At 58.3% G+C, this 57278-nt stretch carries 54 protein-coding genes and 1 pseudogene (2 of these 55 only partly in view); 18 read left to right on the top strand and 37 right to left on the bottom strand.

Features of this window, described 5'->3' with window-relative positions:
• The 3 genes from RGU44_RS04925 to RGU44_RS04915 form a co-directional block, all read right to left on the bottom strand.
• Positions 1-115 carry the start of a L,D-transpeptidase family protein gene (locus RGU44_RS04925; RefSeq protein WP_322179493.1) on the bottom strand. The gene continues 848 nt to the left of window position 1, outside the view, so only the first 115 of its 963 coding nucleotides appear in the window; the start codon lies at positions 113-115; the stop codon falls past the left edge of the window.
• 85 nt (positions 116-200) lie between these two features.
• Entirely contained in the window at positions 201-494 is a 294-nt protein-coding gene (locus RGU44_RS04920; protein WP_219060268.1) for a hypothetical protein, read from the bottom strand.
• Positions 495-549: 55 nt separating this feature from the next.
• Entirely contained in the window at positions 550-1155 is a 606-nt protein-coding gene (locus RGU44_RS04915) for an arylesterase (RefSeq protein WP_322179494.1), read from the bottom strand.
• A gap of 10 nt (positions 1156-1165) precedes the next feature.
• Between RGU44_RS04915 and RGU44_RS04910 the strand changes: the two genes are divergently transcribed.
• From RGU44_RS04910 to greB, 3 genes are read left to right on the top strand one after another with little or no spacing between them, the layout of a single operon-like run.
• On the top strand, positions 1166-1849 hold the full coding sequence (locus RGU44_RS04910; RefSeq protein WP_322179495.1) for an ABC transporter ATP-binding protein: 684 nt from the start codon (positions 1166-1168) through the stop codon (positions 1847-1849).
• Complete coding sequence (locus RGU44_RS04905) at positions 1849-4371, top strand: ABC transporter permease (protein ID WP_322215919.1); 2523 nt, start codon at positions 1849-1851, stop codon at positions 4369-4371. Before RGU44_RS04910 ends, RGU44_RS04905 begins: the two co-directional genes overlap by 1 nt.
• 36 nt (positions 4372-4407) lie before the next feature.
• Positions 4408-4905: a transcription elongation factor GreB gene (gene greB / locus RGU44_RS04900; protein ID WP_322215917.1), complete on the top strand. Its 498-nt coding sequence runs from the start codon at positions 4408-4410 to the stop codon at positions 4903-4905.
• A 46-nt stretch (positions 4906-4951) separates the two neighbouring features.
• Here the strand turns inward: greB and RGU44_RS04895 are convergent, their stop codons facing one another.
• From RGU44_RS04895 to RGU44_RS04885, 3 genes are all read right to left on the bottom strand, one after another.
• The gene (locus RGU44_RS04895; protein WP_322179498.1) at positions 4952-5260 is read right to left on the bottom strand and encodes a class I SAM-dependent methyltransferase; all 309 of its coding nucleotides are present in this window, start codon (positions 5258-5260) and stop codon (positions 4952-4954) included.
• Between the two features lie 257 nt (positions 5261-5517).
• The gene (locus tag RGU44_RS04890; protein ID WP_322215916.1) at positions 5518-5952 is read right to left on the bottom strand and encodes a DoxX family protein; all 435 of its coding nucleotides are present in this window, start codon (positions 5950-5952) and stop codon (positions 5518-5520) included.
• Positions 5953-6054: 102 nt separating this feature from the next.
• Complete coding sequence (locus tag RGU44_RS04885) at positions 6055-7491, bottom strand: transglycosylase SLT domain-containing protein (RefSeq protein ID WP_322215914.1); 1437 nt, start codon at positions 7489-7491, stop codon at positions 6055-6057.
• A 190-nt stretch (positions 7492-7681) separates the two neighbouring features.
• Between RGU44_RS04885 and RGU44_RS04880 the strand changes: the two genes are divergently transcribed.
• The 3 genes from RGU44_RS04880 (at position 7682) to RGU44_RS04870 (ending at position 10593) form a co-directional block, all read left to right on the top strand.
• Positions 7682-8515, top strand: a complete 834-nt coding sequence (locus tag RGU44_RS04880; RefSeq protein ID WP_322215912.1) for a TatD family hydrolase — start codon at positions 7682-7684, stop codon at positions 8513-8515.
• Positions 8516-8636: 121 nt separating this feature from the next.
• The gene (locus RGU44_RS04875; RefSeq protein WP_322215910.1) at positions 8637-10118 is read left to right on the top strand and encodes a methyl-accepting chemotaxis protein; all 1482 of its coding nucleotides are present in this window, start codon (positions 8637-8639) and stop codon (positions 10116-10118) included.
• A 106-nt stretch (positions 10119-10224) separates the two neighbouring features.
• The gene (locus tag RGU44_RS04870) at positions 10225-10593 is read left to right on the top strand and encodes an Mpo1-like protein (RefSeq protein WP_322179503.1); all 369 of its coding nucleotides are present in this window, start codon (positions 10225-10227) and stop codon (positions 10591-10593) included.
• Between the two features lie 20 nt (positions 10594-10613).
• Here the strand turns inward: RGU44_RS04870 and RGU44_RS04865 are convergent, their stop codons facing one another.
• From RGU44_RS04865 to RGU44_RS04840, 6 genes are all read right to left on the bottom strand, one after another.
• Complete coding sequence (locus RGU44_RS04865) at positions 10614-11411, bottom strand: thioesterase family protein (protein WP_322179504.1); 798 nt, start codon at positions 11409-11411, stop codon at positions 10614-10616.
• Between the two features lie 105 nt (positions 11412-11516).
• Positions 11517-12284, bottom strand: a complete 768-nt coding sequence (locus RGU44_RS04860; RefSeq protein ID WP_322215908.1) for a CHAD domain-containing protein — start codon at positions 12282-12284, stop codon at positions 11517-11519.
• Between the two features lies 1 nt (position 12285).
• A complete protein-coding gene (locus RGU44_RS04855) occupies positions 12286-14280 on the bottom strand; it encodes a DUF3488 and transglutaminase-like domain-containing protein (RefSeq protein ID WP_322215906.1) in 1995 nt (664 codons plus the stop codon).
• Positions 14277-15260, bottom strand: coding sequence for a DUF58 domain-containing protein (locus RGU44_RS04850; RefSeq protein WP_322215903.1), 984 nt, complete (start codon positions 15258-15260; stop codon positions 14277-14279). Before RGU44_RS04850 ends, RGU44_RS04855 begins: the two co-directional genes overlap by 4 nt.
• Complete coding sequence (locus RGU44_RS04845; protein WP_322179508.1) at positions 15230-16147, bottom strand: AAA family ATPase; 918 nt, start codon at positions 16145-16147, stop codon at positions 15230-15232. Before RGU44_RS04845 ends, RGU44_RS04850 begins: the two co-directional genes overlap by 31 nt.
• Before the next feature lie 163 nt (positions 16148-16310).
• Positions 16311-16592, bottom strand: coding sequence for a hypothetical protein (locus RGU44_RS04840; protein ID WP_322179509.1), 282 nt, complete (start codon positions 16590-16592; stop codon positions 16311-16313).
• Between the two features lie 151 nt (positions 16593-16743).
• Between RGU44_RS04840 and RGU44_RS04835 the strand changes: the two genes are divergently transcribed.
• Positions 16744-17811 (top strand): patatin-like phospholipase family protein, encoded by a 1068-nt coding sequence (locus tag RGU44_RS04835; RefSeq protein ID WP_322179510.1) that lies wholly within the window; start codon positions 16744-16746, stop codon positions 17809-17811.
• Positions 17812-17858: 47 nt separating this feature from the next.
• On the opposite strand, the gene RGU44_RS04830 is transcribed toward RGU44_RS04835, so the two are convergent.
• From RGU44_RS04830 to kdpF, 6 genes are read right to left on the bottom strand one after another with little or no spacing between them, the layout of a single operon-like run.
• Positions 17859-18548, bottom strand: a complete 690-nt coding sequence (locus RGU44_RS04830) for a response regulator (RefSeq protein WP_322179511.1) — start codon at positions 18546-18548, stop codon at positions 17859-17861.
• A 49-nt stretch (positions 18549-18597) separates the two neighbouring features.
• Entirely contained in the window at positions 18598-21255 is a 2658-nt protein-coding gene (locus RGU44_RS04825) for a sensor histidine kinase KdpD (protein WP_322215901.1), read from the bottom strand.
• A gap of 13 nt (positions 21256-21268) precedes the next feature.
• Positions 21269-21829, bottom strand: coding sequence for a potassium-transporting ATPase subunit KdpC (gene kdpC, locus RGU44_RS04820; protein ID WP_322179513.1), 561 nt, complete (start codon positions 21827-21829; stop codon positions 21269-21271).
• Positions 21830-21889: 60 nt separating this feature from the next.
• Entirely contained in the window at positions 21890-23971 is a 2082-nt protein-coding gene (kdpB, locus tag RGU44_RS04815; RefSeq protein ID WP_322179514.1) for a potassium-transporting ATPase subunit KdpB, read from the bottom strand.
• Between the two features lie 10 nt (positions 23972-23981).
• Positions 23982-25676, bottom strand: coding sequence for a potassium-transporting ATPase subunit KdpA (gene kdpA / locus RGU44_RS04810; protein WP_322215899.1), 1695 nt, complete (start codon positions 25674-25676; stop codon positions 23982-23984).
• A gap of 8 nt (positions 25677-25684) precedes the next feature.
• Positions 25685-25774 (bottom strand): K(+)-transporting ATPase subunit F, encoded by a 90-nt coding sequence (kdpF, locus tag RGU44_RS04805; RefSeq protein ID WP_322179516.1) that lies wholly within the window; start codon positions 25772-25774, stop codon positions 25685-25687.
• Positions 25775-26111: 337 nt separating this feature from the next.
• Here kdpF and RGU44_RS04800 point away from each other — a divergent pair, with 337 nt between their 5' ends.
• The 3 genes from RGU44_RS04800 to RGU44_RS04790 all read left to right on the top strand — a co-directional run bounded on the left by RGU44_RS04800 (position 26112) and on the right by RGU44_RS04790 (position 28486).
• The gene (locus RGU44_RS04800) at positions 26112-26864 is read left to right on the top strand and encodes a response regulator (protein WP_322217746.1); all 753 of its coding nucleotides are present in this window, start codon (positions 26112-26114) and stop codon (positions 26862-26864) included.
• Positions 26861-27916 (top strand): HAMP domain-containing sensor histidine kinase, encoded by a 1056-nt coding sequence (locus RGU44_RS04795; protein ID WP_322215897.1) that lies wholly within the window; start codon positions 26861-26863, stop codon positions 27914-27916. Before RGU44_RS04800 ends, RGU44_RS04795 begins: the two co-directional genes overlap by 4 nt.
• Before the next feature lie 126 nt (positions 27917-28042).
• Positions 28043-28486, top strand: a complete 444-nt coding sequence (locus RGU44_RS04790; RefSeq protein ID WP_322215895.1) for an EF-hand domain-containing protein — start codon at positions 28043-28045, stop codon at positions 28484-28486.
• A gap of 64 nt (positions 28487-28550) precedes the next feature.
• Here the strand turns inward: RGU44_RS04790 and RGU44_RS04785 are convergent, their stop codons facing one another.
• From RGU44_RS04785 to RGU44_RS04745, 9 genes are all read right to left on the bottom strand, one after another.
• On the bottom strand, positions 28551-29612 hold the full coding sequence (locus tag RGU44_RS04785; RefSeq protein WP_322215892.1) for an AI-2E family transporter: 1062 nt from the start codon (positions 29610-29612) through the stop codon (positions 28551-28553).
• 82 nt (positions 29613-29694) lie between these two features.
• The gene (locus RGU44_RS04780) at positions 29695-30513 is read right to left on the bottom strand and encodes a DUF4892 domain-containing protein (protein WP_322215890.1); all 819 of its coding nucleotides are present in this window, start codon (positions 30511-30513) and stop codon (positions 29695-29697) included.
• A 127-nt stretch (positions 30514-30640) separates the two neighbouring features.
• The gene (locus RGU44_RS04775) at positions 30641-31495 is read right to left on the bottom strand and encodes an alpha/beta hydrolase (protein ID WP_322215888.1); all 855 of its coding nucleotides are present in this window, start codon (positions 31493-31495) and stop codon (positions 30641-30643) included.
• A complete protein-coding gene (locus RGU44_RS04770) occupies positions 31492-32301 on the bottom strand; it encodes an alpha/beta hydrolase (RefSeq protein ID WP_322215886.1) in 810 nt (269 codons plus the stop codon). Before RGU44_RS04770 ends, RGU44_RS04775 begins: the two co-directional genes overlap by 4 nt.
• Positions 32302-32418: 117 nt before the next feature.
• Positions 32419-32862, bottom strand: a complete 444-nt coding sequence (locus RGU44_RS04765; protein ID WP_322215884.1) for a hotdog fold thioesterase — start codon at positions 32860-32862, stop codon at positions 32419-32421.
• A gap of 51 nt (positions 32863-32913) precedes the next feature.
• Positions 32914-34581: an AMP-binding protein gene (locus tag RGU44_RS04760; RefSeq protein WP_322215882.1), complete on the bottom strand. Its 1668-nt coding sequence runs from the start codon at positions 34579-34581 to the stop codon at positions 32914-32916.
• A 137-nt stretch (positions 34582-34718) separates the two neighbouring features.
• The gene (gene sixA / locus RGU44_RS04755) at positions 34719-35174 is read right to left on the bottom strand and encodes a phosphohistidine phosphatase SixA (protein ID WP_322179526.1); all 456 of its coding nucleotides are present in this window, start codon (positions 35172-35174) and stop codon (positions 34719-34721) included.
• The gene (locus RGU44_RS04750; protein ID WP_322215879.1) at positions 35171-35515 is read right to left on the bottom strand and encodes a DUF4389 domain-containing protein; all 345 of its coding nucleotides are present in this window, start codon (positions 35513-35515) and stop codon (positions 35171-35173) included. Before RGU44_RS04750 ends, sixA begins: the two co-directional genes overlap by 4 nt.
• A gap of 44 nt (positions 35516-35559) precedes the next feature.
• Complete coding sequence (locus RGU44_RS04745) at positions 35560-36582, bottom strand: NAD(P)H-dependent glycerol-3-phosphate dehydrogenase (protein ID WP_219060825.1); 1023 nt, start codon at positions 36580-36582, stop codon at positions 35560-35562.
• Positions 36583-36872: 290 nt separating this feature from the next.
• On the opposite strand from RGU44_RS04745, the pseudogene RGU44_RS04740 reads away from it, so the two are divergent.
• From RGU44_RS04740 to RGU44_RS04710, 7 genes and pseudogenes are all read left to right on the top strand, one after another.
• Positions 36873-38805 (top strand): annotated as a pseudogene (locus tag RGU44_RS04740) (response regulator).
• A 205-nt stretch (positions 38806-39010) separates the two neighbouring features.
• Positions 39011-39526, top strand: coding sequence for a 3-hydroxyacyl-[acyl-carrier-protein] dehydratase FabA (gene fabA / locus RGU44_RS04735; RefSeq protein WP_219060823.1), 516 nt, complete (start codon positions 39011-39013; stop codon positions 39524-39526).
• Positions 39527-39536: 10 nt separating this feature from the next.
• Positions 39537-40757 carry a beta-ketoacyl-ACP synthase I gene (gene fabB / locus RGU44_RS04730; protein ID WP_322179529.1) on the top strand — a complete coding sequence of 407 codons (1221 nt, stop codon included), beginning with the start codon at positions 39537-39539 and terminating at the stop codon, positions 40755-40757.
• Between the two features lie 96 nt (positions 40758-40853).
• Positions 40854-42065 (top strand): substrate-binding domain-containing protein, encoded by a 1212-nt coding sequence (locus RGU44_RS04725; RefSeq protein ID WP_322179530.1) that lies wholly within the window; start codon positions 40854-40856, stop codon positions 42063-42065.
• Positions 42053-45037: an EAL domain-containing protein gene (locus tag RGU44_RS04720; RefSeq protein WP_322215876.1), complete on the top strand. Its 2985-nt coding sequence runs from the start codon at positions 42053-42055 to the stop codon at positions 45035-45037. Before RGU44_RS04725 ends, RGU44_RS04720 begins: the two co-directional genes overlap by 13 nt.
• A gap of 50 nt (positions 45038-45087) precedes the next feature.
• Positions 45088-45507 (top strand): OsmC family protein, encoded by a 420-nt coding sequence (locus tag RGU44_RS04715; RefSeq protein ID WP_322179532.1) that lies wholly within the window; start codon positions 45088-45090, stop codon positions 45505-45507.
• Positions 45508-45564: 57 nt separating this feature from the next.
• Complete coding sequence (locus RGU44_RS04710) at positions 45565-46425, top strand: pirin family protein (RefSeq protein ID WP_322182721.1); 861 nt, start codon at positions 45565-45567, stop codon at positions 46423-46425.
• Positions 46426-46529: 104 nt separating this feature from the next.
• On the opposite strand, the gene RGU44_RS04705 is transcribed toward RGU44_RS04710, so the two are convergent.
• The 4 genes from RGU44_RS04705 to RGU44_RS04690 form a co-directional block, all read right to left on the bottom strand.
• Entirely contained in the window at positions 46530-47258 is a 729-nt protein-coding gene (locus RGU44_RS04705) for a dienelactone hydrolase family protein (protein ID WP_322179533.1), read from the bottom strand.
• A 64-nt stretch (positions 47259-47322) separates the two neighbouring features.
• Positions 47323-49227, bottom strand: coding sequence for a molecular chaperone HtpG (gene htpG, locus RGU44_RS04700; RefSeq protein ID WP_322179535.1), 1905 nt, complete (start codon positions 49225-49227; stop codon positions 47323-47325).
• Positions 49228-49330: 103 nt separating this feature from the next.
• Positions 49331-49774 (bottom strand): PaaI family thioesterase, encoded by a 444-nt coding sequence (locus RGU44_RS04695; RefSeq protein ID WP_322179536.1) that lies wholly within the window; start codon positions 49772-49774, stop codon positions 49331-49333.
• Positions 49771-50250, bottom strand: a complete 480-nt coding sequence (locus tag RGU44_RS04690; protein WP_322215874.1) for a PaaI family thioesterase — start codon at positions 50248-50250, stop codon at positions 49771-49773. The genes RGU44_RS04695 and RGU44_RS04690 overlap by 4 nt, the downstream gene beginning before the upstream one ends.
• A gap of 158 nt (positions 50251-50408) precedes the next feature.
• On the opposite strand from RGU44_RS04690, the gene RGU44_RS04685 reads away from it, so the two are divergent.
• Entirely contained in the window at positions 50409-50666 is a 258-nt protein-coding gene (locus RGU44_RS04685; RefSeq protein ID WP_322179538.1) for a hypothetical protein, read from the top strand.
• Between the two features lie 51 nt (positions 50667-50717).
• On the opposite strand, the gene RGU44_RS04680 is transcribed toward RGU44_RS04685, so the two are convergent.
• The 6 genes from RGU44_RS04680 to lpdA all read right to left on the bottom strand — a co-directional run.
• Entirely contained in the window at positions 50718-51107 is a 390-nt protein-coding gene (locus RGU44_RS04680) for an MAPEG family protein (RefSeq protein WP_322179539.1), read from the bottom strand.
• Positions 51104-51847 carry a DUF599 domain-containing protein gene (locus RGU44_RS04675; protein WP_322179540.1) on the bottom strand — a complete coding sequence of 248 codons (744 nt, stop codon included), beginning with the start codon at positions 51845-51847 and terminating at the stop codon, positions 51104-51106. The genes RGU44_RS04680 and RGU44_RS04675 overlap by 4 nt, the downstream gene beginning before the upstream one ends.
• A 193-nt stretch (positions 51848-52040) precedes the next feature.
• Complete coding sequence (gene brnQ / locus RGU44_RS04670) at positions 52041-53354, bottom strand: branched-chain amino acid transport system II carrier protein (RefSeq protein ID WP_322179541.1); 1314 nt, start codon at positions 53352-53354, stop codon at positions 52041-52043.
• Between the two features lie 316 nt (positions 53355-53670).
• Positions 53671-54552 carry a succinate--CoA ligase subunit alpha gene (sucD, locus tag RGU44_RS04665; RefSeq protein WP_322179542.1) on the bottom strand — a complete coding sequence of 294 codons (882 nt, stop codon included), beginning with the start codon at positions 54550-54552 and terminating at the stop codon, positions 53671-53673.
• A complete protein-coding gene (gene sucC, locus RGU44_RS04660) occupies positions 54552-55718 on the bottom strand; it encodes an ADP-forming succinate--CoA ligase subunit beta (protein WP_322179543.1) in 1167 nt (388 codons plus the stop codon). Before sucC ends, sucD begins: the two co-directional genes overlap by 1 nt.
• Before the next feature lie 217 nt (positions 55719-55935).
• On the bottom strand, positions 55936-57278 hold the 3' portion of the coding sequence (gene lpdA, locus RGU44_RS04655; RefSeq protein ID WP_322179544.1) for a dihydrolipoyl dehydrogenase. The gene runs 94 nt beyond the window's last position; 1343 of the gene's 1437 nt are visible here — the last part of the coding sequence; its start codon lies beyond the right edge, outside the window; it ends in the stop codon at positions 55936-55938.

Genomic DNA, 57278 nt, shown 5'->3' with positions numbered 1-57278 from the left:
CGACAATATCTTCGCCCGGAGGGGGCAGAGGGAACTCTAATGCAGTGACGGGGCCCGCCGCACAGAGCGCAGCAAGTGACAGACAGCGAGCGACGGCAGGAATGCGCGACAACATCCGGAAAATCCTTGGGATAAGCGACGGGAAGTAAAGTGAAGGAATTGTACACCGCCGACCATAAAATCGGGAGGCAGCTAACGACTTACTGACTGAATCGAAGCTCTGGCCAAATAGGGCGCGTACCCCGCTTTTGCGCCTCGAGAATCGCCCGACACAGCGAACACAGACGCTCATCACGAAGCTTCGCCGAATTGACACCCGACCAGCGAGGCTGTGCTGGCAACAACGTGCCACACAATGTGCGGTCGATCGAGCCACCCAACTCAAGCTGGCGCGCGACCAGATGCACCCGCACTTCCTGGCACGCGAACAAGTCGAGTTGCTCATCAGGCTCGATCAGTTGATAGGCAAATAAAGACCAGGCGGGACGCGGCATCGGGGGCTCCAAATCGGGGCGCCACCTTAGCCCAAAGTTCGCCGCTAGAAAAGCGTCAAAGCAGCGGTTTTAGCGTCGGCCAGACGTTTTCCAGCAACTTGCCCTGTGCCGCGGCGGCCGGGTGTAGACCATCGGCCTGCATCAACTCGGGAATACCGCCCACACCCTCAAGGAAAAACGGCACCAACGGGACTTTTTCCTGCTCTGCCAGATTGCTGTAAACCGCCTCGAAAGCCTGGGTATAGCGGGCGCCATAATTGGGCGGAATACGCATCCCCAAAAGCAGCACCTTGGCCCCTGCCTTCTGCGACTGCTGAATCATCGACGCAAGATTTTGTTGCAATTGCGCAGGTTGCTGTCCGCGCAGCCCGTCATTACCGCCCAACTCCAGGATTACCAACTGCGGTCTATGCTCTGCAAGCAGCGCTGGCAGCCGCGCCTGGCCTCCAGCACTGGTGTCGCCACTGACCGAGGCATTGACCACCTTATCGGTGAAACCCTCCTTCTGCAGGCGCTGCTCCAGCAATGATACCCAGCCCAGCCGGGTATCCAGGCCGAAAGCAGCGCTGATACTATCGCCAACGATCAGCACTGTGCCCGCCGCAGCTCCTTGAGACAGCAACAGCAAAACCAGGCCAGCACTTAAAAACCACGCACGCATCGGATTCTCCATGAGCGAAAGTATTCTCAGTGCTCGGAACCTTAGCAAAGTGGTCCCCAGCACCGAAGGTGACCTGACTATCCTGCACGAACTCTCCCTGGAACTGAACAAAGGAGACAGTCTGGCCATCGTCGGCGCCTCTGGATCGGGCAAATCCACCCTCCTCGGCCTGCTGGCGGGACTCGACTTACCCAGCGCCGGAGCAGTCACACTGGCCGGACGCAACCTCAGCGATCTCGATGAAGATCAGCGTGCGCGTATCCGTGCGGAGCATGTCGGATTCGTCTTCCAGTCATTTCAACTGCTCGACAGTCTCAATGCACTGGAAAACGTCATGCTGCCCATGGAGCTCGAAGGCCGCAAGGACGCCCGCGAGCGCGCCCGGATTTTGCTCGAACGCGTGGGGCTGGGCCAACGCCTGACGCATTCGCCACGCCAGCTTTCCGGTGGCGAGCAACAACGGGTGGCCATTGCCCGGGCCTTTGCCGCCAATCCCGACGTGCTGTTTGCCGATGAACCCACAGGTAACCTCGACAGCAACACCGGTGAACGGATCAGCGATTTGCTGTTCGAGCTGAACAGAGAACGTCACACGACACTCGTGCTAGTCACCCATGACGAACGTCTGGCGCATCGCTGCCAGCGCATGATCCGTCTTGAAGGTGGCCGATTGGTCACCCCTCTGGAGCCTTGATGGCACGCTTGCCGCTTCTTCGTCTGCTGAGCCTTGCGACTCGCCAACTCCTGCGCGACGCACGCGCCGGAGAGTTGCGGGTGTTGTTTTTTGCCTTGCTGGTTGCCGTGGCAGCAAGCACCGCCATCGGCTACTTCGGCGCTCGCCTCAATGGGGCGATGCTGCTGCGCGCCACCGAGTTTCTCGGCGCGGACCTGATTCTCGAAGGCACCAGCCCCGCCCAACCAACGCAGATCGAAGCAGGCAAGCAGTTAAAGCTGGACCACGCACAGGTGGTCGAATTCTCCAGCGTGATTGCTACTGACAGCGGCATTCAACTCGCGAGCGTCAAAGCGGTGGACACTGCTTACCCCTTGCGCGGCGAGCTAAAGAGCGCCGAGGCGCCCTATCAAGCAGAGGCATCCGGTGGCCGACCGAATCCGGGTGAAGCCTGGGCCGAATCACGATTGTTTGCGGCACTGAATCTAAAGGTTGGCGACAGTATCGACGTCGGCTCGAAAACCCTTCGACTGAGTCGGGTACTGACCTACGAACCCGACCGCGCCGGCAACTTCTACAGCCTGACGCCCAGAGTGATGATCAATCTGACGGACCTTGCCGCGACAGGCGTCGTCCAGCCCGGCAGCCGGGTCAGCTATCGTGAGCTCTGGCGCGGCAACCATGAGTCTCTGGAAACCTACCGTCAGGCAATCACCCCGGGATTGGCCGCTAATCAACGCATACAGGACGCTCGCGACGGCAATCGGCAGATTGGTGGTGCGCTGGGCAAGGCCGAGCGTTACCTGAACATGGCCAGCCTGGTAGCAGTCTTGCTGTCCGGTGTGGCTGTGGCCCTGTCGGCCGCCCGTTTTGCAACACGACGCTTCGATGCCAGCGCCTTGCTGCGCTGCCTGGGTCTGTCACGCAGAGAAGCACTGGTTTTATTCAGCCTGCAACTCGCAATGCTTGGGCTGCTGGCCAGCGTCACCGGCGCGCTGCTGGGCTGGCTCGCACAATTGGGTCTGTTCGCCCTGCTGCACGATTTGCTGCCTGCCGCCGTCCCGCCCGGAGGCCTGCTACCGGCCATCGCGGGCATCGGTACCGGCCTCGTCGCCCTCGCCGGCTTTGCGTTGCCACCCCTGGCCGCGCTGGGTCGCGTGCCACCCCTGCGTGTACTGCGCCGCGACATGCTACCCATTCCTCCCAGTTCGTGGCTGGTCTACGGTACCGCGCTGCTAGCGCTCGGCCTGATCATGTGGCGCTTGAGTCTCGACCTGGTGTTGACCTTTGCCCTGCTTGGCGGAGGGATCATTGCCGCTGTCGTTTTGGGTGGCTTGCTGCTGCTCGCGCTGCAAAGCCTGCGCCGTCTGCTGGCAGGTGCGTCGCTACCGTGGCGACTGGGTCTGGGCCAACTGCTGCGCCATCCTTTGGCCGCCGCCGGGCAATCGCTGGCATTCGGACTGATTCTGTTGTCCATGGGACTGATCGCCCTGCTGCGCGGAGAACTGCTCGACACCTGGCAGAATCAGCTACCCAAAGATGCACCGAATTATTTTGCGCTCAATATCCTCCCGGCTGACAAAGACACCTTCACCGAACGGATGGCTAGCCTCTCCACCCATGCTGCGCCGCTTTATCCCGTCGTGCCTGGACGTTTGATCAGCATTAATGGCGAGCCCGTCCGCAACATCGTGAGCAAGGACTCGCGTGGCGAAAACGCGACTGAACGAGACCTCAGTCTGACGTGGGCCGCCGAACTGCCGCAGGGCAATCGCCTGAGCGCAGGAAACTGGTGGCCGAATACGAACAGCAGCGCAACGACCACCGCCGAGCAAGTTCCCGGGGTGTCTGTAGAGTCGAAACTGGCAGCAAGCCTGAAGCTCAAACTCGGTGACCGCATGAGTTTCATCATCGGCGGGGCTACCCGAGAAGCTGAGGTCAGCAGTCTGCGCGAAGTGAATTGGGACAACTTCCAGCCCAACTTCTTCATGATCTTCCAACCCGGTACGCTCAAGGATTTGCCGACCACGTACCTGACCAGCTTCTACCTGGCACCCGGGAACGATCAACAGATCGTCGAGCTGTCTCGCGCCTTCCCGGCGGTGACCATCCTTCAAGTCGAAGCGCTGCTGGAGCAACTTCGGAGCATTCTCGCTCAGGTGACGATCGCAGTGGAGTACGTGCTGCTGTTCGTGCTGGCGGCGGGGCTTGCGGTTTTGTTCTCCGGCCTGCAAGCAACCCTCGACGAACGCATCCGCCAAGGCGCCCTGCTACGCGCACTCGGTGCCGAGCGAGCACTGCTGGTCAAGGCGCGACGCATCGAGTTTGGCCTGTTAGGCGCAGCCAGCGGTGGGCTGGCTGCATTGGGTTGCGAACTGGTGAGCTTTGCGCTGTACCGCTATGCTTTCGACCTTCAATGGCACCCCCACGTCTGGCTGCTGTTATTACCCATCATCGGCGCCCTACTGGTCGGCGGCGCCGGAGTGTTCGGCACCCGCAGAGCCTTGAATGTCAGCCCACTGACGGTGCTGCGTGATGGCTGATAAACTTGGCGCATCCTAATCGCCAGGCGACAGACCATGAGCCGTTACCGCCCTCCTCGCTCCGCTGGCACCGCGCTGATCACCCCCGAAGGTGAAGCGCGGATGCGCGCCGAACTGCACGAACTCTGGCACGTACGCCGCCCTCAGGTCACGCAGTCCGTGAGTGAAGCAGCGGCTCAAGGTGATCGTTCAGAAAATGCCGAATACACCTACGGCAAAAAGATGCTGCGCGAGATCGATAGCCGGGTACGTTTTTTGACCAAGCGTCTCGAAAGCTTGAAGGTGGTCAGCGAACACCCCAGCGATCAGAACAAAGTCTATTTTGGCGCATGGGTCACTGTCGAAGACGAAGAGGGCATAGAAGCCCGTTACCGAATTGTGGGGCCCGACGAATTGGACCTGAAGCAAAACCTGATCAGTATCGACTCACCGCTGGCTCGCGCCCTGATTGGTAAAGCGCTGGATACAGAAGTTCGAGTTCAAACGCCCGTCGGTGAGCAGATCAGTTACATCGTCGCGATCGAATACTTCTGATCACTTGAATGCCTCAAGTCAAAAGACAAACAGCAGCGTCTAACATTCAACCGCGAGTAATCAGCCCCTGCCGGGCAACACGGATCAGATGTTTAATGAAGTCTTCAGCCTCGTCGGCACTCGGCGACTGGACCACCGCAAGGTCAAACCGGTCGTTGGCAAAGCGCGACAGGGATTCACAATGGTCGATGAACTCGATGAGAAAGGCCGCTGGCTTACCGTTGCGTTTTGGCCAGCCTTCGAGATAACGCAGCAGCGTCGGCTGATGCGAACCTCCCAGCAGAATCCTTGGATTGCGGCGAGTCAGGGGGGACGTAAAGGGGGACAGTCGTATCAGGGGACGCGGACAGCTCATCGTGTTTTATCTCAGCCTCAAAAATCCCGCTGGGCAGCGGTGAGAGGCAACACCGAACCAGCGCTTTAGCGGTATTTCGAAGCCTGTGAAGACTTCAGTCGGTAAGGGTTCAACCTCACCTGGCGCCCCGCAAGTAGCTGTTTAAATCGGCGCATGAGCAGCATCCTAGAGAAGCTGCCTGTGAACTGTCAAGACGGCATAGGTCGCAAAAAAAACAAGGCTCGCACATTGCGAGCCTTGTTCGTCACGGTGATCGCTCAATCAGCGATGGCCTTGTCCACCGACAACTTGCCAGCACCTTCGATCAACACGGCGACCGCCCCTCCTAGCAGTGCCAGAGCGAACTCATAACCATTGTTGGCCATAAACAAACCATTACCGATGTGCACCGAGAAAATCGCGACCACGAGCAGCACCGTCAACAAAGCCGCAGCGGGTCGCGCCAGCAGGCCAATGACCAGCGCCAGACCACCGAAAAATTCGGAACCGCCGGACAGCATCGCCATCAGATAACCTGGCGCCAGACCAATGCTTTCCATGTATTGCGCGGTACCCGCCAAGCCATAACCGCCAAACAGACCGAAGAGTTTCTGTCCACCGTGGCCGATGAAAATGATGCCCACAAAAATACGCAGGACAGTCAAGCCGTAACCGGCACGGGTCGCGAAAACGGTTTTAATCAGTGTGCTCATCGCGTTCATTCCTTTGTAGGAGAAGTGTGTTGGCCACTATAATAATCAAAACAGCAAATGTTAAAACCCTAAAAATAGCGGCATAAACATCGACAATATAGATCATTTATGTGACGTAAACGTTCTCGTCTCGCCCTTCTGCGGCTGCGCCTCCAAAGCCTCCCGCTCTCGATCGAACGCCAGGTAATACTTGTTGACGCTGTTAACATAGCTGACGACGCCCACTCCCGCCTGCTCCAGGGCGACTCGCTCGACCTGAAAAAACCACTGATTCGGATTCAGCCCACGTCGCCGCGCCTCGGTACGCATGCTCTGCACTCTCTCCGGCCCTAGGTTGTAAGCCGCCAGGACGAACGCCATACGCTCACGTTCGTTGACGCGGGAGCTGGAAAAAAATTTGCGCCGGATCATGGTCAGGTACTTGGCACCGGCCTGGACATTACTGTCCAGGCTTTGAATATTGTCGACGCCCACTCGCTGCGCGGCCGACGGGGTGATTTGCAGCAACCCCGTTGCGCCGCTACCCCCTTTCACTGCGGGGTCCAGCGCTGACTCCTTGAAGGCCAGGGCGGCCAGGTTCAGCCAATCCATGCCCTGCTCATCTGCCGTGCGCTGCAGGATCGGCCGCAGTTTTTCCAACCGCTGACGGTCGTCGCGAGCCAAAGGATTGTGCACCTGATACAGACGTTGGTAGGCCCGCTTAAACGCCGCATCCTGATCCGCCGGAACACGGTAGGTCTTGAGAAAGCGGTCAATACTTGCACGCAACATTGATGCGTCGCGGCGCACGTACCAGTTCATGTCACCACGGGTGCTCAAGACCAACGTCCGATCCACTCGCAGCTTGGGCAGGACCTTGGCCCAGCGCTCGGCAATCGGCTGTTCGACAACCGTCAGGTGAAAGATTCCGGCCTGGACCATTTCCAGGACATCTTCAACGGCGAGGCTGGGATCAACCCATTCGATCTTGACCGGCGGCAATTTGCGCAATGCCAACTTCTGGTTGAGCTGGTGGACCGCCTCGTCGGCCGCGCTGCCGGTGGGCAGTGTCAGCGTGTGTCCGGACAACTGCTCGACGTGCTTGAAACCGCGCTCACCTTTGATACCGACCACGATCAGCGGCACATGACTGACAATCGGGTCACTGGCATCGATATTCCGTGCAGCGCTGGTATTGAGCAGCTCTCCCGGCGCGACCAGATCGCCTTCACCGCGTTGCAATGCCGCGAGCAATTGATCCTTGGATTTGGGGATGATTTGCAGCGTGAGTTGTTGCCCGTCACGCGAATGGCCATTGAGGTATTGCTCGAAGGCGTGCAACCGGTGATATTCGCCCCCAATCGCCTCGCCCTGGACTTCACCGGAGCTGTTACGACTCTGATTGACCAGCACCCGCAGCACTTTACTGCTACGAATAGCCGCCAGATCGCGTACCTGGCTTTTGTGCACCACCACAGGCGGCCCGGCAAGTCGCGCAGCCGCAGGAAATGGCAGCAACGCCAACAAACAAAGCACGATCAACAATGAGGGTCGCGTCATCCGTTCTCCAGGGGAATGCGTGCCAAAAAAGAAGCCGCAAAAAGTCCAAAGCCTGTGATATCTGCGGAGTGACGGCGAACCGCAGTGGTGAAAACACTTCAATATTTTTTTATAACCAGCTGTATTAACTGGATTTTTTATATCGGCAAAGCTCTGATATTCTCATCAGCCTTAGGCCTGAGGTAGTACCATGCAACTCATCGACATCGGCGTCAATCTGACTAACTCAAGCTTTGCCAATAAACAGCAGGCCGTACTCGATCGCGCCTACCAATCCGGCGTATGCCAACTGGTGTTGACCGGGACCAGTGTCGAGAGCAGCGAACAGGCCCTTGAGCTCTGTCAACAATTGGACGAAACGGCGCAACGGTTGTTCTCCACGGCGGGGATTCATCCCCATGCAGCCAGCGATTGGACCTCCGATACCGAGCGCCAGTTGCGTGAGTTGCTCAAAGAAGATCGAGTACGGGCCGTCGGCGAATGCGGGCTGGATTTCAACCGCGATTTCTCGCCGCGTCCACAGCAGGAAAAAGTCCTCGAAGAACATCTGGCCCTGGCCGTAGAACTGCAATTGCCGGTATTCCTGCATGAACGCGATGCCAACCAGCGCCTGCTGGAGATCCTCCGCGATTATCGCGACCGCCTGCCTGCTGCCGTGGTGCACTGCTTCACGGGTGAGCAACGTGCACTGTTCAGCTATTTGGACCTGGACCTGCACATAGGCATCACCGGCTGGATTTGCGATGAACGACGCGGCACTCATCTGCACCCATTGGTCCGGGAAATCCCCCGTGGCCGGTTGATGCTGGAAAGCGATGCCCCTTACCTGCTCCCGCGCAGCCTGCGACCCAAACCGAAAAGTGGACGCAACGAACCCGCCTACTTGCCTGAAGTACTGCGTGAAGTTGCGTTGCATCGGGGCGAAAGCCTGGAAGACCTTTCCGCCCATACCACCGCGTGCGCCCGCACCTTTTTTGCCTTGCCGACATGGATAGAACCGGACAGCGTCGAAGCTGACCGATAGCCCCGGGCCTCCTGGGCCCTAGTATTTGCTTGACCCATATCAAATGTTCGTCTAAAGATTGGCGGCACAATGCTGGCACCTTGCCTACATTCATTTCCGCGAATCAAAAAGAAGACCTCTCATGGGCGCCTGGCTTAGCAACATTTCTTTGAAGTACAAGTTCTGGGCCGTGAACGCGGTCGCTTTTATCACCACGCTGATGTTGGTGCAGTACGCCTTGCAGCTTGAGCAACAAGCCCGGGTGGAGGATGCGCAAGGTTCAGCCCAGGCCCAGGCTCACCTGCTCAGTGCCTGGCTTGGCACTCAAGCACTGCCCTCCGGCGCCAATCTGCTGGTCTATACCCAGGGTCAAGCCCCCAGCGTAAAAGGACAACCATTGCCTGAGTTGAGCAATGCCAACGGCTGGGTCGAGTTAAGCCATCAGCCGCTGATAGGCGACGATCCACTGATCGGTGCTCAGGTGGTCACGCGACCCGATGGTCAGAAGCTCGCGGTGCTGGCCTTCGCACCGAGTCTGATGCAAGTACTGGCAGATCGCTTCGCCCAGTACGCCATCGCTGTGTTCATCCTGACACTGGCCATGCTGGGTGCCTCGCAGTTGCTGATCCGCTTTCTGCTCAGCCACCTCAACACCCTCAAGGACGTGATGCTGCACGTAGAAAAAAGCGGCGATCTGTCTGCTCGCGTGCCCCTGATCGGCGAAGATGAAGTGGGCCAGATGGCCAAGGCATTCAATGCCATGCAAGCCGGCTACCAACGCGTGGTCAATACCGTTGCCCAGACTGCGGCACGGCTTGACATAGGTGCGGGACGTCTGGCGGCAGGCATGAGCGAGGTACGCCACGGCATGCTCGGTCAGCAGAGCGAGACTGACCAGGTTGCAACAGCGATCAACGAAATGACCGCCACAGTGTTTCATATCTCTCAACACGCCAATGCTACCCGGGACCAGTCGCAGGCCGCCGATACACTGGCTGGCAGCGGTAGAGAAGTGGTCAATCGTGTACAGCTGTCAATCGCCGGGCTCTCCAACGGGGTGCAGCAGACCGCAGAGATGATCCAGCAACTGGCTCAGGACAGTCAGAAAATCAACGGTGTGGTTAACGTCATCCACAGCATCGCCGAACAAACCAACCTGCTGGCCCTCAACGCAGCCATCGAAGCCGCGCGTGCCGGCGAGATGGGCCGTGGATTTGCGGTAGTCGCCGACGAAGTCCGTAACCTCGCCAAACGGGTGCAGACCTCGACGGATGAAATCACCAGCATGGTCTCCGCCTTACAGGCTGGCACCCGTGACGCGGTGGACTTTATGCAAGAAAGCTCGTTCAAGGCTGATGACTGCGTGCAACAGGCGAAGGAAGCCGGGGAAGCGCTAGAAGCTATCACCGGCGCGGTTGCACAAATGCGCGAAAGCAATACCCAGATCGCCGTGGCAGCCCAGCAGCAAAGCCAAGTGGCAGAAGAAATGAACCGGGCGGTGGTGAGCATTCGCGATGTGACCGAACAAACCGTGCAACAGACCGTCGACTCAGCCACAACCAGCGGCGAGTTGGCCACCCTGGCAGGCGAGCTGAACCGCGCCATCGGCCAGCTCAAGCTTTAGAGCCCACGCCCACGCTATGAGCCTCATAGTCAGGTTTGATTCGCTGACAACCGGGGCGCAGCCTATTCTTCGACCATCTGAACAGTGTTTCGAAGAGGACTGCAGCATGGGCAAGCGACTTCCCAATCTCCGCACGTGGCAATGGCGCGGTTATGCCGATAACCATCGGCACCCGACCAATCTGGCGTTGCATTTGATCGCCGTGCCGCTGTTCATTGTTGCGGCGCTACTGATCGTTGACGGGCTGCTCGGCCTAAGCTTCTCATCGATTGCCATCGGAGTGATCGGTCTGATCGCGGCGCTGGGTTTTCAGCGCCACGGCCATTCACTTGAAGCGCAATCGCCAGAGCCGTTCACTGATCGCAACGATGCGCTCCAGCGTTTGCTGGTCGAGCAGTTCGTGACTTTTCCACGCTTCGTACTCAGCGGCGGCTGGTGGCGAGCCTGGAAAGAACGTCATCGCCACCGTCATTGATGTCAGCGGTTAAAACAAACCTAGCCAAACACAGTGACCGTCTGCCGGCTGATCGCGATCAACTCACCCTGAGGCGACCACAATGCAGAAGCGGTATGCCCGTAGCCATCGCGGGCATGCTCGATCACTGCCCGGTACACACACCACTCCAGCGTGCTAACCACTGGCAGCGGCTGGACGAACTCGATGGTCCAGGTCAGTGAGCTTCCGGGCGCAGGCTTGCTTAAATGCGGCAGTAACGCAGGCGGCCATGTGTCGACCAACGCCAATAGATGCGCTTCAGTCAGGCGCTCCTCTTTGACCTCACCGCGCATACGCACATACCCGCCGATTTCCATCGACGGTGTATTGCTGAAAGGCAAACCACCCAGGCCCCAGCGCATGACCATGAAGCGCAGGTACTCAGGCGTTACCCCCTTAATAAAGGGCAACTCCTGACAGTCTTCCATCGGTTTCAGGGTGGGTGCGGGCAAAGACTGGACTGCAATCGTCGATTCACGGGGCGCGCCGAAGCTGCCTTGAACCAGGGTCATGACCTGACCATTTTGAGATGCACGCCCCAGCACTTGGCTGACCGCCTTGCCTTCACGCAACACTTCCACGTCGAAGCTGATTGGCACACCCGACTCGGCAGGACCGACAAATGTAATCGCCAACGAGCGAATCGGCCGATCCGCCGGGACCTTTGCGCGCATTGCCTCAAACTGCAACGCGGCCATCAACCCGCCAAAACAGGCGCGACCTTGCGACCATTCAGAGGGAATGACCACGGACAAGGGATTATCACGTACGGCGTCAACCAAGCCAGAAAAACTCATGCAGACCTCATGCCTGTAAACGGAAGAAAAACGCTGCATGGATCTTAACCAGCGCGGTGCCAATGCGCAGGGTACATTTACGCCAAACTGCGGCCTGAATTCGACCTAACGACCAAAACATACCTTACCCAAACGCTCCAGCGCCGCATCGGCTTTGCGTTCGGCGCGCACGATCCCCAAATGCCACCCCACCACACACGGTGCCAGATCGTGTTCTTGCTCGGCCCGTGTCAGCCATTGCAGATGGTCGTGCCAAGTGCCCAATTCACCTTGCGCAGCCTTCAGGCTGGCCTGGATTTTTTTGCTGGAATGGCTGAAGTCCGGGTATGCCTCGGCGCCGTAGCGTACGCGCTTGATCAGCAGGCGCAGACGATGGCGATCATGTTCAGGATCATTCATCGCAGCCTTGAGCGTCTTCCATTGCTTGTTCAGTCGCTTTTCGATAAGCGTGTGCAAGCCACGCAATAACTTCTGATGCTGTGACGCGCGAACAAAACGCGGGAATGCTTCCAGCACGCTAAACAGTCGAGCCAGTGCCGGAGAGGTTGCGACGGCGGCATAGGCTTCGCTCAATGAATCGCTACGCTGTTTCGCCGCCTGAATCATGCCCTGTTGATGCAGCCAGGCAGCCAGCACCTCCTTGTCACGCAGCGGCGTGGTCAGCTGCCCCACCTCTTTGGCCGCAGCTTCAAGCTGCTCGACGCCGGGCAGGTCACGCAATGGTCGCAGCAGACTGCGTAAGCGCCGTACGGTGATACGCAGGTCATGCAGCGCCTCACTGTCCGTCTCGGCGGTCAACCGCGCATGACAGGCCATGAGTTTTACCTCAAGGGCCAACACCTGAGCGACAAGACGATCCACCCGTTCAGACATGCTATTGCTCCTCTTCGACTTTTATTGTTGAAAATCGCCACGGCAGACTTCGCCGCAATTGCTTCAATTGTCGCCGCAATGGTGTCAACGACGGCGTCTTGCCAGCATAACGCTGGGCTTCGAATTCGATGACGAAGGCCAGGATAGCCGCAGCTTGCGCCGGAAGCTGCAGGGCCGCCCTCCGGGAAAAATCATGTGCACCCTCTGCTTGCCGACGATGCACACCGTGTCGCGCCAATAATCGCTCAAATGCCTTGAACAATCGGAGTTGCGGGTCGCTTTCGCGCTGCCAGGGTTTGAACAACCACAAGGCCAGTAGCCCTATGATCGCTGCAACACCGCCGAAAAACGCCGCACCGTCGAAGCCTGAAAACCAGCGACTGAGCACCAGTACTTGCTGCTGACCCTGATAACCCAGGACCCAACGCTGCCAGCCATAGTTGAGACTATCCCAACTTAATCGCAGCGAATTGAGCCATGGCAAGTTTCGGTAACGTAGGGTTGAAAAAGGCGAATTTTCGAGAAACGGCTCATCCGCTGCCAAGGCCTGCTCCAGCCCCTGCTCGATCCGTTGCGGGGCGACGGCGGCAGTGGGGTCCACGCTACGCCAACCTATTCCCGGTTGCCAGTATTCAACCCAGGCGTGGGCATCGAACTGGCGCACGCTCAGGTATTGGCCGTCCGGATTAAGTTCACCGCCTTGATAACCGGCCACTACCCGTGCCGGAATCCCTGCCGCGCGCAGGACAAAGGTCATTGCACCCGCGTAATGGCCGCAGAAACCACTGCGGCTGCTGAAGAGAAAGTCATCGATGCTGTCGGCACCCAGCACCGGCGGCTTCAGGGTGTAGTGATAGGGCTCATCGCTGAAATGCGCCATCATCGCGTCGACCAACGTGTCGGCATGCGGATGACGGCGGCTCAAATCTGCAGCCCATTGCCGGGCCTGCGGATTGCCGCGAGGCGGCAGTTGCAGATTTTGGCGTCGGGCGCCTTCGCTCAGCTGTGTTTCGCGAACCGCGTTAGGCCAGGAGCTGACGCCATACAGCAAGGTCTGCTCAATGGGGTGCCGGCGCTGCAAGCGAAAATCGTTCATCTGGCGTACGTCCGCCAGGCGGGTTTCGCCAATGTCCAACGCCAGTAACCAGGGGCGCCCGCTGGGCTCCATGACGATGCTGTAAGTGATCTCGTCCCCCCGCTTTTGCCAATCTGGCGCCTGACTGACCATCGCCCTTCCTGACTGCGACCAGCGTCGACCATCGAACTGCTCCAGACTCAGGCCGCGCCAGTACAGCTGATTATGCGCCGGTATCGGCCCCTCGAAGCTGGCACGAAACACCAACGCCGCCGACCTGCTCAGCTGTGCGATATCACCCGGCGCCATGCTGTCGGACAGGCCTGTGATGCCTTTGTTGCTGGGCTGCGGCAGTGACCACAGCGGTTCCAGGCGGGGGAAGAACAGGAACAGCAACACCATCAACGGCACGGCCTGTAGCAACAGCTTAAGCGCCAGTTTCAGGGTGCGGACCGGTTTACTCGCCAACTCGGCCTGTTGCAGACCAATCAGTGCCGCCAGTAGCGTGCTGACCGTGAGCAATGTGAAGACGGCCCAGAGCAGGCTGTCCTCGAACAGATAGCCCACCACCACGCAAAAAAATCCAAGAAAAATCAGGACCAGCGCATCGCGACGAGTGCGCATTTCGAGCAGTTTTAGAATGAAGGCCGCCATCAGCAACGCAGCACCCGCATCCAGGCCGATCAGGCTGCCTCGTGAGAAAAACACTCCGGCAGCGGTCGCCAGCAACAGCGTGCATTTAACCAGCGTGCCTGGGTACTCGGCACGCATGCGCAAGATCTGCACCCGCCAAAGGCTGCAACCAGCCCACAAACCAATCATCCAGATCGGCAGGTGCGGCAAATACGGAACCATTACCAATGCCTGCGCCACCAACAGCCAGATCAGGCTGGAGCGCGGAATCGGCAGGTTCCGGCTCATGGACGGCTACCAAATAAAGCCAATGCTTGCAGACAGGCCTCGCGGTGCTCATCGCCACTGCCTGGCGCAAGCAGGAAGCCGGGCAGGCGCAATGCAAAAGGTTGACGGCGCTGGGATAACTCCAGCACCCAATAGCAAAGGCGCGACAAGCGCTCTTCGATATCGCCGCCCAAGGCCATGAAGTCCAGACACAAGTCATGACCGCTGACGTCAGTAAAATCCTTGATCAGCAGGCCTTGTCCTCGGGAATAGGCTTTCCAGTGCAGGCGCCGCCGTGAATCGCCCGGTTGATACGTTTTCAAGCCTTGATAATCATCGACGCCGGGGCCTTGCGTTATCTGGCCCAGATCGTCGGCATGGGGTTGCGCTCCTACCAGCAACGGCATGGCGCCGGGCAAGGGCCGTGGATAGATCAATACCGACTGTTGCAGATCCAGCCAGCTCCAGGCGCAAAAAATGCCCAACGGGAAGCCGCTTTCCACCCGCAGCCGGGGCGCGCGCAGCCAACCGCGCGCGACGGCAGGCAGGCCGACCTCAACATCGACCCGCCCGGCGCCAGGTACATCGAATGCCTGCAACTGACTGACATCCCAACCCACGGTAATCGCCTGATGCGGGTGGCCGACACTTTCCAGGCGCAGTCGCAGCAGGAGAGGCTCGCCAACAAACACTGAGCGGGCGGCACCTGAACTGAGGACCAGGCCACTGAGGTTACGATACGTGTGCAGAATGGCCAGCACCGCCACCGACAGCAGGAGGAAGGTCAAACCGTAGGCCAGGCTGTTTTGGTAGTTGATCGCGACCAACAGCATCAGGATCAGCACCAGCGCAAAAATCGCTCCGGCGCGGGTGGGCATGATGAAGATTCGGCGGTGGTTCAGTTCAATACGCGAGGCTGGGGGAATCCGCCGCACCAGCCAGCGCTGCCAAAACGGTTTGAGCTGTTCGATCAAAGCACCGGCACCTCGCGCAATAACCATTGAACCAACGCCCCGCCGCCATGCCCGGTGGGGTCGGAACGTTCGCGTAAACGGTGACTGATCACTGAAGACAGCACCGCCTGAACATCTTCAGGGATCACATAGTCACGACCTGTCAACAAGGCCCAGGCCCGCGCAGCCGCCAGAATCGCCAGACTCGCCCGGGGCGACAGGCCCCAAGCGAACTGTGGCTGGCTGCGGGTGGCGTCTACCAGACGCAGCACATAGTCGACCAGCGCGTCACTGGCGCGCACTTGCCGGGCTTCGGCTTGCAAGGCCGCCAACTCAGTATGGTTGAGAATTGCTTGCAGGCGCGGCAACAGATCACGCCGGGGCTCGCCCTGCAACAAGGCTTTCTCCGCGGCCTTGGCCGGATACCCCAAAGACAGACGCATGAGAAAACGATCCAGTTGCGACTCAGGCAAGGCGAAAGTGCCCCCTTGGCTGAAAGGATTTTGGGTGGCAATGACGATAAACGGGTCGGGCAGCGGCCGCGTCGCACCCTCGATAGTCACCTGCCCCTCCTCCATGGCTTCGAGCAATGCACTCTGGCTTTTGGGCGTGGCCCGATTGATTTCATCTGCCAACACCAGTTCGGCGAAAATCGGCCCTGGATGGAAGGTAAACTGCCCTGTTTCCCGATCAAAGACCGACGTTCCAAGGATGTCACCGGGCAACAGGTCGGACGTGAACTGAATCCGCTGGAAGCTCAGCCCCAGAACCTTGGCCAGGGTTTGGCTAAGGGTGGTCTTGCCCATGCCCGGCAAATCCTCAATGAGCAAATGCCCACCGCCCAACAGACAGGTCAGGGCCAAACGCACCTGAGCTTCCTTGCCCAACACCACTTCATTCACGGCGTTGAGGCACGCATCGAGTTTTCTGACCATCGAAAAGCTTCTCCAGACGACTGTCGTGGCGGTAACGCTGCAATCAATGCCAGATGTGTGGCCACTTTACGGTCAGCCCAGCCTGTTTAACCAGACCCTAAACACAAAAGCCACCGAGTGCGGATAGCGCTCGATGGCTTTGGTAGACAGGTTAGCAGGTCGTTTAGCGACCGGCGCGAGACTCACGAATGTAGAAACGGGCTTTCTCGGCCTTAGTGGCACAGCCTTCGAACGCTTCAAATTGCTGCTGAGTTTTAGCCCCGGTCAACAGCGAAAGCGCCTTGGAGTAGCTGACGGTACCGGCAAAGCCTTCAGCCTTGGCCAAGTCCAGCTCGTGCCAGGCGGCGTCGATCTGGGTCGCGCAGCTGTCGCGATACGCGGTTTTATTACCGGCACAACCTGCGAGAACCAAAGCAATCAATGGTATGCAAATCCAGGCTTTCATCGGTGTTACCTCAAAAATTAAAATCGATTGTGCGGGCTTTGACGGTGCAGACAGTAAAAAGTGCCGCAGGCCAAGCGCTGACAAGGGTAACCCAGTTCCAGACTGATCGCTTCGGGCGTATGGTGGACTTACCGCTAGCAGGAAAAAACACATGAACAAACGAATAGCACTGGTGCTTGGGTCTGGTGGCGCACGCGGTTATGCGCACATCGGGGTGATTGAAGAGCTGGAACGGCGCGGTTACGACATCGCCTGCATAGCGGGTTGCTCCATGGGTGCGGTGGTCGGCGGTATCTACGCCGCCGGCAAACTCAAGGAATACCGTGAATGGATCGAAAGCCTGGATTACCTCGACGTACTGCGCCTGGTGGATGTCAGCTTCCGCCTGGGGGCGATTCGCGGGGAAAAAGTGTTCGGCCAGATTCGTGACATCGTTGGTGAAATCAATATCGAAGACCTGCGAATTCCTTATACCGCCGTCGCCACCGACCTGACCAATCAGCAGGAAATCTGGTTTCAGGAAGGCTGCCTGCACCAGGCCATGCGTGCTTCCGCAGCGATTCCTAGCCTGTTCACACCAGTCATGCAGGGCAATCGGATGCTGGTCGACGGCGGCCTGCTCAATCCGCTGCCCATCGTGCCCGTGGTCTCGAGCCACTGCGACCTGATCGTTGCGGTCAACCTCAACTCGACCAACCAGAAGCACTATCAGCTACCCGTGATCGAACGGGCACCGGCAGTAAAGAAGCGCTTCGACAACCTGATCAACTCGTTGGGGTCGCACCTGCCGTTCCGGCGCAAGCTCGAACCGGCGACGGACCTTGATGTATTGCGACTCGAACAGGACAGCCTCAAATCCAGTTCTGCGACGCTTCCAAACCCCTGGCTGGAAGCCGCCGACCCTCAAGCTCAGCAACCCGCCGCAGCCCCGGAGGCCGAGCCCGCTGCTGGACCGGCACCGAAGTCCGCCAGTGGCTCATTCATCATCGACAACGTTGGCCCTGCTTCTTTGCTGGATCTGATCAACCAGAGTTTCGAGGTCATGCAAACCTCACTGGCCCAGTACAAGATCGCCGGTTACCCGCCCGATATCCTGATCAACGTCCCCAAACGCGTGTGTCGGTTCTTCGAGTTCTACAAAGCACCGGAGTTGATCGCGTTAGGGCGCGAGATCGCTCGGGACACCCTGGATCGGTATGAGCAAGAACGCAATCGTTGAATCAAATGGACCGTGTTGGCGAAAGCGTCCTTGCAGACACCGCAGATTTAACGCTCCCGCAACCGATACCCCACCCCGGCTTCAGTCACGATGAAGCGCGGATCGGTCGGGTCGTCGACCAGTTTCTGGCGCAGATGGCCGACGACAATGCGCAGGTAGTGACTGTCTTCGGTATGGGTTGGACCCCAGATATCCTTGAGTAACTGCTGCTGGGTGATGACTCGCCCTGGATACCGGGCCAGTTGCGCCAGCACCGCGTATTCCTTGCGTGTCAGCCCCACTTCAACACCGTCGAGCAACACCCGCCGATAGGCCAGATCCACTGTCAGTGGCCCGAATATCAGCGCTGCTTCCTGTGCCTCACCGCTGGGCGCCTGACGCAATAACGCACGGACCCGCGCCAGAAACTCTTGAATACCGAACGGTTTAGTCACGTAATCGTTGGCGCCGTTGTCCAGCGCCTGGACTTTCTGTCCCTCACTGGCGCGTACCGACAGCACCAGTACCGGCACTGTCGACCATTCACGAAACGCCCGCAGCACGTCCTGGCCGTCCATGTCCGGCAGACCGAGGTCAAGCACCAGCAGGTCCGGCTTGTTCAATGCAGCCTGGCTCAAGCCTTCGGTACCGGTACTGGCTTCAAGCACTTTGTAGCCTTGCGAGGCCAGGCTGATGCGCAGAAACTTGCGGATCTGCGGCTCATCATCAATCACCAGGATGGTCGAGGTCTGGCTCATGGTTGCCTTGCCGTTTCACAATAAACAACAAGCGTAACCCAAGACGCCATCACCGCGTGTGCTCCATTTCTGCTTCAGGCTGAGTCTGCAGGGGTAGGTGCAAGGTGATACAGGTACCTCGCCCGTCGATGCCATCCGCGACGGTAATCCTTCCGCCATGGGCACCCACCATACCTTGGCAGATCGCCAAGCCCAGACCTGTACCCTGCCCGCCCCGGTCACCCCGCGCTGCGGTGTAGAACATGTCGAAAATCTTCGCCCGTTCGGCTTCGGGAATCCCCGGTCCTTCGTCGCTCACGGAGAAAAATAATTCGTTGTCACTGGCGCCAGCCTCCACCCGCAAACGCCCCTGCGACGGCGAAAAACGTGCGGCGTTTTCCAGCACGTTGACCAGCGCCTGCTCGATCAGCGCGGCGTGCACGAAAAGCAGCGGCAAATCCGCCGGCACGTGAGTGCTGACCTGCAAGGGCGCCAGCACCGTGCGCAAGCGATTGAGGGCGCTGCCGACGATGTCGCCGGGAGACACCCAGTCCCGCGCCAGCTTCAACGCGCCATGGCCCAGGCGCGTCATGTCCAGCAAGTTCTGGATATAACGATCCAGACGCTCGGCCTCGTCGCGGGTGCCTTCAAGCAACTCGCGGCGGTCTTCCAGGGGAATCGCCTCGCCCAATGCCAGCAAACTGTCGATACCGCCGCGCATGGCGGTCAAGGGGGTGCGCAGGTCGTGGGACACCGAGGCCAGCAAAGCACTGCGCAGCTGTTCGGTTTCACCGTGCAGACGTGCGGCCTCCAGCTCTTCAGCCAGTTGCGCCCGAGCCAGCGCCTGCGCCAGTGGTTGGCTGAGCGCGGTCAGCAGGCGCCGACGCTGGTCGGTAAATGGTTGCCCCTCACGCGGGCAAACACCGAGCAATGCCAAGGGCCCCTCTTCCATCGACAGCGGCCACCACCACCAACGACCCAGCGGTAAAGTGCCCGTACCCAACCCCGCGGGCTGATCGTGTTGCCACGCCCAGTCCGCTGCAGCACGTTCGGTTTCAGAAAGCTGTAAGGGGCTGCCGACTTCGACCTTCCAGCCGTTATGCCCGTCTCGATTGAGCAGGCACACCTGTAGCTCTTTCCAGCCATTCAGATGTTGCTCGGCAGCACTCAATACCGCCTGACGATCAGTGGCGGCCGTGAGTTTGCGCGACAAGTCGAGCAATTCGCTGGTTTCCTCCTGAGTGTCGCGCAAGGCCTCCAACTGCCGACGCTGCCGAGCAGCCAGGTTGCCGGTCAAGGCTGCCATCAACAGAAAAAACAACAGCGTCAGCACATCTTCTTCACGCTGGATGCTGAACGAGAATATAGGAGGGATGAAGAGGAAGTCGTAGGCCAGAAACGACAGCGCCGCACAGGCCAGCGCCGGACCGAGACTGCTACGCACCGCCACCAACAACACCGCCGCGAGGAATACCAGGGAGATGTTCGGCAGCGCCAGCACACTTGCCACTCCCCAAGCCAAGGCAGTGGCCAGAACCGTGGCAATCAATGCCAGACCATAATCGAACCAGACGACTGCGCGGGTCGAATGCGAGCGCGGCTGATCTGGCTGAGCTTCACTGTCGAGCACATTGATTTCAAGGCCATGGGCATCGCGCAGCAAGCGTGCCGCCAGACCACCGCCAAACAGCCGTCTGCGCAAACATAGACGCGATTGACCCACCAGCACCAGGCTTGCGCGCCGCTCGGCTGCATGTTGGATCAGGGTTTTTGCCACTTCACCCGCGCGCAGCAACACCACTTCGCCGCCAAGGCGCTCTGCAAGCTGTTGGGCGTTTTGCAGGCGCATCCGGGCCTGTTCATTGATGACCTTGCCGTTATCGACATGCACCAGACTCCAGGGCAGATGCCGACGTTGCGCCACCCGACTGGCATGTCGCACCAGACGCTCGGCCTGGGCATCACCGTCGATACCCACCAGCAATCGACCGCGTACTGCGGGCGCGGCCTGACCCAACTGACGGTAACCCAAGGCTAGATCATCATCGACCTGAGCCGCTGCGGTCTGCATCGCCAACTCGCGCAACGCCGTCAGGTTGGTCTGGGTGAAATACGCATCAATGGCTGCCCTGGCCTGCTCTGGCACATAAACCTTGCCGTCACGCAACCGCTCCAGCAGCTCACGCGGAGGCAGGTCGATCAGCACCAGCTCATAGGCTTCCTGCAACACCCAGTCGGGCAAGGTTTCGCGGACCTGCACCCCGGTGATACCGCGCACCTGATCATTGAGGCTTTCCAGATGCTGGACGTTAACGGTGGTGTAGACATTGATCCCCGCCGCGAGCAATTCCTGAATGTCTTGCCAACGCTTGGTGTGGCGGCTGCCGGGTGCATTGCTATGGGCCAGTTCGTCGACCAGCACCAGTGTCGGTGCGGCCTTGAGCAGGCCATCCAGGTCCATTTCTTCCAGTGTGACGCCACGGTATTCCGAGCGCACCATTGGTTGTTGTGGCAAACCGCTGAGCAACGCTTCGGTTTCGGCCCGGCCATGGGTTTCCACCACGCCCGCCACGACCTGCACGCCCTGGTGCAACTGCGCATGGGCCGCCTGGAGCATGGCGTAAGTTTTGCCCACCCCCGGCGCGGCGCCGAGAAATACCTTGAGCCGCCCGCGACCTTCTCGGGGCAGATCGGCTAATAGTGCATCGGCTCGACCAGCGTTACTCATAGTTGCTCTCGCATCACAATTGCGCAGAAGGTAACTCATTCAAGGTTTGATTCAAGGTCAACACGTTTACCACGGGTGGGCCAATCAGTGGCCGATAGGTGTTTTCATTCACCAGTCGTTGCACCGTTGTCGTCGACAGATTACGCGCAGCGGCAACGCGCGCTACCTGATAGGCCACGGCTTCGGGCGGCAAGTGTGGGTCCAGGCCGCTGCCCGAGGTCGTCAGCAAGGCCAAAGGTACCGCGCCTTGCCCGGGAACCACCTCATTGGCGACGTCCGCCGCGACCCGCGCGGCGAGCGCCGGGTTGCTCGGCGACAGGTTGCTGGCACTGCTCGATACCGTGGCAAAGGCCCCGGCAGAGGGACGTGAGTGGAACCAGCCATCACCGGTAAAATTCTGCGAGATCAGCTCAGAACCACGCACGGTACCATGGGTGTCGCGTAACAGGCTGCCATTGGCTTGAACAGGGAACGCCACTTGGGCAATCCCGGTGACCACCAGCGGGTACGCCACGCCGGTGATCAAGGTCATTAAAACGATCAGGCTCAGGGCCGGACGCAATACAGTCGACATCATCGAATCCTCAATCAGTGTGAACGCCGCCCCCTGTCGAGCACGGCGAAGGTAACTCGCTTAAACCAGATGCAACCCGGTGAGCAACATGTCGATCAGCTTGATCCCCACGAACGGCACAACAATCCCGCCCAGGCCATAGATCAACAAGTTGCGGCGCAACAGATGAGCCGCACTGGCTGCCTGCACACGCACGCCACGTAGCGCCAGCGGGATCAGCACCACGATGATCAACGCGTTGAATACAATGGCCGAGAGAATGGCGCTCTGCGGACTGGCCAGGTGCATGACATTGAGCACCCCCAACTGCGGGTAGATCGAAGCGAACAACGCAGGCAGGATCGCGAAGTACTTGGCCACGTCGTTGGCAATAGAGAAGGTGGTCAAGGCGCCGCGTGTCACCAGCAATTCCTTGCCGATCTGCACCACATCCAGCAGTTTGGTCGGGTCGCTGTCGAGGTCGACCATGTTCGCCGCCTCACGCGCCGCCTGAGTGCCATCGTTCATCGCCATGCCAACGTCAGCCTGTGCCAAGGCAGGGGCATCGTTGGCACCGTCGCCACACATTGCGACCAAACGACCGTCGTTCTGCTCCAGACGAATGCGCTCCAGCTTTTTCTCTGGGGTCGCTTCGGCCAGAACGTCATCGACCCCGGCTTCAGCGGCAATCGCGGCTGCGGTCAATGGGTTGTCGCCTGTCACCATGACCGTGCGAATCCCCAGCTTGCGCAATTCGGCGAACCGCTCACGGATGCCTGGTTTGACAACGTCCTTGAGGTGGATCACGCCCAGCAACTTGCCGTCCACGCACACCAGGAGCGGCGTGCCCCCGGTTTTGGCGATCTTTTCGACTTCCCGGACCAGCGCTGGCATCAGGTCCGTGCGTTTGACATCAATGAATGCCAACAGCGAATCCACCGCGCCTTTACGATAAACCCGGCCTTGATAGTCGACCCCGGACAAGCGGGTTTCAGCGCTGAACGCTACCGGTGTCAGCGTCGCGACATTGGGTTCGACCATCGGGTGCAGCTCACGCAGGTATTCGACAATCGACTTGCCTTCAGCCGTATCATCCGCCAGCGAGGCCAACAACGCGCCCTCACCCAACTCCTTGGCGCTGACACCCGGCGCGGGGTGTATCGCGGTGCAGCGGCGGTTGCCGAAAGTGATGGTGCCGGTCTTGTCCAGCAGCAACACGTGCACGTCACCGGCGGCTTCCACTGCACGACCGGATTTGGCGATGACATTGAGCCTGACCAGACGGTCCATCCCGGCAATACCAATGGCCGACAACAAGCCACCGATGGTGGTCGGAATCAAGGTCACCAGCAGCGCCACCAAAAACACCAGCGGTAAACTACCGCCTGCGAAGTGGGCGAATGGCTGCAACGTCACCACCACCAGCAAGAAGATCAGGGTCAAGCCGATCAGCAGAATATCCAGCGCAATTTCGTTGGGGGTTTTCTGCCGTTTGGCACCTTCCACCAGCGCAATCATTCGATCCAGAGTGGACTCGCCTGGGTTGGCGGTGATACGCACCAACAACCAGTCGGACACCAGCCGGGTATTGCCGGTGACCGCTGAACGATCGCCGCCCGACTCGCGAATCACCGGTGCGGATTCGCCCGTAATCGCTGCCTCGTTGACGGCGGCTATACCTTCGATGACCTCCCCGTCACCGGGGATCATCTCGCCCACTTCGACGCGGACCACATCGCCTTTACGCAGGCGGCTGGCTTCGACCATGCGGAAGGTTCCGCCATCATCCTTGAGCCGTGCCTTGAGGCCTTCGCTACCGGCCTTAAGGCTATCGGCGCGGGCCTTGCCACGACCTTCGGCCAGCGCTTCCGCAAAGTTGGCGAACAGTACGGTGAACCACAACCAGATAGCGATTTGCACCGCTACCGAGGTCGGCACCTGAGGATCAGGCACCAGGCACAGAAAGGTCGTCAAGATGGCAGTCAGTTCGACCACCAGCATGACGGGCGCACGCTGCAACTGGCGTGGATCAAGCTTGACGAACGCTTGCACCAGTGCCGGGCGCCATAACGCCGATAGCGTGACACTTTTGCTGGCATGCGCTGTGTGTTCAGCCACGGGTTGTTTTTCAGCGATTTTGGTTACTTGCGTTGGCATATTCATGATCTGTTCCTCAGAAGCCCATGCTCAGGTGTTCGGCAATCGGCCCCAGCGCCAATGTCGGCAAGAAGTTCAAGCCACCAATCAACAAAATGGTCATCGTCAACAGGGTGACGAATAACGTGCCATGGGTCGGGAAGCTATTCAGGCCCAAGGGTGCGGTCTTTTTCGCCGCCAGGCTGCCAGCCAGCGCCAGCACCGGCAGAATGTAACCAAAGCGACCGAGGAACATCGACAGGCTGAGCATCAAGTTATGGAACAAGGTGTTCGCGCTGTACCCGGCGAACGCCGAACCGTTGTTGGCGGTGGCTGAGGTGTAGGCATACAACAACTGACTGAAACCATGTGGACCCGGATTACTGACCGCCGCCATCGGTCCCGGCAAGCTCGCGGCCAAAGCGCCGAATACCAGCACACCAACGGGCATCACCAGCAAGGTCGCGACCAGTAGCTGAACTTCCCTGGCTTGTAGCTTTTTGCCCAGGTACTCAGGGGTGCGTCCGATCATCAGACCGGCAAGGAATACCGCGATCAATACATTGAGGAGCATGCCGTAGAGACCCGCGCCAACCCCGCCGAAGATCACTTCGCCGACCATCATGTTGACCAGCGCCACCATGCCGGTCAGCGGGTTGAGGCTATCGTGCATCGCGTTGACCGAACCATTGGACGCAGCGGTGGTGGTCGCGGTCCAGAGCACGCTGCCGGTGGTACCGAAACGGCTTTCCTTGCCTTCCATCGGTGCGGTTTGCTCGACCGACGCGATATTCAGGGTCGGGTTCGGTTGATACTCGGCCCACATCGCCGTCGCGCCACCGACCAGAAACAGGGTCAGCATGCACGCCATGATGGCCTTGCTTTGACGCATGTCTTTGACGTAGTTACCGAAGGTGAACACCAGCGCCACCGGAATCAGAATGATTGATACCAGCTCGAACAGGTTGCTCCAGGCTGTCGGGTTCTCGAACGGATGCGCCGAGTTGACCCCGAAGAAACCACCACCGTTGGTGCCCAGTTGCTTGATCGCGATCTGGCTGGCCGCCGGCCCCAACGGGATGCTCTGATTGGCGCCTTGCAGGGTCACCGCGTCCACGTAATGAGCGAAGGTTTGCGGAACGCCCTGCCAGACCAGAAACAAGGCCAGCACCAGACACAACGGCAGCAGCCCGTAGAGGGTGGCGCGGGTCATATCGGCCCAGAAGTTACCCAGATTTTGCGTCGAACGACGGCTGATGCCACGGCAAAATGCAATCAGCACCGCGATGCCGGTGGCGGCACTGACGAAGTTCTGCACAGTCAGGCCAGCCATCTGACTCAAGTAGCTGAGCGAGGCTTCACCGCTGTAGTTCTGCCAGTTGGTGTTGGTGACAAAACTCATTGCTGTGTTGAACGCCAGCGACCACTCCATTCCCGGTAGTTGCTGCGGGTTGAGCGGCAGAGCGCCCTGGAACAGCAGAATCGCGAACAACAGGACGAAACCCGCCAGGTTGAAGGCGAGCAAGGCCAACGTGTAGTTTTTCCAACTCTGTTCGGTCTGCGGATCAACCCCGGACAGGCGATAACAGACGCGCTCGACCGGACCCAATACCGGGGTCAAGAAAGTTCGTTCCCCTTCCATGACCCGGTAGTAATAACGTCCTAGCCATGGCGCCGGCAGCAGCACCAGCGCAAAAAAAGCCAGGATCAGTAGATAGTCATAACTGTGCATGGCTGCTCCTAATTCCGGTTAGCGCGTAACAGCGCCACCAGTAAGTAAATGAACAGCCCTGCCGCCAACAGCAGTGACACCCCGTCCAGAACGCTCATGGAAATTCTCCGTCGTACGGCAACTGCCGCGTGTCAGCCATTGTCCGCAGGGAGGGTGTAAAGGAACGAGATCGACGAACCCGGATGGGCATAAAGAAAGCGTAAACAATGGGATTTACAGGGGGGGGCCTCAGGAGGACCGGGGGATATCCTTCGCGAAGATGCCATCACCGCTACAACAGTCAGGCTTTGTATCCAACCCGATACATTCCAGACAACCGCCGGACACTCGGACACAACAGCCTTCCGCCCCGCGCGCCAGCGAAGTAGCATGGCGGGCAGCGTTGTTCTTCAATCGCGGCCAGTGATGGCAGCCACCTCAGGCGACAGTCGTACCATGCAAGCAGTCAGCCCTATCAGTATCGACAACGCTCCGACCGATGAACGCCGCTGGAATACCCGCGCCCTGATCGTTGACGACGATGTGCCCATACGCGAACTTCTTTGCGATTACCTGGCCCGTTTCAACATCCACTGCCGCGGCGTGACCGATGGCAGCGCCATGCGCCAGGCGCTCGGCGAAGAGACCTTCGACGTGGTTGTACTGGATCTGATGCTGCCCGGTGAAGACGGCCTATCGCTGTGCCGCTGGCTACGCGGTACATCGGACATTCCTATTTTGATGCTGACCGCCCGTTGCGAGCCCACCGACCGCATCATTGGTCTGGAACTGGGTGCCGACGACTACATGGCCAAGCCTTTCGAACCCCGCGAGCTGGTGGCACGCATCCAGACTGTGTTGCGCCGGGTGCGCGACGACCGAAGCGAGCCGCGCAACACCATCCGTTTCGACGCCTGGCGCCTGAACAGCGTAATGCGCCAATTGACCGCGCCCGATGGCTTGGTGGTGCCACTGTCCAACGCCGAGTTCCGCCTGCTGCGCGTGTTTCTTGAACGCCCACGGCGCGTGCTCAATCGTGAGCAATTGCTGGATGCAGCACGCGGCCGGACCATAGAAGCCTTCGACCGCAGCATCGATTTACTGGTATCGCGCCTGCGACAGAAGCTCGGAGATGACCCGAGAGCACCGCAACTGATCAAAACTGTACGCGGCGAAGGTTATCTGTTCGACGCCAGGGACATCGGTTGATCCGCTCGGCCGACACACTGTTCGCCCGTCTATTCGGCGGGGCGTTGGTCGCGATCCTGTTGGCGCATGTGCTGGCATTCATGTGGTTCATGCATTACGGACCACCCCCGCCGCCTCCCCTTATGCCGGACGCATTCGGTCAGCCGCCTCCCGGCTTCGACGCTTCACACCCCCCCATGCAGCGCCCACCAGGAAGGCCGCCCTTGTTCGGGGGCCCCGTCGTGCCGCTGATATTTCAATTAATCACCTTGGTCGCCGCCGCCTGGTACGGAGCAAAAGCCCTCAGCCGACCGATCCAGCGCATGAGTGAGGCGGCCGAGCGCTTGAGCGAGAACCTCGACAGCCAACCGTTGGAAGTCAGCGGCCCACGTGAGGCGCGTCAGGCGGCGCAGACGTTCAACTTGATGCAGCAGCGCATCCGCGAACAGGTCCAGCAACGCGGACGTATGCTCGCTGCCATGTCTCATGACCTGCGCACGCCACTGTCGCGCCTGAAACTGCGCCTCGAACAGATCGACGAACCGAAGCTGCATGGGCAAATGAGCCAGGACCTGGACGACATGATCGGCATGCTCGATGCCACCCTGACCTACTTGCACGAACAGCGTAATAGCGAGGCGTTGCAGCTTTTCGATGTGCAGGCACTGGTCGAATCCCTGACCGAAAACGCCCAGGATCAGGGCGATGACGTGCACAGCAGCGGTCAGTGCAAACCGTTCATGGCGCAGCCAATGGCGTTGCGTTCATGCCTGGGTAACCTGATCGATAATGCCCTGCGCTATGCGGGGCACGCGCATGTCGACATTCAGGATCACCCACAACGGGTGCAACTGCGGATCAGCGATCAAGGGCCCGGGATCGCTGCAGTCCTGCGTGAGGCGGTATTCGAACCGTTCTATCGCGTCGAAGGCTCACGTAATCGTAACTCCGGCGGCATCGGTATGGGCATGACCATTGCCCGAGAAGCCGCCCGGCGCATGGGCGGCGACCTGCACCTGGAAGAAACTCTGGGAGGCGGCCTGACCGTCGTCCTTGACCTGCCTCGCCTGTAAAATCCGACGCTGCGACTGTGCGTGTCAGCCTCGACACCAAGCCCACATACCCCTGACACTTGACGCCCCGAGGCTTCATAAGCCGGTGCACTGCCACCAGCCCAAACAACCTGTGGAGTCAAGCCGATGATCAGTGGCGTCAGTAACAGTTATTCGAGCTATACAAGCTCAAGCTCGAGCACAACGGCCAGCGCGAGCAGCAAGAAGTTTCAGGAGGAATTGCTGGCCAAACTGGACACTAACGGTGATGGCAGTATCAGTAAGGATGAACTGACCAGCGCGCTGGACACCGCCAGCACCAATAGCAGCACAAACAGCACAACGGGTTCTTCCGCCAGTACCAGTACGTCTGATGCCAGCACGCTGTTCAGTAACCTCGATACCGACAGCAGTGGCAGTGTCAGCCTCAACGAACTGTCCTCTGCGCTGGGCACTGACACCACAGGGCAAAGCGCCAACGCCAAAACGGCCGCTGCCGAAGCGTTGAGCAAGATGGTCGCTGCGCTGAGCCAGCGTTATGAAACAGACGGCAGCAAGCCCATTGGCAAACACCTGAACGTCGCAGCCTGATAACCAAACCCGTCGCGAAGGCTGTGTTTCGCGGCGGGTTTGGTTACGACTTGTGCAACACGGGTTATGGGGTACTTGGCGTATCAGGCCTTTTGTCTTTCGAGGCAGTCCAGTCGATCAACAGGCTGTACGCTACCGCTAGCAAAGTCGGGCCGATGAACAGGCCGATGAAACCAAATGCCAGCAGACCGCCAAACACCCCAAGCAGAACGATCACCAACGGCAGGTTGCAACCCCGACTGATCAGGTAGGGTTTGAGTACGTTATCAACACCACTGATGATGAACGTGCCCCAGATGCCGAGAAAAATCGCCATGCCGTATTCGCCCTTCCAGGCCAGCCAGGCAGTGGCGGGAATCCATACCAACGGCGGGCCCATGGGCACCAGACTGAGCAGAAACGTGACAACGCTTAATACCAGCGCACCCGGAATGCCGGCTATCAGAAAGCCGATTAGCGCCAAAACCGCCTGCGCCGCTGCGGTGCCGATCACGCCATTGACCACCCGTTGCACGGTACCCGCCACCAGGTCCAGATAGTAACTGGCACGCTCGCCGATCAAGCGTTCAAGCAGGCTCAAGACGAATGCCGCCAGTCTCGGACCATCGCGATAGAAGAAGAACACGAACACCAGACTCAAGGTCAGGTCGAGAATCCCGCCACCGATCTGCGCGCTACGAGCCAGCAGCCAGTTGCCGACTTGACCCAAGTAGGGCTTGATCGCGGCCATCGCCGCAGCGCCCTGCTCATCGATCGTGTTCCAGAACCTCACCAGCCGCTCGCCCACGAGCGGTACGCCTGACAGCCATGCAGGCGGCGCAGGCAGGCCGTCGACCTGCACGTCCTTGATGAAGAGCGTCACGTCACGGATGTGGTCCGCCAGGTTGAACCCTAGCCACACCAACGGCAATGCCACCAACAGCATCCAGATCAAGGTCAGCAGCCCCGCCGCCAACGCTTCACGGCCATTGAGCCAGCGCGTTACCAGGCGCATCAACGGCCAACTGGCGAAGGCCAGCACCGCCCCCCAGAACAGCGCCGACCAGAATGGCGCCATCACCCAGAAACTGGCACCGAACAGCGCCAGGAGCAGGAGCTGCACCAACAGGCGATCATTATTGGGCATCGGGTTATCTCGAAAAAACGAATGATGAGAGCATAACGGCGAACCCCTGCAGCGCCAGTACTCGGCCGGTGAGCGCGTGATTCTAGCGAATAAGTTCGACGAACAGCCCCGGCTTCTCGCCGCTGCCAGCCTCAATCCGCGCGGCACGTACGCCCTTGGCAATCAATGCCTGACGCCAGGCCTCGGCATCTGCCCCGGACACGGTGACGCGCAGGTTGCCATCCAGGTTGAGCCCACGCGAGAGCAGGGTCGCCCAAACATCCTGCGGCTCACCGGTAAGTTTGGGAAGACTCAGCACACCGGTACTCTTGAGTTGACGCAACAAGGTTGCCGAGGTCGGCAACACGTCGCCCAAAGGTGCTGCTGCGCTGAACTGCTCGACATGCAGGTACGCTCGACGGTTGCCGCGAGTGATGCTGTACAAGGCCACCAACGTATCGTTTTTCGGCGCAGCCAGACGCAACAGCAAATAAGCTTGCTGCTCATCGGCACCATACAATTTAGAGTTACCAAACACTTCATTGGCCCACAGACTGCTTTCCCCACAATCACGGGCCTGGCACCAGAACAACAGCTCGGCGCCCTGCTTCTGCAGGGCTTCACGGGCGGCTGTGAAGGCTTCATCAGAGGTGTGTTCAGCAGGCAGTTGGTAGGTCACCGAGGTGACATTGCCCCGCGCGCCGATCTGGCCGTCGAAGCGTAACTGGCCGCTGATCTTGCGGATCGAACCCAACGGGTAGATTCGCTCCAGCTCCGTGACGGGCCGATAGTCGACGATTTCAGCATCTGCCAAACGCGGCACCCCCTCGAGATCGTGGCTGCCAGGCACGTCGGCGGCGCAGGCTATCGCGCTGAGCAGCGAGCCGCAGATCGACACGCCAAGAACACGGGATAAGCGCATACGTGTTCTCATCGGATCGCCAAAGTTGGGGCAGTGTTAATCGTCTTGCATGTGCCAGCGATAGGTAGGTCCATCAACGTTATCTCCCATTTCAATCCGCCCAGCCTCGGCAGTTGCCTGCTGCAAGTCAAGGAACGGCATAAAAGCGATTGAAACAGTCTGCAACAGCGCGCGCGCCCTCCTCGTCATTCAAATGCAAATGATGGCCGCCAGGCAAGGTCGTGGTCTCGAAAGTCAGCTGTGACAGCAGTTCGCTGTGCTGGACCAACATGCCCTGCCCAGCCACCACCAGATGGGTTGGGCAACTGACACGTTTGACGAACGCCATGGCCTGCTCACGAGTCAAACGCATAGGAGAGGCCAGCGTCAGCCGGCTATCACTGCGCCAGGTGTACCCTCCCGGCACTGGCATCAACCCTCGTTGAGCCAGCAGTTCTGCCGCTTCACGACTGACGGCAACCAGCCCTTTCATCCGCGCCTCGACGGCTCGTTCCAGATCGCTGTAGACAGGTTTGCGCTTATTCGACAGGTTCAGTTGTGCTTGCAGGGCCATGCCCAACCGCTCGGCCGCATGACTGGCTTCGCCGGTTGGTGGGATAACCCCATCGATCAGTGCCAGACGGGTCACACGCTCAGGCAGCGCACCCGCCAACACCACCGAGATAATCGCACCCAATGAATGCCCAAGCAGGGAAAAGCGCTTCCAGCCCAGTTGCTCAGCGACGTGCAGCACGTCATGCACATAGTCCCACAGGGTATAACCGGAACCCACCGGACGATGATCGGAGTGACCATGCCCAGCCAGATCCAGAGCCACGATACGCAAGCCTTTGAGCTGCGGTGCCAAGCGGGCAAAACTGTTGGCGTTGTCCAGCCAACCATGCAAAGCGATCACCGGCTGACCGTCTTCAGGCCCGAACAGGTGCGCGGCCAATTCAATATGCGGCAGGCTCAGGCGGACTTCTTCGACGGGCATGCTCATGCGCACGCCTGCTCGGCGCAACGCGCATCCCAGCGAGCGAACAAGGTCTTGAGCAGCGCTGCAGTGTCTTGTGGACGTTCGAGCGGGAACATATGCCCACCGGGCATGGACAGGTATTCGCCTTGCGGCATACGTTTCACCGAATGGGCGTGGTGACGCATGACCACCCGACTGCGTAGCCCTCGCACCACCGCCAGTGGCACTTTCAACTGCTGCGCCCGACCGGGACTCGTGTGAGGCACGCTGCGGTAAATGCTGATTTCAGTCGCTGGGTCGAAACGCAGGCGCAACTGATCGCCGTCCTGTTGCAAACCATGCTGCAGGTAGGCCTCTAAACATTCGGGATCGAAGCCGCGAAACAAGGTCTTGCCGGCGAAATACGTGCGGGCAGCATTCAGGTCAGCGAAGGCCTCCCGGCGGCCCAGGGTGCGACCGGCCGGGGTGATGCGATCAATGAAACCAAAGCGTTTGGCGGCGCGAATCATCCACTGGTCAACCCACGTCAGCACCGGAGAATCGAGCATCACCACCCCGCGATACAGCTCAGGACAGCGCAACGCTGCGTGAAAGTGCAGCACACCTCCCAACGAGTGTCCTACGCCCCACACAGGTTCAGGTTGCTGGCGCAGGTGATGAATCAGCTCGTCGACCAGATTCAGCCAGTTGTCGTTCACCGGGAAGCGTGGATCGTGAGCGTGCTGCTCCAGATGTGCGACGGCATAATCCGGCGCCAGTGCGTCGAACAATTTGCCATACGTAGCCGACGGAAACCCGTTAGCGTGAGCGAAAAACACCTGTTGCGACATGCCAATACGTCCAAAAACAAAAACCAACGGCGATTGTGCGCATCCATCGTCGACACAGCAATGACTGTAACTGCCAGGAAGGGTGACACTTGAGCCAGAATGATGATCCGTTTGCTATCAGCGCGCCGGCGGCTGTTCACCTACCGGTACAACAGCCATGGTCAGACGGGAAACACAGCTGACCTTGCCTTCATCGCTGGTCAGACGGATGTCCCAGACGTGAGTGGTGCGGCCGATATGCACTGGCCGCGCGACTGCGGTGACACGACCATTGCGCAAACCACGCAGGTGGTTTGCGTTGACCTCCAGCCCCACGCAAAAGAATTTTCCGGGATCAATACACAAGTAACTGGCCATGGAGCCCACGGTTTCAGCCAGTACCACCGACGCCCCGCCGTGTAACAGGCCGTAGGGTTGATGAGTACGGTGGTCGATGACCATGCTCGCGGTCAGAGAGCTCTCGTCGAATGCCTCGAAACGAATGTCCAGCACTTCACCAATGGTATTTTTCTGCAGCGCGTTGAGTTGGTCTATATCGGGAGTTTTAAGCCATACGCTCATGTTCAATCCTTTTAAGTGGCGCTCGCATGACGAACGCCAGACATAAATGGGTCACTCTTGCCACAGCACAACCTCGGACCGATCGCTCCATTCCTGGAAGCGGGCGCCATAGGTCGACTCGATGACCGCACGTTTTATTTTCAAGGTCGGCGTAAGAAAGCCATTCTCGACCGCCCAACTATCTTTCACGACGATCAGCCTGCGCAAGCGCTCATGTTTGTCGAGAGCAGCATTGACCTCTTCAAGCAGCACTTCCAGGCTCTCATGCAATGCGCTACGGGCGCCGCTGGCTGCATCTTGCAGACCTGTTGCGGATAACACGCACAACACCAGCGGCGCACTCAAACCGTCGCCGACCACACACACTTGTTCGATGCGAGTGTGCACGGCCAGACGGTTTTCGATGGGTGCCGGCGCGACGTACTTGCCTTTACTGGTTTTGAAAATCTCTTTCAGGCGGCCTGTCAGACGTAAATAACCGTCGGCGTCCTGCTCGCCTTTGTCCCCCGTGCGCAAAAAGCCATCCTCGGTGATGGTTTCGGCAGTCTTGAACGGTTCCTTGAAATAACCCTGCATGGTCGCTCCGCTGCGCACCTGTACTTCGCCGCTCGGATCAATCCGGACCTCGACTTGAGGACAGGGCTGGCCGATCCAGCCAATTTTCTGCTTACCCGGCAGGCTGATGTGCGAATAACCGCAATTTTCAGTCATGCCGTAGACCTCCAGCACCTCCAGGCCCAAGCGCCGGTACCAGTTCATCAACGCCTCGGGGATAGGTGCGGCGCCGGACAATGCGATGCGCAGCGCATCCAGCCCCAACCCGGCCAGCACTCTGCGGCCCACGATTTTGCCGATGATCGGCAAGCGCAGGAGCGCGTCGAGGCGAGCGGCGGACATCTTGTCGTAGACCCCCATCTGGAACTTGGTCCAGATACGGGGCACACCGAACATTGCAGTGGGCCGGGCGCGCTTGAGATCGACCAGAAAGGTGTCCAGACTCTCAGCGAAAAACACCGTTTGCCCCGTATAGATTGACGCCATCTCGACGAACATCCGCTCTGCCACGTGGCATAACGGCAAGTAGGACAGCAGCCGATCCTGCTCCCCTAACTGGAATAGGCCGACCCCGTGGCTGGCGGCGAACGCCAAACCACCGAAGGTATGCATTACGCCCTTGGGCAGCCCGGTGGTGCCGGACGTGTAGATGATGGTTGCCAATTGCTCTGACGAGGGCGACGGGTTGTCCTGAATCGGCGCACAGGCCTGCAGCTCGGACCAGTTGAAGTCGAAGTCGGCCGTCGGGCAAATAGGCAAGGCAACAGTAGGCAAGCCGGGCCTGACGCCGCCAGCCATGCTCGCCCAATCATCGAGCTTGCCGACAAACACCAGTGCCGCTTCGGAATGCTCCAGCACTTGAGCAACGGATTCAGATGTCAGATTGGGATACAACGGCACCGATACATGGCCAGCCATCCAGATCGCCAGGTCGGCAATGATCCAGTGGGCGCAGTTCTTGGAAATGATCGCAATATGGCTGCCTTGGGGCAATTCACGTCGGCGCAGCCAGTGTGCCGCGCGCCGGGCCTGATCTCCGACATCAGACCAGCTCAACGTCTGCACGTGGCCGCCTGCCAATGGCTGGACCATATAGCGTTTGTTCGGATGACGGGCTTCGCGTTCGTAGAATACGTCGAGAGGCAAACGAATAGCGCCAGACATGCGACTTGCTCCTGGTTTTTTATTTCCGGGAAGCGTAGCTGACCAAACACTTGCTTGGTAGTAATTTCAAAATCAAGTGCAGTGCGGTCGAGTGCCGAGATCAGCTCGGTCAAACAATTGGTGTCTGTGCGGCCGGATCAAGGATGCCGAATGCTGCACAGTTCCATCAGACCCGCCAGCGGAAAATCCCCTTCGAGCTCAGCCAGGCTGGCGGTGCTCATGGGTTGGGCCTCCCGGTAATGACCGTCGACAAGCAATCCCACCAGCGCTCCCACCAGCGGTTGATGGCCGACCAGGAGCACATCGTCCGTCGAATACAGATCCAGTTCGCTCAGAACCTTTTGCGGGTCGCTGTCCGGAGTCAACCAGGGAACGGTCACGATCGGCTCGTTGAACCCGAGGACTTGATGGACCAGTTCAGCCGTCTGCTGTGCACGCACATAGGGGCTGGCGATGATCCGGTTCAGCGGCTTGCCCAGCAGGTGCGCTGCACTTTTTAGCACGTCTTCGCGACCGTGAGCGGTCAGTTCGCGCTCGGCATCGCTGCGCGCATGGGAGTGAGCTTCGCCGTGGCGCAAAATCCACAATTTCACAGTTTAGGTTCCTCGTCTCGGACGGGATGCGGCGCAGGGGTAACGCAATGCGGTGCCTCGCCTTCGGGCGCTCGCGGCGCAGGCCAATCGGCGAAAGGCCAGGGCTTCTGGTCGCTGTGGAACGCGCCGAAACGACCGATCTGCGCCAGGTACTGACTCACGCTGTCGCCAAAGTTCATCAAGCTGCCACTCGGAGCGCCGTAGATCAGGCGGTAGCCCACCTGCACCAACACCACGCAGCCGAGCACGACTTGTGCCAATTGCCAGATCAATACGAACAGCAGCATCCACAGGATGCGCAGCAGGACCGACTCATTCTGTTCGAGTTTCGATTCGTTCAAGACCTTCACCTATTTCTAAGGGCTTCAGTTAAAGGGTGGCGCGGTTAAAAACCACTAGTGGAAATAAAGTCGACATCGGTTTTCGGCTCCGCACGCATCAACACTTCGATGACTTGATTAAGCGTACGGCCTTCGAAAAGAATCGCATGCAAGCCCGCGACCAGTGGCATATACACCTGCAACTCATCCGATTTGGCCTTGAGCACCTTCAGGGTATTCACCCCTTCCGCCACTTCGCCCAAACGGGTGACGGCCTCTTCAAGACTCAAACCCTGACCAAGGGCGAAACCCACCTGATAGTTACGGCTCTTGGGCGATGAGCAGGTCACGATCAAATCGCCGACCCCGGCCAAGCCGAGAAACGTCATCGGGTTAGCGCCCTGACTCACGGCAAACCGGGTCATCTCCGCCAAGGCACGGGTGATCAGCATGCTCTTGGTGTTTTCGCCCATGCCCAACGCAACCGCCATGCCCGCGATAATTGCGTACACATTCTTCAGCGCGCCGCCCAGCTCGACACCAAACCGATCGGCGCTGGCATACACGCGAAACGTCCGACCGTGCAGCGCGGCCTGCACCTGCTGGCAGAGGTCTTCATCTGCACTGGCCACCACCGTGGCGGTCAACGCGTGCTCGGCGATTTCTCGGGCCAGATTGGGTCCGGACAACACACCGATGCGCGCATTCGGGGCGATTTCTTCGAGGATTTCGCTCATCAGCTTGAAGGTGTGCGCCTCAATGCCTTTGGTCAGGCTCACCAACATCTTGCCGGTCAAAAGGTCAGCATGAGGCGCCAGCACCGAACGCAAGGCGCTGGAGGGCAAGGCGACGAAAATCAACTCGCTGCCGTTCAGTGTGGTCAACAAGTCCGTGACCGGCTCAACCGCAGGGTGAACCTTGATGCCTTTGAGGTACCGTGGGTTCTCGCGGTTGACACGGATCGCCTCGGCCTGAGCCGGGTCGCGCATCCACTGCCTGACCGGATAACCGTTCTCTGCCAGCAGATTCGCCACAGCAGTACCGAAGCTGCCGCCTCCAAGAACCGCAATAGGTTGCTGTTGAGTCATAACCAATCCATTTAGAGCCATCACATCTGGCGATGGCAGCATTATACGGGGCAGAGCCTGCGCGACCAGCCTTGAAGAGATTCAATTCAGGCCGATCAACACCCTACAAGTTCAATGGAAATTACCGCAGCGTCGGTTACCATGCCCGACTCCCCCTTTTGATGGCGTTTCGCGATGACCTGTCAGTCAAGGATAAGCAGTGTTTATGACCAATGGATCATAAAACTGTGTGCGCAGCTCACGTGCCTGCCGGGGAGCGATCCACCGCGGGTGGCAGGAGAAAGCGTCCGATGACTTTCCGCCTGAACTGGGGCATCAACACCCGCACCCAAATCATCAGTCTGGGACCGGCGCTGCTACTGACCTTACTGCTGATCAGCTTCTTCACCTTCGTGCGGATTCAGGACTTGCGTCAAGAATTGACTCATACCGGTCAATTGATCGCCAACCAGCTGGCTCCAGCGTCGGAATATGGCGTGATCGTGGGCAACGATGACGTTCTCGAAGGCCTGATGCGCGCTACACTGGCCACGCCCCACGTGCGCTTTCTGGAAGTGCAGGACAACGCCAACCACGTGCTTATGTACGTCGAGCAACCGAAGGAAAACGGCACACGACCCACTCAAGTGGAGATCTTCCAGGCACCTATCCGGTTACAGAGCCTCCCGTTGGGGAATGACGCCCTGGAAGCACAGCCATCCTCGGCCAGCCCGCCGAATGAGGATTACCTGGGCCGGGTGATCGTCGGCATGTCTAACGATGCATTCAGTCAGCGCCAACAGGAAATCCTGCTCAAGGCCGGGGTTCTGGCACTGTTTGCTCTGCTTTTTACCTATATCCTCGCCCGTCGTCTGGCGCTGAGCCTGTCGCAACCGATCAGCGACATGGGTGAAGCGGTCAAGGCAATCCAGCTTGGTGACTACAACAGGCCATTACCGGTGACCGACGACAGCGAACTGGGTGACTTGGCGCGACATATCAATAACCTCGCCTACGGACTTGAACACGCCAGCCGCGAACAGCAACAAACCATTGACCAACTGATTCAGACCCGCGAAGAAGCCGAACGCGCCAACAGTGCCAAATCCAACTTTTTGGCCATGATGAGCCACGAACTGCGCACGCCCATGAACGGTGTACTGGGGATGCTGCAGTTGATGGAAACCACCAAAATGACCGATGAGCAGACTGAATACGCTGCGTTGGCGACTGAATCAACCGAGCATTTGCTGCGGGTGATCAACGATCATCCTCGACTTCTCGCGTATTGAGCGCGAAGCGCTGGCGCTAGAGCATATACCGTTCAATCTGGCTGAACTGATCAGCACCTCGGCCCAGGCGTTCCACCATAACGCCCAGCAACGCGGCATCTCGCTGGAGCTGAATATCCCTCCGGGACTGGAGTCCCTGGAGGTCGAAGGTGATCCGACCCGTATTCGGCAAATTCTGGTCAATCTGATCGGCAACGCATTGAAGTTCACTGATCTGGGCAGCGTACAGATCGAGACCCGGTGGCAGCCTCTGGATCAGGAGTCGGTCTGGTTCACCTGCACGGTATGCGACAGCGGCATTGGTATCTCCGCCGAGCGCCTGGAGCTGATGTTCAATGCCTTTGAACAGGCGGACAGCTCGATCTCCCGACGGTATGGCGGTACCGGGCTAGGTTTGCCTATCGCCAGAAGCCTGGCCGAGCGGATGGGCGGAACGCTGCGGGCACGGAGCGAAGAAAGCATGGGATCAATCTTCACCCTTGAGATTCCGCTGGCGCTGCACAGGAAAAAAGCCCCTGAACAGGTACCGACCTTCCTCGCGGGTAACAGCAACGGCAAAAATCAGCATGTGCTGCTGGTTGAGGACAACCCGGTCAATCAGACCGTGGTCGAGGCGATGCTGCGCAGTCTGGGCTTCCAGGTCAGCGTGGTCAGCGATGGGGCGCAGGCTGTGAGCGTGGCTCAGACTGGAAATTTTGCGGCGATACTCATGGATTGTCGCCTGCCAGTGATCGACGGCTACGAAGCGACGCGGCAGATTCGTCAACTGACAAACTGCATTCAGGTGCCCATCATCGCCCTGACCGCCAACGCATTGCACGGTGATCGGGAGGCCTGCTTACAGGCGGGAATGAGCGATTACCTCGCAAAACCCTTCAAACGTACTGATTTACAGCAAGTTCTTCAGCGTTGGCTGCCCTTTCAAGCATCTGCGACTGGCGATAAATGCTAAATTACGGCAGTCTTAGTGACCAGATCAGCTCGCAAACGCTGCTTGGATAATAATTCCAGTGCACAAGTGTACTTTCATTTCCCTTGTGCTGTGACTTTCACTACAACGCAATAGTCTATGAGTAGGCTGACGGCAGAGACCTGGCGCGTCAGCCGGACAGGAAAATTTGCCTTACCCTGCCGCACAGGATTATTGAGGAGCTCGCATGACCCAACAAAACGCCTATACCCGGGAAGACCTGCTGCGCTGCAGTCGCGGTGAGCTGTTCGGCCCAGGTAACGCGCAACTGCCCGCCCCGAACATGCTGATGGTAGATCGCATTACCCATATCAGCGCAGAGGGTGGCAAGTACGGTAAAGGTGAATTGGTCGCCGAGCTGGATATCAATCCGGACCTGTGGTTCTTCGCCTGTCACTTCGAAGGTGACCCGGTGATGCCAGGCTGCCTGGGCCTTGATGCCATGTGGCAACTCGTCGGCTTCTATCTCGGTTGGCAGGGTAATCCTGGCCGCGGCCGAGCTTTGGGGTCGGGCGAAGTGAAGTTTTACGGTCAGGTTCTTCCGACCGCAAAAAAAATCACCTACAACATCCATATCAAACGCACCATGAAAGGCAAACTGGTCCTGGCAATTGCCGACGGCACCGTGAGCGTTGATGGTCGCGAAATCTACAGTGCCGAAGGCCTTCGGGTCGGCCTGTTCACTTCCACTGAAAATTTCTAAGGGTATCCGCATGCGCCGCGTCGTTATCACTGGTCTGGGCATTGTTTCCTGCTTGGGCAATGACAAAGACACCGTTTCCGCTAATCTGCGTGCAAGCCGCCCTGGCATCCGTTTCAATCCGGAATATGCCGAAATGGGTCTGCGTAGCCAGGTTTCCGGCTCCATTGACCTCAACCTCGAAGAGCTGATCGATCGCAAGATCTATCGCTTCGTCGGCCATGCAGCGGCTTACGCTTACCTGGCCATGAAGGACGCTATCGTCGACTCCGGGCTGTCCGAAGACCAGGTGTCCAACCCGCGCACAGGCCTGATTGCCGGCAGCGGCGGCGCGTCGACGCTTAACCAGATGGAAGCGCTGGACATCCTTCGCGAAAAAGGCGTCAAGCGCGTTGGCCCATACCGCGTCACGCGGACCATGAGCAGCACCGTCTCCGCCTGTTTGGCCACCCCGTTCAAGATCAAGGGCCTGAACTACTCCATCGCGTCTGCCTGCGCCACCAGTGCTCACTGCATCGGTAACGCAATGGAACAGATCCAGATGGGTAAACAGGACGTGGTCTTCGCCGGTGGCGGTGAAGAGGAGCACTGGAGCCAGTCGTTCCTGTTCGACGCGATGGGCGCTCTGTCCAGCCAGTACAACGAAACGCCGGAGAAAGCCTCCCGCGCTTACGATGCCAAACGTGACGGTTTCGTCATTGCCGGTGGCGGTGGCATGGTCGTGGTTGAAGAGCTGGAGCATGCTCTGGCTCGTGGCGCGAAAATCTACGCAGAAATCGTCGGCTACGGTGCAACGTCAGATGGCTACGACATGGTCGCCCCAAGCGGCGAAGGCGCTATTCGCTGCATGCAAATGGCGCTGTCCACTGTTGAAGGCCCGATCGACTACATCAACACTCACGGGACTTCGACTCCGGTCGGCGACGCGAAAGAGATGGAAGGTGTACGTGAAGTCTTCGGCACCAATGCGCCTGCTATCAGCTCGACCAAAAGCTTGTCGGGTCACTCTCTGGGCGCTGCCGGCGTTCACGAGGCGATCTATTGCATGCTGATGATGGAAGGCAACTTCATTGCTGGCTCTGCCAACATCGAAGAGCTGGACCCGGTTGTCGCCGACATGCCGATACTGCTCAAGACCCGTGAAAACGCAAAAGTCGATCAGGTCATGAGCAACAGCTTCGGCTTCGGTGGCACCAATGCCACCTTGGTGCTGAAACGCTGGCAGGGTAAGTAATACCTGCATATAAAACGGCACCCTCGGGTGCCGTTTTTCTTCGCTTTTTTTCGCACCCACAGCACCTTGTGACACCTCCCTACGTAGCCGAATGCCATGGACGAATATGATCGCAATGTCGGCGCAAGGCCTGGCATCTCACGTGGTAGCGACCCCAAGCGAATGAAGAGGCCCTACTTACTCGGTATAGTTTCAATTACAGCCTTCTTTTTTTTAGCTGCAGTTCCCGTGCATGCCCAAAATTCACCAAGTCCGCTGGCCAGAGACGATGTCAAAAACGCCACGGCCTTCGTCAGCCAGGCACAGCAGATCGTTGCCAAGGCAACCCTCAAAGCTCACTGGAGCGGCCCCGAGTCCGGCCCTCCCGCCCCTCGGGGAAAAAACATTGCCTTTGTGGCAGAAGATTTACGCAATGGCGGAATTATCGGTGTTGCGCAAGGCGCACGCGAGGCGGCAGCGGTGATGGGCTGGTCGCTCAAGATATTCGATGGCGGCGGATCTTCAGCCGGACGCGCGAAAGCCTTTGCCGATGCGCTGGCAGCAAACCCCGACGGCCTTATCCTGTGCGGCTCCGATGCACGCGAGAACCATGCAGCACTGGAAACCTTTGCCAACCAAGGCGTGCCTGTCGTTGCCTGGCACGCGGGCGCGCAACCGGGGCCGATTGCCGGCACGCCTGTCGCCATGAACGTCACCACCGACCCGGTGGAGGTCGCGCGCCTCACTGCATTGGCGGCAGTAGCGCAATCAATGGGTCATGCTGGCGTGGTCATCCTGACCGACTCCAGGTACAGCATCGCCACAGCCAAGGCCAAGGCCATGGAAGACGTCATCCAATCCTGCAAAGGGTGCACCCTGCTGGAAGTGCGCGACATCGCAATCTCCGAGAGTGGCGAGCGTATGCCCGCGATTACAAGGGATCTGCTCCTGCGATACGGCAAACGCTGGACGTATATGCTGGCCATCAACGATATCTATTTCGACTACTCAACTGCAACGTTGACCAGCGCCGGGATACCGAGCAATGGGCTCAATCTGCTGTCTGCCGGAGATGGCAGCGCTTCCGCATTTTTGCGAATTCAGGCAAAAACTTATCAGACCGTCACAGTGGCCGAGCCTCTGAATTTGCACGGATGGCAGGTGATGGATGAATTGAACCGACTCCTTGCAGGGCTCCCTGTCAGCGGATTCGTAGCGCCAGTTCATCTGGTCAATGTCGACAACGTCGCTTTCGATGGCGGGGAGAAGTTCCAGTACGACCCAGACAATGGCTACCGGACTATGTACCGCCGCCTATGGAACCGCTGACCGTGAACGTGACGTCCCGACTCACCGCCGTGTATCGCCAGCTACTCCCGCAATCGCTACGCGCTCAGTTCATCCTTGCATTTCTAGCGCTGACCCTGTTGATCCTGGCGGGCGGCGCGACGGCGGTCTACGCCCTGCGTACATCAAACAACGCCGCCCGAGAGCTGACCAAAGAGCAACTGGTCCGCATGCAAGCTGGACAGGACATGCTGCAGAGCACTCTGCTGATCGAACGCCAGACGGATCAACTACTGACCACCCCCTCTTTCGATACCCTGCGTTCAAGCTATGCAGAGACGGTTAAACAGCTTGAGGCACTTGATCGCCTGGTGGTTCAGCTGACAACCGCGAGCAATGCTGTCGCGATACTTGACGTGCATCAGTCAAGTCAACTATTTCGCAATACCGCCAATATCGTGGCTCAACTGCGCGAAGGCATGCTGCAAACCGAAGTCGACTTCGAGCGCACCCTGAAGGATCGTACCAGTCGCTTGATCGGCACCCAAACTCAAGGCAGCCCGGAACTGGCGGTTCTGCTGTACAACTTGCCCGTCGTGAGTGACCGCAATGCGGTGGAGCTGCTGCGTACGCGGTTCATGCGCAAAGCCGCCGCGACACGCGAATTACCCGATGCAGTGCGAAACGATGTCGCCACCCTGCAATCGCAACAACCTGACCCCATTGATCCTGAGGCGCAAGATCCGTTCTCCCTACGCCTGAAACTGATCAGCCAGCACGACGTTCTAGAGCACTTTCATGACGCTCTGGAAAACCAGGCAGAATCCTTGGTGATGGTCGCACGCGAGCAATCCGACGCGTACACCCAAGACTACCGGGAAGCCGTGCAGGATCTGGTCGAGGCCTCCAATCGCAGCCAGCAATGGATCCTCATCATGCTGGACGGCAGCCTGATACTTGCATGGTTTGTGACGCGCATATTCATGGGTCGTCATGTGCTCGTGCGCCTGAATGAGATCAGCCGCCAGCTACGGCAGGAGCGTATCGACGATACGTCGCTAGTGATGGAGGTGCGGGAGAAGGACGAGATCGGCGACATGGCACGCGCCGTGAATCAGTTTCTGAAAGATCGCCAGCAGCTTGAAAGAAAAACCGCCGAATTGAGCACCGTCAAAGAACGGCTCGCCTTGCAAAACTCACAATTGCAGCAGGAGGCCGTTGTACGCACCGGCCAGGGTCACGTCCTTGAGCTGATCGCGAAAAGTACTGAACTCCAGGAGGTCCTCGACAGTCTGGCCCATCTGGTTGAATCGCAGATGAACGACATGATGGTGTCCATCCTCCTGCTGGACGAAGAGGGAACGCATCTCCTGCATGGGGCCGCACCCAGCCTGCCGAAGACCTACACCCAGGCCATCGACGGGGTTGCAATCGGCCCGAAGGTCGGTTCATGTGGCACTGCCGTGTATCGACGGGAACCGGTGATTGTTGCTGACATCGAGGACGACCCGTTGTGGGAAGATTATCGATCAATCGCAGCGCCCTACGGCCTACGCGCCTGCTGGTCGACCCCCATCCTGTCCCATGATCGAAAGGTCCTGGGAACCTTTGCCTTGTATTCCCGTACGGTCCGCAGCCCCGTCAAGGTCGAGATGCAGCTGATTGGCATAGCGACACACCTCGCCGGAATCGCAATTGAGCGCAAACACACGGAAAACCGCATCCGCTACATGGGAGACCATGATGCATTGACCGGACTGCCGAATCGCACGCTGCTGGAAGACCGCCTCAAACAGGCCATCCTTTACGCTCAACGTTGTGCTCGCCGGGTAACGGTGGTGTTCATCGACTTGGATAAATTCAAACTGGTCAATGACAGTCTGGGCCACAGCGCCGGGGATGAGCTGCTGAAAACCGTCGCCAGCCGAATGGTCCAATGCGTGCGACGCACCGACACGGTCGTTCGACTGGGCGGCGACGAATTCGTGATCATCCTGTTCGATCAGCCCTCTGACGCCGACGGTATCACCCCGGTCCTGCAGAAAATCCAGGAAGCCATCCTGCAACCCATCCAGCTCAACAGGCACACACTCCATGTCACCTGCAGTATGGGACTGGCCACCTACCCTGCCGATGGAACCGACACCGAGACCCTGCTCAGAAACGCAGACGCCGCCATGTATCGGGCTAAGGAGCTGGGCCGCAATAGTTACCAGTTCTACACCAGTGAGATGAACAGCAAGCATAAGGGCAAGCTTGCCATGCAGGACGGGCTTCGAAATGCAATTGACCATGAGGAGTTCCTGTTGCTGTATCAGCCCCAGGTGGATTTACACTCAGGTCAGGTCATCGGCGTGGAAGCACTGATCCGCTGGCAGCACCCCACACTCGGCATGGTTTCCCCCATCAAGTTTATTCCGCCAGCCGAAGAAACCGGATTAATCGTGCCCATTGGCGATTGGGTGATCCACACAGCCTGCAAACAGAACAAAGCCTGGCAGGATGCAGGCATGCCCCCAATCACCGTGTCAGTCAATATTTCAGCACGCCAATTCATCGAAAGGGACTTGGTCAGCCGGGTGCAGCACGCGTTGCAGGACAGCGGGCTGGACCCCAGATACCTAGAGCTGGAACTGACCGAAAGCTTGATCATGCAAGACCTTAAGCAAGCCATTGTCAAAATGAAGGAACTGCAAGCGATGGGGATAAGCCTCTCGATCGACGACTTCGGCACCGGCTACTCAAGCCTCGCCGCACTGAAAAGCTTCCCCATTGCCCGACTGAAAATTGACCAGTCTTTCGTGCGTGACCTTCCCGATAACGAGAATGACAGGGCCATCGCCACGGCCGTGATTTCATTGGGGCATAAACTGAACCTCAAGGTGATCGCCGAGGGCGTAGAAACCGAACAACAGAAAGTTTTCCTGCGTGAAAACGGCTGCGATGAAATGCAAGGCTATCTGTTCAGCAAGCCTGTCTCGGCACAAGAGATAGAGCAGCTGCTTCTGCTGTAATACGCCAGTTCCATACCGCAAAGTGCCGCTTCATCTCTGAGAGGTTTTCCATGACCATCACTGTCAACACGCTGTCCGGCAACGGCTATCGCCACAGCATTGAAATCAATCACAAACATAAGCTGCTGACCGATCTTCCTGTAGGCCTCGGCGGCGAAGACTCCGCGCCCGATCCTCATGATTATTTCGATGCAGCCCTGGGCGCGTGCAAGGCATTGACGCTCAAGCTGTATGCCGAAAAACACGAAATCCCGCTGACCGGTGTCACTGTCGAGGTCACACGCGACAGCAGTCAGGAGCGGGAAGGCAAGTATCATCTGCATGTCGAACTGACCCTTGAGGGCATGCTGAGCGATGAGCAGCGTACCCTGCTGCATCGCATCGCAGATCGCTGTCCGGTACACAAGCTGATGACCACGACTGAAGTCAGCATCGAAACTCACCTGACAGAAGGCGCCTTCGACCAATAACGCCGGACACATCAACGCGGGTTATGCTTTGTGCATCGACCCGCACTGCTTGCCGAGATGACGCTCATGATCGTAATCAAGCCCCGCACAGAAGATGTCGAAGGCCAACCGATTCTACGCCCGCTGCCGTCAGCCAAATGCCGCAGTATCGGCCCTTTCGTTTTTTTTGATCACATGCTGGAAACGGATTACCCAGCTGGCAGCGGCATGAATATCCGTCAACATCCGCATATCGGCTTGTCTACCCTCACTTACCTGTTCGAAGGCCAGCTCTTGCACAAGGACAGCCTTGGCAGCGACCAGTTGGTCCTACCCGGTGATGTAAGCTGGATGACGGCCGGTAGCGCCGTTGCCCACATCGAACGCACACCGGAAAAGCTGCGCAGCAGCGGCTCACGCTTGCATGGACTGCAGGTCTGGCTGGCGTTACCTAAACCATACGAACAAGGCCCAGGGCATTACAGCCATCATCCCGCACAGACACTGCCGGTTAGCGATAACCTCGGCGTCTGTATTCGGATGATTGCTGGCAGCGGGTTTTGCCTGTCATCACCGGTACCGGTGCTGTCGACTACGTTATATGCCGAAGTAAGCCTGCAAACCGCCACTGCGCTGACGATCCCCGCTGACCACGAAGAGCGGGCGCTGTATGTGGTCAGCGGTGACGCGCAACTGGATGGCGAGCCGATAGAGGCGCGCAGTTTGATCGTGCTGCCGGTCGGAGAAAGCGTGACGTTATGCGCTGACAGCGCATGTCATGCCGTGCTGATTGGCGGCGCCGCGCTGGACGGACCACGACGGATCAACTGGAATTTTGTAGCCAGCGACCCGGCGCTGATCGATCAGGCACGAGCGCGCTGGGCGGCCGGTGATTGGCCGACGGTGCCGGGTGAAAGCGAGAGGATCGAGTTGCCTTAGTTTGAATCCGGGTGCCTGACACTCCGCCATCGCGGACAAGCCCGCTCCTACAAATTGAATGAGTGGGCTTGCAGGCCGCGATAGACCCGACAGGATCTCGGTTATCAGCCTTTGAACACCTCATCCAACAAATTGTGCATCGACGCAAACGCTCGCTTCGCGGTTTTGGCGTCGTACATCATCATGCCCGGCGTGTTCGCTTCCGGATCGGTGAACGAGTGCACCGCACCGCCGTAGCTCAGTAATTGCCAGTCCACGCCCGCCGCGTTCATTTCAGCTTCGAACGCAGGCAGTTGCTCTTTAGGCACCAATGGATCGGAAGCGCCATGCATGACCAACACCGCCCCCTGGATATTTTTTGCGTCCGCCGGGCTGGGTGTATCCAGCGTGCCGTGGAAGGATACCGTCGCTTTCAATGCAGCACCGGTACGGGCCAGTTCAAGCGAGCAGCAGCCGCCGAAACAAAACCCGAAAGTCGCCAACTTGAGGGTGTCTACAGGCGCGTCTACCTGAGACTTCAACGCGTCGAGCGCAGCCTGCATGCGCTTGCGCAGCAATGCCCGATCATTTTTAAGCGGCATCATCGCTGCGCCCGCCTCATCGCCATTTTTCGGGCGCGTACCCTGACCATACAGGTCGGCCACCAGCACGACATAACCTTGCTCTGCCACCGCCTGAGCGATTTTTTCCGCACCTTGGCTAACGCCCATCCAGTTGGGTGCCATCACCAGACCCGGACGCGAGGACGCGTCACCGGAATCAAACACCAAACGGCTCTCGTAGGGCTGGCCATCAATCTGATAAACCACTGAACGAACAGTCACGTTGCTCATTGCTGACCTCCAAAGAAAATGACTAAAAAAAATCCCGCCGAGGCGGGATTTTCATACCGGGTGTTTAAACCGACAACTCTACCAAGAGCTTGTTCAGACGGCGCACATAAGCGGCTGGGTCTTTCAAGCTATCACCTGCGGCCAGGGCCGCCTGATCGAAGAGAATGTGCGACAGGTCGCCGAATCGCTCTTCACTCTGCTCAGTATCAAGTTTGGCAATCAATGGGTGGGCCGGATTGAATTCGAAGATCGGCTTGGACTCCGGAACCTTCTGGCCACTGGCCTCGAGAATCTGACGCATCTGCAGACCGAGGTCCTGCTCGCCAATCGCCAGAATCGCAGGAGAGTCGGTCAGGCGGTGGGAAACCCGCACTTCACTGACTGCGTCGCCCAGAGCGACTTTCAGCCGTTCGATCAAGCCTTCTTTATCCTTGGCGACTTCTTCCTGGGCTTTCTTGTCCTCTTCGGAATCAAGCTTGCCCAGATCCAAGTCACCACGGGCCACGTCGACAAAACCTTTGCCGTCGAAGTCGCTGAGGTAGCTCATCAGCCACTCATCGATACGGTCGGTCAACAGCAGCACTTCGATGCCTTTCTTGCGGAAAACTTCCAGGTGCGGGCTGTTCTTGACCTGAGCGTAAGTTTCGCCAGTCAGGTAATAGATCTTGTCCTGACCTTCCTTGGCGCGCGCCAGATATTCAGCAAGCGCCACAACTTGCTCACCGCCGTCTTCATGGGTCGACGCAAAGCGCAGCAAGCCGGCAATTTTTTCTTTGTTGGCGAAATCTTCTGCCGGGCCTTCTTTCATGACCTGACCGAAGTTTTTCCAGAAGCCTTTGTATTGCTCAGGCTCGTTCTTCGCCAGTTTTTCCAGCATGTCCAGCACGCGCTTGGTCAGCGCCGACTTCATCGAATCGATGATCGGGTCTTTCTGCAGGATTTCACGGGATACGTTCAAAGACAGGTCATTGGAATCGACCACGCCCTTGATGAACCGCATGTACAACGGCAAGAACGACTCAGCCTGGTCCATGACGAATACGCGCTGGACATAGAGCTTCAGCCCACGCGGCGCTTCACGCTGATACAGGTCGAAAGGCGCACGGCCCGGAACGTACAGCAACGAGCTGTATTCCAGCTTGCCTTCGACCTTGTTGTGGCTCCAGCTCAGTGGGTTTTCGAAATCGTGAGCGACGTGTTTGTAGAATTCCTGGTATTCCTCGTCCGTCACCTCAGTGCGCGGACGGGTCCAGAGTGCGCTGGCGCGGTTGACGGTTTCCCATTCCAGCTCAGGTGCAGCTTCACCTTCGACAGCGGCCTGTTCTTTCGGCAACTGGATCGGCAAAGCAATGTGATCGGAGTACTTCTTGATGATGTTGCGCAGACGATAACCGTCGGCGAATTCACCTTCAGCGCTTTTCAGGTGCAGAACGATACGGGTACCACGATCAGCTTTCTCAAGGGTCGCGATTTCGAACTCGCCTTCGCCCTTGGACGCCCAATGCACGCCTTCGCTGGCAGGTACGCCAGCACGGCGGCTGAACACTTCAACCTTGTCGGCAACGATGAACGCTGAATAAAAGCCCACACCGAATTGGCCGATCAGGTGCGAATCTTTCTTCTGATCGCCGGACAGGTTCTTCATGAAGTCAGCAGTGCCCGACTTGGCGATAGTGCCCAAGTGGGTAATCGCATCTTCACGGCTCATGCCGATGCCGTTGTCTTCGAGCGTGACGGTTTTCGCGTCCTTGTCGAAGCTCACACGGATTTTCAGCTCAGCGCCGCCTTCGAGCAAGTCCGGTTTGGACAACGCTTCGAAACGTAATTTGTCGACAGCGTCAGAGGCGTTCGAGATCAATTCGCGAAGGAAAATTTCCTTGTTGGAATACAGCGAATGGATCATGAGGTGCAGCAGTTGCTTTACCTCGGTCTGGAAGCCCAGGGTTTCCTTTTGAGTTTCCACACTCATGGTTATCAAACTCCAATCAGATGGCACAAGCCGCATACACAGCGGCGGGATGTCATCAAAATGGGGGCTGGGTCCGATTTTTCAAGGGCTTATACGTGTCGATCTATGATTCTTCGATTTTAAAATGCGCCCGCGCCGTGGCAACGGGCTCGGCCGAGGTGCTCTGCCAGGCGGTAACAGCGACATTGGCCACCCGTCGCCCCTGCCGCCAGACCTGGCACTGCGCATAGGTGTCCCGAAAATAACCGGCACGCAGGTAGTCGACCGAGAAGTCGATGATCTTGGGGACTGAGCCCGATCCGGTGGCAACCAGCAAATGCATGGCTGCCGCCAACTCCATGAAGCCTGCGATCACGCCGCCGTGAAGGGCCGGTAACAGGGGGTTACCGATATTGTCCTTGTTGGCAGGCAGGCGAAACAGCAACGCATCATCCTGACGCGAACATTCAATACCGATCAGTTTCGCGTAGGGAATCAGCTCGAACAATCTTTCATAGCTGCCCTGTTCACGAGCCTGGCGAACCTGGTCCTTGAAATCAATCGTCATAACGCACCGCCATTGATCGAGCCGCCCAACCCCTTACTGCCTGCAGCAGCCCCCTTGCCCATGCGCATGAACGTCCCGACCACATGGGCAATCGGCTGTTGCGGGTCAGCCTGATAAGCAAAACCCCGGATAAACATAACGTCGGTGGTCACCCGATAACACTGGGCAAAACCAAAGACGTCTTTGTGTGGTTCAGCGGGATGCATATAGTCGATGCGCAGATCGAGAGTCGGGCACACTTCAAACTCCGGCAGCACGCAAAGCGTGGCAATCCCGCAGGCGGTGTCCATCAGCGACGTCAGCGCGCCGCCATGGATAACGCCGGTTTGCGGATCACCAACGATGTGCGGACTGTAGGGGAGGATCAGGGTCATGCCTTCGGTATCTGCGCGGTGCACGCGCATGCCCAGAACCTGGCAATGCCGGAGCACCGAAATAAAGCGCACCGCGCGCTCAAAAATGGGGTTATCGCTCATTGAACGCTGACTCTGATTATTTTTATAGGAGGCCAGCATAGCCTCAGCGTAAAGCGCCTAAAACATCAACCTTTATATATCTGTAGGACAGGTGGAACTAAATTTATGGGCCGGCGCTCGAAAGGCTAGTAGATATCTTTGATAAGGAGAAACACCCCATGCGTAAATCTTTAGCCTGTGTCCTGATGCTTTCTGCCACTCTGGGTCTCGCCGCGTGCAATAAAGCCAGCGAGAACAAACAGCAAGATGCCAACAAAGCAGCGCAAGAATCCCAAGAGTCGATGAACAAGGCCCAAGACAAAGTCAACGACGCCGCCAAAGAAAGTCAGGACGCTGCCCAGAAGAATGCTGAAGCCGCTCAAGAGCGCGCCAAAGAAGCCAACGGCCAGGCCCCAGCACCAACCACTACCAAGTAAGCTGAGACGTTTTCAGGCCATGAAGCCCGCTCGTAGCGGGCTTCATTAGTCTCAGCGCAGCAACGGGCTGAGCATTAATCCCAACGAACACAACAGCCCGACAAACCAGGCCAGGCTGCGCACGGTTGGAATATCCGCCAGATACGCTCCCAGAAAAATCAAACGCGCAATCACGAAAACCACGGCGATCCCATCAATTAAAAAGCCTTGGGTCTGCGTGGTATGGGCGACAAACACCCCCGCCGAAAACAACACGAACGCTTCGAAACTGTTCTGATGCGCCGCCAATGCGCGGGCGCCATAACCGGTCAATTGCGCCTGCTGGGCACGCGGCAAATGGTTGTTGTAACCACCCTGCTCTTTCATCGCTTTGCCGACCGGAATCCGCGCCACATAAATCAACACCGCGCTGATAAACAAACACCAGAAAGGGATACTCATAACGCCGTCGTCTCCTTGATGGGCTCCGCAGTCGGAGCCTCCGTTTGGGTGTAGACCATCACTTGCAACACATCGGAATGAAACTCCCGCCGGTACAACACCAGCACCACCCCTGTGCTCATCAACATGAATAACCAGGGGCTGACAAACCAGGCGAGCATCGTCATGCCGAAATAGTAAGCGCGCAACCCGAAGTTGAACTGGTTGGCAGCCATGGAGATAACCCGGGCAGCGCGTAAGGCAAACGACTTGCGCTCCAACTCGCTGACATGACGCTCACCGACCATGGGCGCAGAGCCGATCAGCACCGCCGCGAAGTTGTACTGACGCATGCACCAACTGAATGTAAAAAAGGCGTAGACGAAGACGGATGCCAGGCACAACAGTTTGATTTCTGACATGCCCTGCGAAACCTGCTGGACCATGGGAATGTCCGCCAACAGCGATACTGCCCGCTCGGAAGCGCCCAACACAGTGAGAATGCCGGCAAGGATGATCAAGGTGCTCGACGCGAAAAAAGAGGCGTTACGTTCCAGATTACCGATCACGCTGGCATCGGCGATACGGTTGTCACGCAGCAGCATTCGGCGCATCCAGTCCTCCCGATAAAGGTGCAAAACGCTGGCCAGGCAAGCAGTGTCGGCGGCCTTCAGGCTGGCATAGCGGGTATAACCACCCCAGCAGATGATGAACCAGAGTGCTGCCATGAGATGAATTAGATTGGCTTGAATGAACGACATGCAGTATTCCGAAGCGCGTGGGCAGGATTGAGAACAGTAAAGAGCATTCTCTGTGCTTCGACGACACCCCATGGAAAAAGACACTGATCACGCGTGCAAAAAAAGCCCCGCACTATTAAATGCAGGGCTGTTTGAGTGTTGCAGCATGCGACAGGAAGAGCGCGATCCACCCGTGCAATGTTAGCGAGTGACTTCAGGCCAGCGCTTCGCGGCGCTTGCCCAGCAGCCGGTCGCAGATGACTGCACCGGCCAGCGTGATCACCGCTGGCACCAGCCACGCCAGGCCTTGCTCACTCAACGGCAAATGCGCCAGTCGAGTCGGCAGCCAATCGGCGAGACCCGCACCCTTGCAGGCGTCGATGATGCCAAACAACAACGACACCAACATCACTGGTGCGACGATGCGACTTTGTGAGTGCCAGAAGTCCTTGCAGAAGCTCAGCGCCACCAAGACGATGCACGGCGGGTAGATCGCTGTCAGCACCGGGATGGAGAATAGAATCAGCTTGGTCAGCCCCAGATTGGACACCAGCAACGAAAAACCAGCCAGCAGGATCACCAGCGCTTTGTAAGACAGCGGCAAGATATTGCTGAAATATTCGGCGCAGGCGCAGGTCAGGCCGACAGCCGTCACCAGACAGGCCAACGAGATCAGCACCGCAAGAAATCCACTGCCCAGCGAACCGAAGGTATGTTGCACGTAGGCGTGCAGCACCACAGCACCGTTACTCGCCCCTGCCGCTATCGCATGGCTGCCTGCCCCCAAGCGAAACAGGCAGATATAGACCAGTGCCAGACCCAGGCCGGCGATCAGCCCGGCAATGATTGCGTAACGAGTGATCAGCTGTGGCGAATCAACGCCCCGCGAGCGGATAGCGTTGACGATCACAATGCCGAACACCAACGCCCCAAGGGTATCCATGGTCAGGTACCCATTGATAAAGCCTTGAGAGAACGGCGCAGCCACGTACGCTGGCTCGGCAACCCCGATGTCGCCAGCGGGCAAGGCAAATGCAGCAATCCCCAGTACGGCCAACGCGAAGATTTTTAGCGGGGCAAGGAAGCGACCCACGGTGTCGAGTAGACGACCCGGGTACAGCGACACCCAGAACACGACAAGGAAGTACACCAGGCTATACAGAAACAGCGCCAGCGGGCTGTCACCCGTCAATGGCGCCAGCCCCACTTCGAACGACACGGTGGCCGTGCGTGGGGTCGCGAACAGCGGCCCCACCGCGAGGTAGCAGACCGCCGCGAGAATGCCGCCAGCGACTTTACCAATCGGGCTGCTCAGCGCATCCATCGCGCCGCCGACCTTGGCCAGAGCGATGACCGTGACCACCGGAAGACCCACTGCGGTAACCAGGAAGCCCAGCGCCGCCATCCACACCTGCGGCCCGGCCTGCAAACCCACGATGGGAGGGAAGATGATATTGCCAGCCCCGACAAATAGGGCAAACGTCATAAAACCAAGTGCCAGAATGTCCTGGCCTTTCAACACTTTCATTACGGAAATACCACACTACTGAATCGGAATTTAGAGGGGATTTCCCGGAGGGTTAGGGAAATGATGCCGGTCCTTATAAGACAGGCACGTAAAGCGAAACGGCTCCTTATGGGACCCGGGTACGCAAAATGGCAAGTAGCCTAACGAATCAGGCCATGGAACGCACTATTGTAGGGCGTACTGTCTCATTAACGACTTACCATGTCGTATTTGTGACAGTGAGGACAGCGATCGCCTGTCAGTCGTTAAATGCCAGAAAGCACAAAGGCCACCCGAAGGTGGCCTTTGTTGATTGCGTTGTCAGGTCAGCAGAAGCTTACTTGATAGCCCAACCAGTCAGTTCAGCCAAAGCTTTACCGATGTCTGCCAGCGAACGCACGGTTTTTACACCCGCGTCTTGCAGCGCAGCGAATTTCTCGTCTGCAGTGCCTTTGCCGCCAGAGATGATTGCGCCAGCATGGCCCATGCGCTTGCCCGCAGGGGCAGTCACACCAGCGATGTAGGAAACAACCGGTTTGGTCACGTGTGCCTTGATGTAGGCAGCCGCTTCTTCTTCAGCCGAACCGCCGATTTCACCGATCATAACGATCGCTTCAGTCTTCGGGTCTGCCTGGAACAGCTTCAGGATGTCGATGAAGCTTGCGCCCGGGATCGGGTCACCGCCGATGCCCACGCAAGTGGACTGACCGAAACCGGCGTCTGTGGTCTGCTTCACAGCTTCGTAAGTCAGGGTGCCGGAACGCGACACGATACCGACTTTACCTGGCAAGTGAATGTGACCGGGCATGATGCCGATCTTGCATTCGCCTGGAGTGATCACGCCTGGGCAGTTAGGCCCGATCAGGACCACACCCAGTTCGTCGCACTTGACCTTGGCATCAAGCATGTCCAGGGTAGGGATGCCTTCAGTGATGCAGACGATCAGCTTGATACCGCTGAATGCTGCTTCAAGGATGGAATCCTTGCAGAACGGTGCTGGAACGTAGATCACGCTGGCGGTAGCGCCAGTGGCTTCTACTGCTTCACGCACAGTGTTGAACACTGGCAGGTCCAGGTGAACTGTACCGCCTTTGCCCGGTGTCACGCCGCCAACCATTTTGGTGCCGTAGGCAATGGCTTGCTCGGAGTGGAAAGTACCTTGTGCGCCAGTGAAACCCTGGCAGATGACTTTGGTGTCTTTATTGATCAGGACGCTCATTACTTGCCCTCCGCAGCTTTGACAACTTGTTGAGCAGCGTCGGTCAGGCTGGTAGCCGCGATGATGTTCAAACCGCTTTCTGCCAGTACTTTAGCGCCCAGTTCAGCGTTGTTACCTTCAAGGCGAACAACAACCGGGATTTTCACGCCAACTTCTTTCACTGCGCCGATGATGCCTTCGGCAATCATGTCGCAACGAACGATGCCGCCGAAGATGTTGACCAACACTGCAGCGACATTGCTGTCGGACAGAATGATCTTGAACGCTTCAGTTACGCGTTCTTTGGTAGCGCCACCGCCAACGTCGAGGAAGTTGGCTGGTTTGCCGCCATGCAGATTGACGATGTCCATGGTGCCCATGGCCAGGCCAGCACCGTTGACCATGCAACCGATGTTACCTTCCAGCGCCACGTAGTTCAGTTCGAACTTGGCAGCGTGAGCTTCGCGCGGATCATCTTGCGATGGATCGTGGAAAGCTTTCAGCTTTGGCTGGCGGTAAACAGCGTTAGGATCGATGTTGATCTTGGCATCGAGGCAATGCAGGTTGCCGTCAGCCTTGATAACCAGCGGGTTCACTTCCAGCAGAGCCAGGTCGTAGTCCTGGAACAGCTTGGCCAAGCCAACGAAGATGTTGGTGAACTGCTTGATCTGGTCGCCTTTAAGGCCCAGTTGGAAAGCCAGGTCACGGCCCTGGAAAGGCTGAGCGCCTACCAGCGGATCGATAGTGGCCTTAAGAATCTTCTCAGGGGTGTCGTTAGCGATTTTCTCGATGTCCACACCACCTTCGGTGGAAGCCATGAACACGATGCGACGGCTCGAACGATCCACTACAGCGCCCAGGTACAGCTCTTTGGCGATGTCGGTGCAGGTTTCAACCAGGATCTTGGTGACTGGCTGACCATTGGCATCAGTCTGATAAGTCACCAGACGCTTGCCCAACCACTGTTGAGCGAAAGCCTTGGCTTCTTCTTTGCTACGAACCAGCTTTACGCCACCCGCTTTACCGCGACCACCCGCGTGAACCTGGGCTTTGACGACCCATTCGGTCCCGCCAATTTTATCGCAAGCTTCTGCTGCTGCTTCCGGGGTGTCTACTGCGTAGCCTTTGGATACTGGCAGGCCGTATTCAGCGAAGAGCTGCTTACCCTGATATTCGTGAAGATTCATTCTTATTACCGTCTTCGTTAGTGCTGCGCATTCGGTGCTGCACTTCGAGAAGTGCCGCACCACCTGTGACCGCTACCTCGGATGACCTCAGGAATGTGCCGAAACAATGCTCTGTACGTTCCTGAAGGCGCCCATAAGCTTGAGTCCGGCGGACGTTCCGCGGTGAGACTTGCTAGCAAGGCTCACGACGGGCAGTCCGTCGTGGCTTCTTATTGTCTTAACGTTTCTTTTTATTCTGGATGTGGATGGCGCCACCATTCACTGCCAGTGCTGCTTCATGCAACGCTTCGGACAACGTCGGGTGAGAGAAAACCATCATCCCGATATCTTCAGCACTGCTGCCGAATTCCATAGCGATTGCGCCCTGCTGTACCAACTCTGCTGCGCCTGGACCAATAACGTGAACGCCCAATACGCGGTCAGTCCTGGCGTCGGCGATAACTTTTACAAAGCCGCCGGTATCGTTTGCAGCCATGGCACGGCCACTGGCAGCAAACGGAAAGGTGCCAACATTAACTTCAACGCCTTCAGCCTTCAAGGTTTGCTCGGTTTTACCGACCCATGCGATTTCCGGATGGGTGTAGATAACCGAAGGAATCAGGTCATAGTTGATCTGGGCTTTGTGGCCCTTGATACGCTCAACGACCATGATGCCCTCTTCCGAGGCCTTGTGCGCCAGCATCAGACCACGAACCACGTCACCAATGGCATACACGCCTGGAACGCTGGTAGCGCACTGATCATCAACGAAGATAAAGCCGCGTTCGTCGATGGTCACACCGCTGTCGGAAGCCAACAACTCAGTAGTCACCGGACGACGGCCAACAGCAACAATCAGCTTGTCGAAGGTAATGGTCTGTTCGCCAGTGGCGTCAGTGTAGGTCACCACAACTTCTTCGCCGCTGACCTTGGAACCGGTCACGCGTGCGCCAAGCTTGATGTCCAGACCTTGTTTGGTGAAGGTCTTCAAGGCTTCTTTGGAAACCTGCTCGTCAGCCGCTGGAATGAATTTTTCCAGAGCTTCGAGGACAGTGACTTGTGCACCCAGACGAGCCCAGACCGAACCCAGTTCAAGGCCGATCACGCCAGCGCCGATCACGCCCAGGCGTTTCGGAACTTGCTGGAATTCAAGGGCGCCGGTGGAGTCGACGATAATGTTGTTATCGACCGGTGCAGGAGGAATGTCGATTGGACGCGAGCCAGAAGCGAGGATCACGTTTTCGGCTTCGATCACTTCAACCGTGCCATCAGGGCGGGTCAGTTCGACTTTCTTGCCGGCCAGCAGCTTGCCGTGGCCCTGCAGGGAAATCACACCATTGGCTTTGAACAGGCTGGCTACGCCGCCAGTCAGACCTTTAACGATGGCCGATTTACGACCAACCATGGCGGGTACATCCATGGTCACTTCGGACGTCGAGATACCGTGGACTTTGAAGCCGTTTTTAGCTTCGTAGAATTTCCAGGAGCTATCCAACAGCGCCTTGGAAGGAATGCAGCCAACGTTCAGACAAGTACCGCCAAGGGCCAGTTTGCCCTCCTTGTCCTGATATTTCTCGATGC

Source organism: Pseudomonas sp. 5C2 (assembly GCF_034314155.1).
Taxonomy (GTDB): Bacteria; Pseudomonadota; Gammaproteobacteria; order Pseudomonadales; family Pseudomonadaceae; genus Aquipseudomonas.
This window is presented reverse-complemented; position numbering and strand designations above follow the sequence as displayed.

Bases quoted from the DNA above. Each gene is read 5' to 3' on its own strand.
- RGU44_RS04920 (WP_219060268.1), bottom strand. From the start codon at position 494: ATGCCGCGTCCCGCCTGGTCTTTATTTGCCTATCAACTGATCGAGCCT.
- RGU44_RS04915 (WP_322179494.1), bottom strand. From the start codon at position 1,155: ATGCGTGCGTGGTTTTTAAGTGCTGGCCTGGTTTTGCTGTTGCTGTCT.
- RGU44_RS04910 (WP_322179495.1), top strand. From the start codon at position 1,166: ATGAGCGAAAGTATTCTCAGTGCTCGGAACCTTAGCAAAGTGGTCCCC.
- RGU44_RS04905 (WP_322215919.1), top strand. From the start codon at position 1,849: ATGGCACGCTTGCCGCTTCTTCGTCTGCTGAGCCTTGCGACTCGCCAA.
- greB (WP_322215917.1), top strand. From the start codon at position 4,408: ATGAGCCGTTACCGCCCTCCTCGCTCCGCTGGCACCGCGCTGATCACC.
- RGU44_RS04895 (WP_322179498.1), bottom strand. From the start codon at position 5,260: ATGAGCTGTCCGCGTCCCCTGATACGACTGTCCCCCTTTACGTCCCCC.
- RGU44_RS04890 (WP_322215916.1), bottom strand. From the start codon at position 5,952: ATGAGCACACTGATTAAAACCGTTTTCGCGACCCGTGCCGGTTACGGC.
- RGU44_RS04885 (WP_322215914.1), bottom strand. From the start codon at position 7,491: ATGACGCGACCCTCATTGTTGATCGTGCTTTGTTTGTTGGCGTTGCTG.
- RGU44_RS04880 (WP_322215912.1), top strand. From the start codon at position 7,682: ATGCAACTCATCGACATCGGCGTCAATCTGACTAACTCAAGCTTTGCC.
- RGU44_RS04875 (WP_322215910.1), top strand. From the start codon at position 8,637: ATGGGCGCCTGGCTTAGCAACATTTCTTTGAAGTACAAGTTCTGGGCC.
- RGU44_RS04870 (WP_322179503.1), top strand. From the start codon at position 10,225: ATGGGCAAGCGACTTCCCAATCTCCGCACGTGGCAATGGCGCGGTTAT.
- RGU44_RS04865 (WP_322179504.1), bottom strand. From the start codon at position 11,411: ATGAGTTTTTCTGGCTTGGTTGACGCCGTACGTGATAATCCCTTGTCC.
- RGU44_RS04860 (WP_322215908.1), bottom strand. From the start codon at position 12,284: ATGTCTGAACGGGTGGATCGTCTTGTCGCTCAGGTGTTGGCCCTTGAG.
- RGU44_RS04855 (WP_322215906.1), bottom strand. From the start codon at position 14,280: ATGAGCCGGAACCTGCCGATTCCGCGCTCCAGCCTGATCTGGCTGTTG.
- RGU44_RS04850 (WP_322215903.1), bottom strand. From the start codon at position 15,260: ATGGTTATTGCGCGAGGTGCCGGTGCTTTGATCGAACAGCTCAAACCG.
- RGU44_RS04845 (WP_322179508.1), bottom strand. From the start codon at position 16,147: ATGGTCAGAAAACTCGATGCGTGCCTCAACGCCGTGAATGAAGTGGTG.
- RGU44_RS04840 (WP_322179509.1), bottom strand. From the start codon at position 16,592: ATGAAAGCCTGGATTTGCATACCATTGATTGCTTTGGTTCTCGCAGGT.
- RGU44_RS04835 (WP_322179510.1), top strand. From the start codon at position 16,744: ATGAACAAACGAATAGCACTGGTGCTTGGGTCTGGTGGCGCACGCGGT.
- RGU44_RS04830 (WP_322179511.1), bottom strand. From the start codon at position 18,548: ATGAGCCAGACCTCGACCATCCTGGTGATTGATGATGAGCCGCAGATC.
- RGU44_RS04825 (WP_322215901.1), bottom strand. From the start codon at position 21,255: ATGAGTAACGCTGGTCGAGCCGATGCACTATTAGCCGATCTGCCCCGA.
- kdpC (WP_322179513.1), bottom strand. From the start codon at position 21,829: ATGTCGACTGTATTGCGTCCGGCCCTGAGCCTGATCGTTTTAATGACC.
- kdpB (WP_322179514.1), bottom strand. From the start codon at position 23,971: ATGAATATGCCAACGCAAGTAACCAAAATCGCTGAAAAACAACCCGTG.
- kdpA (WP_322215899.1), bottom strand. From the start codon at position 25,676: ATGCACAGTTATGACTATCTACTGATCCTGGCTTTTTTTGCGCTGGTG.
- kdpF (WP_322179516.1), bottom strand. From the start codon at position 25,774: ATGAGCGTTCTGGACGGGGTGTCACTGCTGTTGGCGGCAGGGCTGTTC.
- RGU44_RS04800 (WP_322217746.1), top strand. From the start codon at position 26,112: ATGCAAGCAGTCAGCCCTATCAGTATCGACAACGCTCCGACCGATGAA.
- RGU44_RS04790 (WP_322215895.1), top strand. From the start codon at position 28,043: ATGATCAGTGGCGTCAGTAACAGTTATTCGAGCTATACAAGCTCAAGC.
- RGU44_RS04785 (WP_322215892.1), bottom strand. From the start codon at position 29,612: ATGCCCAATAATGATCGCCTGTTGGTGCAGCTCCTGCTCCTGGCGCTG.
- RGU44_RS04780 (WP_322215890.1), bottom strand. From the start codon at position 30,513: ATGCGCTTATCCCGTGTTCTTGGCGTGTCGATCTGCGGCTCGCTGCTC.
- RGU44_RS04775 (WP_322215888.1), bottom strand. From the start codon at position 31,495: ATGAGCATGCCCGTCGAAGAAGTCCGCCTGAGCCTGCCGCATATTGAA.
- RGU44_RS04770 (WP_322215886.1), bottom strand. From the start codon at position 32,301: ATGTCGCAACAGGTGTTTTTCGCTCACGCTAACGGGTTTCCGTCGGCT.
- RGU44_RS04765 (WP_322215884.1), bottom strand. From the start codon at position 32,862: ATGAGCGTATGGCTTAAAACTCCCGATATAGACCAACTCAACGCGCTG.
- RGU44_RS04760 (WP_322215882.1), bottom strand. From the start codon at position 34,581: ATGTCTGGCGCTATTCGTTTGCCTCTCGACGTATTCTACGAACGCGAA.
- RGU44_RS04745 (WP_219060825.1), bottom strand. From the start codon at position 36,582: ATGACTCAACAGCAACCTATTGCGGTTCTTGGAGGCGGCAGCTTCGGT.
- fabA (WP_219060823.1), top strand. From the start codon at position 39,011: ATGACCCAACAAAACGCCTATACCCGGGAAGACCTGCTGCGCTGCAGT.
- fabB (WP_322179529.1), top strand. From the start codon at position 39,537: ATGCGCCGCGTCGTTATCACTGGTCTGGGCATTGTTTCCTGCTTGGGC.
- RGU44_RS04725 (WP_322179530.1), top strand. From the start codon at position 40,854: ATGGACGAATATGATCGCAATGTCGGCGCAAGGCCTGGCATCTCACGT.
- RGU44_RS04720 (WP_322215876.1), top strand. From the start codon at position 42,053: ATGGAACCGCTGACCGTGAACGTGACGTCCCGACTCACCGCCGTGTAT.
- RGU44_RS04715 (WP_322179532.1), top strand. From the start codon at position 45,088: ATGACCATCACTGTCAACACGCTGTCCGGCAACGGCTATCGCCACAGC.
- RGU44_RS04710 (WP_322182721.1), top strand. From the start codon at position 45,565: ATGACGCTCATGATCGTAATCAAGCCCCGCACAGAAGATGTCGAAGGC.
- RGU44_RS04705 (WP_322179533.1), bottom strand. From the start codon at position 47,258: ATGAGCAACGTGACTGTTCGTTCAGTGGTTTATCAGATTGATGGCCAG.
- htpG (WP_322179535.1), bottom strand. From the start codon at position 49,227: ATGAGTGTGGAAACTCAAAAGGAAACCCTGGGCTTCCAGACCGAGGTA.
- RGU44_RS04695 (WP_322179536.1), bottom strand. From the start codon at position 49,774: ATGACGATTGATTTCAAGGACCAGGTTCGCCAGGCTCGTGAACAGGGC.
- RGU44_RS04690 (WP_322215874.1), bottom strand. From the start codon at position 50,250: ATGAGCGATAACCCCATTTTTGAGCGCGCGGTGCGCTTTATTTCGGTG.
- RGU44_RS04685 (WP_322179538.1), top strand. From the start codon at position 50,409: ATGCGTAAATCTTTAGCCTGTGTCCTGATGCTTTCTGCCACTCTGGGT.
- RGU44_RS04680 (WP_322179539.1), bottom strand. From the start codon at position 51,107: ATGAGTATCCCTTTCTGGTGTTTGTTTATCAGCGCGGTGTTGATTTAT.
- RGU44_RS04675 (WP_322179540.1), bottom strand. From the start codon at position 51,847: ATGTCGTTCATTCAAGCCAATCTAATTCATCTCATGGCAGCACTCTGG.
- brnQ (WP_322179541.1), bottom strand. From the start codon at position 53,354: ATGAAAGTGTTGAAAGGCCAGGACATTCTGGCACTTGGTTTTATGACG.
- sucD (WP_322179542.1), bottom strand. From the start codon at position 54,552: ATGAGCGTCCTGATCAATAAAGACACCAAAGTCATCTGCCAGGGTTTC.
- sucC (WP_322179543.1), bottom strand. From the start codon at position 55,718: ATGAATCTTCACGAATATCAGGGTAAGCAGCTCTTCGCTGAATACGGC.